Annotated in this window: 55 protein-coding genes and 4 tRNA genes (1 of these 59 running past the window's edge); 33 read left to right on the top strand and 26 right to left on the bottom strand. The window is 65.7% G+C overall.

The window, feature by feature from the left end:
* On the top strand, nucleotides 1-450 hold the final stretch of the coding sequence (gene dctP, locus Q0330_RS09840; protein WP_299478040.1) for a TRAP transporter substrate-binding protein DctP. The gene continues 609 nt to the left of window position 1, outside the view; the window shows 450 of its 1059 coding nt (coding positions 610-1059); its start codon lies off the left edge, out of view; the stop codon is at nucleotides 448-450.
* A gap of 45 nt (nucleotides 451-495) precedes the next feature.
* Here dctP and Q0330_RS09835 read toward each other — a convergent pair whose 3' ends face one another.
* On the bottom strand, nucleotides 496-1362 hold the full coding sequence (locus Q0330_RS09835) for an NAD(P)-dependent oxidoreductase (RefSeq protein ID WP_299478037.1): 867 nt from the start codon (nucleotides 1360-1362) through the stop codon (nucleotides 496-498).
* Nucleotides 1363-1493: 131 nt separating this feature from the next.
* On the opposite strand from Q0330_RS09835, the gene Q0330_RS09830 reads away from it, so the two are divergent.
* Nucleotides 1494-3965, top strand: a complete 2472-nt coding sequence (locus Q0330_RS09830; protein ID WP_299478034.1) for a penicillin acylase family protein — start codon at nucleotides 1494-1496, stop codon at nucleotides 3963-3965.
* A 141-nt stretch (nucleotides 3966-4106) separates the two neighbouring features.
* Here the strand turns inward: Q0330_RS09830 and Q0330_RS09825 are convergent.
* A tRNA-Arg gene (locus tag Q0330_RS09825) sits at nucleotides 4107-4183 on the bottom strand.
* A 96-nt stretch (nucleotides 4184-4279) separates the two neighbouring features.
* Here Q0330_RS09825 and Q0330_RS09820 point away from each other — a divergent pair.
* The 4 genes from Q0330_RS09820 to Q0330_RS09805 all read left to right on the top strand — a co-directional run bounded on the left by Q0330_RS09820 (nucleotide 4280) and on the right by Q0330_RS09805 (nucleotide 8577).
* A complete protein-coding gene (locus Q0330_RS09820; RefSeq protein ID WP_299478031.1) occupies nucleotides 4280-5305 on the top strand; it encodes a LacI family DNA-binding transcriptional regulator in 1026 nt (341 codons plus the stop codon).
* Between the two features lie 204 nt (nucleotides 5306-5509).
* Nucleotides 5510-6346, top strand: coding sequence for a TIGR00282 family metallophosphoesterase (locus Q0330_RS09815; RefSeq protein WP_299478028.1), 837 nt, complete (start codon nucleotides 5510-5512; stop codon nucleotides 6344-6346).
* An 81-nt stretch (nucleotides 6347-6427) separates the two neighbouring features.
* Nucleotides 6428-8209, top strand: coding sequence for an SLC13 family permease (locus tag Q0330_RS09810; RefSeq protein WP_299478025.1), 1782 nt, complete (start codon nucleotides 6428-6430; stop codon nucleotides 8207-8209).
* A gap of 11 nt (nucleotides 8210-8220) precedes the next feature.
* A complete protein-coding gene (locus Q0330_RS09805; protein ID WP_299478022.1) occupies nucleotides 8221-8577 on the top strand; it encodes a hypothetical protein in 357 nt (118 codons plus the stop codon).
* Between the two features lie 41 nt (nucleotides 8578-8618).
* On the opposite strand, the gene Q0330_RS09800 is transcribed toward Q0330_RS09805, so the two are convergent.
* The 4 genes from Q0330_RS09800 to pdxH all read right to left on the bottom strand — a co-directional run bounded on the left by Q0330_RS09800 (nucleotide 8619) and on the right by pdxH (nucleotide 10649).
* Nucleotides 8619-8695 (bottom strand) — tRNA-Pro (locus Q0330_RS09800).
* 40 nt (nucleotides 8696-8735) lie between these two features.
* Entirely contained in the window at nucleotides 8736-9236 is a 501-nt protein-coding gene (locus Q0330_RS09795; RefSeq protein WP_299478019.1) for a DUF192 domain-containing protein, read from the bottom strand.
* A gap of 20 nt (nucleotides 9237-9256) precedes the next feature.
* Nucleotides 9257-9835 (bottom strand): cold-shock protein, encoded by a 579-nt coding sequence (locus tag Q0330_RS09790; RefSeq protein ID WP_299478016.1) that lies wholly within the window; start codon nucleotides 9833-9835, stop codon nucleotides 9257-9259.
* 169 nt (nucleotides 9836-10004) lie between these two features.
* The gene (gene pdxH / locus Q0330_RS09785; RefSeq protein ID WP_299478013.1) at nucleotides 10005-10649 is read right to left on the bottom strand and encodes a pyridoxamine 5'-phosphate oxidase; all 645 of its coding nucleotides are present in this window, start codon (nucleotides 10647-10649) and stop codon (nucleotides 10005-10007) included.
* Nucleotides 10650-10707: 58 nt separating this feature from the next.
* Between pdxH and fabI the strand changes: the two genes are divergently transcribed.
* The 4 genes from fabI to Q0330_RS09765 all read left to right on the top strand — a co-directional run bounded on the left by fabI (nucleotide 10708) and on the right by Q0330_RS09765 (nucleotide 13492).
* Nucleotides 10708-11544, top strand: a complete 837-nt coding sequence (fabI, locus tag Q0330_RS09780; RefSeq protein ID WP_299478010.1) for an enoyl-ACP reductase FabI — start codon at nucleotides 10708-10710, stop codon at nucleotides 11542-11544.
* Nucleotides 11501-12154: a LysE family translocator gene (locus tag Q0330_RS09775; RefSeq protein ID WP_299478007.1), complete on the top strand. Its 654-nt coding sequence runs from the start codon at nucleotides 11501-11503 to the stop codon at nucleotides 12152-12154. The genes fabI and Q0330_RS09775 overlap by 44 nt, the downstream gene beginning before the upstream one ends.
* A gap of 9 nt (nucleotides 12155-12163) precedes the next feature.
* On the top strand, nucleotides 12164-12667 hold the full coding sequence (gene gpt, locus Q0330_RS09770; RefSeq protein ID WP_299478004.1) for a xanthine phosphoribosyltransferase: 504 nt from the start codon (nucleotides 12164-12166) through the stop codon (nucleotides 12665-12667).
* Between the two features lie 159 nt (nucleotides 12668-12826).
* Entirely contained in the window at nucleotides 12827-13492 is a 666-nt protein-coding gene (locus Q0330_RS09765; RefSeq protein ID WP_299478001.1) for a PRC-barrel domain-containing protein, read from the top strand.
* Nucleotides 13493-13558: 66 nt separating this feature from the next.
* On the opposite strand, the gene yidD is transcribed toward Q0330_RS09765, so the two are convergent.
* The 5 genes from yidD to Q0330_RS09740 all read right to left on the bottom strand — a co-directional run bounded on the left by yidD (nucleotide 13559) and on the right by Q0330_RS09740 (nucleotide 19916).
* Nucleotides 13559-14035 (bottom strand): membrane protein insertion efficiency factor YidD, encoded by a 477-nt coding sequence (gene yidD / locus Q0330_RS09760; RefSeq protein WP_299477998.1) that lies wholly within the window; start codon nucleotides 14033-14035, stop codon nucleotides 13559-13561.
* Nucleotides 14032-15546: an anthranilate synthase component I gene (gene trpE / locus Q0330_RS09755; protein ID WP_299477995.1), complete on the bottom strand. Its 1515-nt coding sequence runs from the start codon at nucleotides 15544-15546 to the stop codon at nucleotides 14032-14034. Before trpE ends, yidD begins: the two co-directional genes overlap by 4 nt.
* 2 nt (nucleotides 15547-15548) lie before the next feature.
* Complete coding sequence (locus tag Q0330_RS09750; protein WP_299477992.1) at nucleotides 15549-17489, bottom strand: SurA N-terminal domain-containing protein; 1941 nt, start codon at nucleotides 17487-17489, stop codon at nucleotides 15549-15551.
* A gap of 82 nt (nucleotides 17490-17571) precedes the next feature.
* Entirely contained in the window at nucleotides 17572-18750 is a 1179-nt protein-coding gene (locus Q0330_RS09745; RefSeq protein WP_299477989.1) for an aminotransferase, read from the bottom strand.
* A complete protein-coding gene (locus Q0330_RS09740; protein WP_299477986.1) occupies nucleotides 18747-19916 on the bottom strand; it encodes a hypothetical protein in 1170 nt (389 codons plus the stop codon). The genes Q0330_RS09745 and Q0330_RS09740 overlap by 4 nt, the downstream gene beginning before the upstream one ends.
* Before the next feature lie 103 nt (nucleotides 19917-20019).
* On the opposite strand from Q0330_RS09740, the gene Q0330_RS09735 reads away from it, so the two are divergent.
* The 3 genes from Q0330_RS09735 to Q0330_RS09725 are packed head-to-tail and all read left to right on the top strand — an operon-like array spanning nucleotide 20020 to nucleotide 22255.
* A complete protein-coding gene (locus Q0330_RS09735) occupies nucleotides 20020-20610 on the top strand; it encodes an aminodeoxychorismate/anthranilate synthase component II (protein WP_299477983.1) in 591 nt (196 codons plus the stop codon).
* Nucleotides 20607-21620: an anthranilate phosphoribosyltransferase gene (trpD, locus tag Q0330_RS09730; protein ID WP_299477980.1), complete on the top strand. Its 1014-nt coding sequence runs from the start codon at nucleotides 20607-20609 to the stop codon at nucleotides 21618-21620. The genes Q0330_RS09735 and trpD overlap by 4 nt, the downstream gene beginning before the upstream one ends.
* Nucleotides 21617-22255 carry a uracil-DNA glycosylase gene (locus tag Q0330_RS09725; RefSeq protein WP_299477977.1) on the top strand — a complete coding sequence of 213 codons (639 nt, stop codon included), beginning with the start codon at nucleotides 21617-21619 and terminating at the stop codon, nucleotides 22253-22255. Before trpD ends, Q0330_RS09725 begins: the two co-directional genes overlap by 4 nt.
* Here the strand turns inward: Q0330_RS09725 and Q0330_RS09720 are convergent.
* Nucleotides 22252-22842 (bottom strand): TetR/AcrR family transcriptional regulator, encoded by a 591-nt coding sequence (locus Q0330_RS09720; protein WP_299477974.1) that lies wholly within the window; start codon nucleotides 22840-22842, stop codon nucleotides 22252-22254. The two genes, Q0330_RS09725 and Q0330_RS09720, sit on opposite strands and share 4 nt — an antisense overlap.
* An 89-nt stretch (nucleotides 22843-22931) precedes the next feature.
* On the opposite strand from Q0330_RS09720, the gene Q0330_RS09715 reads away from it, so the two are divergent.
* The 6 genes from Q0330_RS09715 to Q0330_RS09690 all read left to right on the top strand — a co-directional run bounded on the left by Q0330_RS09715 (nucleotide 22932) and on the right by Q0330_RS09690 (nucleotide 28149).
* On the top strand, nucleotides 22932-23432 hold the full coding sequence (locus Q0330_RS09715) for an anthrone oxygenase family protein (protein WP_299477971.1): 501 nt from the start codon (nucleotides 22932-22934) through the stop codon (nucleotides 23430-23432).
* 57 nt (nucleotides 23433-23489) lie between these two features.
* Nucleotides 23490-24278, top strand: coding sequence for an indole-3-glycerol phosphate synthase TrpC (trpC, locus tag Q0330_RS09710; RefSeq protein ID WP_299477968.1), 789 nt, complete (start codon nucleotides 23490-23492; stop codon nucleotides 24276-24278).
* Entirely contained in the window at nucleotides 24275-24745 is a 471-nt protein-coding gene (gene moaC / locus Q0330_RS09705) for a cyclic pyranopterin monophosphate synthase MoaC (RefSeq protein ID WP_299477966.1), read from the top strand. Before trpC ends, moaC begins: the two co-directional genes overlap by 4 nt.
* Nucleotides 24742-25917 (top strand): gephyrin-like molybdotransferase Glp, encoded by a 1176-nt coding sequence (glp, locus tag Q0330_RS09700; protein ID WP_299477963.1) that lies wholly within the window; start codon nucleotides 24742-24744, stop codon nucleotides 25915-25917. Before moaC ends, glp begins: the two co-directional genes overlap by 4 nt.
* Before the next feature lie 92 nt (nucleotides 25918-26009).
* Nucleotides 26010-26708 carry a transcriptional repressor LexA gene (gene lexA / locus Q0330_RS09695; RefSeq protein WP_299477960.1) on the top strand — a complete coding sequence of 233 codons (699 nt, stop codon included), beginning with the start codon at nucleotides 26010-26012 and terminating at the stop codon, nucleotides 26706-26708.
* 310 nt (nucleotides 26709-27018) lie between these two features.
* A complete protein-coding gene (locus Q0330_RS09690) occupies nucleotides 27019-28149 on the top strand; it encodes an anhydro-N-acetylmuramic acid kinase (protein WP_299477957.1) in 1131 nt (376 codons plus the stop codon).
* A gap of 76 nt (nucleotides 28150-28225) precedes the next feature.
* On the opposite strand, the gene Q0330_RS09685 is transcribed toward Q0330_RS09690, so the two are convergent.
* Both Q0330_RS09685 and Q0330_RS09680 read right to left on the bottom strand, forming a co-directional pair.
* A tRNA-Ile gene (locus tag Q0330_RS09685) sits at nucleotides 28226-28301 on the bottom strand.
* Nucleotides 28302-28547: 246 nt separating this feature from the next.
* A tRNA-Leu gene (locus Q0330_RS09680) sits at nucleotides 28548-28631 on the bottom strand.
* A 197-nt stretch (nucleotides 28632-28828) separates the two neighbouring features.
* On the opposite strand from Q0330_RS09680, the gene Q0330_RS09675 reads away from it, so the two are divergent.
* Nucleotides 28829-29170: a hypothetical protein gene (locus Q0330_RS09675; protein WP_299477954.1), complete on the top strand. Its 342-nt coding sequence runs from the start codon at nucleotides 28829-28831 to the stop codon at nucleotides 29168-29170.
* 13 nt (nucleotides 29171-29183) lie between these two features.
* Here the strand turns inward: Q0330_RS09675 and Q0330_RS09670 are convergent, their stop codons facing one another.
* The 3 genes from Q0330_RS09670 to Q0330_RS09660 form a co-directional block, all read right to left on the bottom strand.
* Nucleotides 29184-29681, bottom strand: a complete 498-nt coding sequence (locus Q0330_RS09670; protein WP_299477951.1) for a hypothetical protein — start codon at nucleotides 29679-29681, stop codon at nucleotides 29184-29186.
* 86 nt (nucleotides 29682-29767) lie between these two features.
* Entirely contained in the window at nucleotides 29768-31873 is a 2106-nt protein-coding gene (locus tag Q0330_RS09665) for a TRAP transporter large permease subunit (protein ID WP_299477948.1), read from the bottom strand.
* Nucleotides 31870-32493, bottom strand: a complete 624-nt coding sequence (locus Q0330_RS09660) for a TRAP transporter small permease subunit (protein ID WP_299477945.1) — start codon at nucleotides 32491-32493, stop codon at nucleotides 31870-31872. Before Q0330_RS09660 ends, Q0330_RS09665 begins: the two co-directional genes overlap by 4 nt.
* A 261-nt stretch (nucleotides 32494-32754) precedes the next feature.
* On the opposite strand from Q0330_RS09660, the gene Q0330_RS09655 reads away from it, so the two are divergent.
* The 5 genes from Q0330_RS09655 (at nucleotide 32755) to Q0330_RS09635 (ending at nucleotide 38359) form a co-directional block, all read left to right on the top strand.
* Nucleotides 32755-34359, top strand: a complete 1605-nt coding sequence (locus Q0330_RS09655) for a peptide ABC transporter substrate-binding protein (protein ID WP_299477942.1) — start codon at nucleotides 32755-32757, stop codon at nucleotides 34357-34359.
* A 105-nt stretch (nucleotides 34360-34464) separates the two neighbouring features.
* Complete coding sequence (gene oppB, locus Q0330_RS09650) at nucleotides 34465-35388, top strand: oligopeptide ABC transporter permease OppB (RefSeq protein WP_299477939.1); 924 nt, start codon at nucleotides 34465-34467, stop codon at nucleotides 35386-35388.
* A gap of 10 nt (nucleotides 35389-35398) precedes the next feature.
* Complete coding sequence (locus Q0330_RS09645) at nucleotides 35399-36322, top strand: ABC transporter permease subunit (RefSeq protein WP_299478121.1); 924 nt, start codon at nucleotides 35399-35401, stop codon at nucleotides 36320-36322.
* A gap of 1 nt (nucleotide 36323) precedes the next feature.
* Entirely contained in the window at nucleotides 36324-37328 is a 1005-nt protein-coding gene (locus Q0330_RS09640) for an oligopeptide/dipeptide ABC transporter ATP-binding protein (protein ID WP_299477936.1), read from the top strand.
* The gene (locus Q0330_RS09635; RefSeq protein WP_299477933.1) at nucleotides 37325-38359 is read left to right on the top strand and encodes an oligopeptide/dipeptide ABC transporter ATP-binding protein; all 1035 of its coding nucleotides are present in this window, start codon (nucleotides 37325-37327) and stop codon (nucleotides 38357-38359) included. The genes Q0330_RS09640 and Q0330_RS09635 overlap by 4 nt, the downstream gene beginning before the upstream one ends.
* Nucleotides 38360-38416: 57 nt before the next feature.
* Here Q0330_RS09635 and Q0330_RS09630 read toward each other — a convergent pair whose 3' ends face one another.
* A complete protein-coding gene (locus Q0330_RS09630) occupies nucleotides 38417-39811 on the bottom strand; it encodes a nucleobase:cation symporter-2 family protein (RefSeq protein ID WP_299477930.1) in 1395 nt (464 codons plus the stop codon).
* A 445-nt stretch (nucleotides 39812-40256) separates the two neighbouring features.
* Here Q0330_RS09630 and Q0330_RS09625 point away from each other — a divergent pair, with 445 nt between their 5' ends.
* Genes Q0330_RS09625 through Q0330_RS09595 form a run of 7 tightly spaced genes read left to right on the top strand, consistent with a single transcriptional unit; the run spans nucleotide 40257 to nucleotide 48023 of the window.
* A complete protein-coding gene (locus Q0330_RS09625; RefSeq protein ID WP_299477927.1) occupies nucleotides 40257-41300 on the top strand; it encodes a transporter substrate-binding protein in 1044 nt (347 codons plus the stop codon).
* Nucleotides 41297-41896, top strand: a complete 600-nt coding sequence (locus tag Q0330_RS09620; RefSeq protein ID WP_299477924.1) for an ANTAR domain-containing protein — start codon at nucleotides 41297-41299, stop codon at nucleotides 41894-41896. Before Q0330_RS09625 ends, Q0330_RS09620 begins: the two co-directional genes overlap by 4 nt.
* Nucleotides 41893-42786 carry an ABC transporter permease gene (locus Q0330_RS09615; protein ID WP_299477921.1) on the top strand — a complete coding sequence of 298 codons (894 nt, stop codon included), beginning with the start codon at nucleotides 41893-41895 and terminating at the stop codon, nucleotides 42784-42786. Before Q0330_RS09620 ends, Q0330_RS09615 begins: the two co-directional genes overlap by 4 nt.
* A complete protein-coding gene (locus Q0330_RS09610; protein WP_299477918.1) occupies nucleotides 42786-43706 on the top strand; it encodes an ABC transporter permease in 921 nt (306 codons plus the stop codon). Before Q0330_RS09615 ends, Q0330_RS09610 begins: the two co-directional genes overlap by 1 nt.
* A gap of 18 nt (nucleotides 43707-43724) precedes the next feature.
* Complete coding sequence (locus Q0330_RS09605; protein ID WP_299477915.1) at nucleotides 43725-45341, top strand: ABC transporter substrate-binding protein; 1617 nt, start codon at nucleotides 43725-43727, stop codon at nucleotides 45339-45341.
* A 1-nt stretch (nucleotide 45342) separates the two neighbouring features.
* Nucleotides 45343-46302 carry an acetamidase/formamidase family protein gene (locus tag Q0330_RS09600; RefSeq protein WP_299477912.1) on the top strand — a complete coding sequence of 320 codons (960 nt, stop codon included), beginning with the start codon at nucleotides 45343-45345 and terminating at the stop codon, nucleotides 46300-46302.
* Nucleotides 46299-48023 (top strand): ABC transporter ATP-binding protein, encoded by a 1725-nt coding sequence (locus Q0330_RS09595; protein ID WP_299477909.1) that lies wholly within the window; start codon nucleotides 46299-46301, stop codon nucleotides 48021-48023. The genes Q0330_RS09600 and Q0330_RS09595 overlap by 4 nt, the downstream gene beginning before the upstream one ends.
* 14 nt (nucleotides 48024-48037) lie before the next feature.
* Here the strand turns inward: Q0330_RS09595 and Q0330_RS09590 are convergent, their stop codons facing one another.
* Genes Q0330_RS09590 through Q0330_RS09560 form a run of 7 tightly spaced genes read right to left on the bottom strand, consistent with a single transcriptional unit; the run spans nucleotide 48038 to nucleotide 54645 of the window.
* The gene (locus Q0330_RS09590) at nucleotides 48038-48325 is read right to left on the bottom strand and encodes a DUF1330 domain-containing protein (RefSeq protein ID WP_299477905.1); all 288 of its coding nucleotides are present in this window, start codon (nucleotides 48323-48325) and stop codon (nucleotides 48038-48040) included.
* Nucleotides 48326-48375: 50 nt separating this feature from the next.
* Nucleotides 48376-49359: an ABC transporter substrate-binding protein gene (locus Q0330_RS09585; RefSeq protein ID WP_299477902.1), complete on the bottom strand. Its 984-nt coding sequence runs from the start codon at nucleotides 49357-49359 to the stop codon at nucleotides 48376-48378.
* A 21-nt stretch (nucleotides 49360-49380) separates the two neighbouring features.
* A complete protein-coding gene (locus Q0330_RS09580; protein ID WP_299478118.1) occupies nucleotides 49381-50229 on the bottom strand; it encodes an ABC transporter permease in 849 nt (282 codons plus the stop codon).
* Nucleotides 50229-51092, bottom strand: coding sequence for an ABC transporter permease (locus Q0330_RS09575; RefSeq protein ID WP_299477899.1), 864 nt, complete (start codon nucleotides 51090-51092; stop codon nucleotides 50229-50231). The genes Q0330_RS09580 and Q0330_RS09575 overlap by 1 nt, the downstream gene beginning before the upstream one ends.
* Before the next feature lie 13 nt (nucleotides 51093-51105).
* Nucleotides 51106-51873, bottom strand: a complete 768-nt coding sequence (locus tag Q0330_RS09570; RefSeq protein ID WP_299478115.1) for an ABC transporter ATP-binding protein — start codon at nucleotides 51871-51873, stop codon at nucleotides 51106-51108.
* Nucleotides 51874-51886: 13 nt separating this feature from the next.
* Nucleotides 51887-53338 carry a dihydropyrimidinase gene (gene hydA, locus Q0330_RS09565; RefSeq protein WP_299477896.1) on the bottom strand — a complete coding sequence of 484 codons (1452 nt, stop codon included), beginning with the start codon at nucleotides 53336-53338 and terminating at the stop codon, nucleotides 51887-51889.
* 53 nt (nucleotides 53339-53391) lie between these two features.
* Complete coding sequence (locus Q0330_RS09560) at nucleotides 53392-54645, bottom strand: Zn-dependent hydrolase (RefSeq protein WP_299477893.1); 1254 nt, start codon at nucleotides 54643-54645, stop codon at nucleotides 53392-53394.
* Nucleotides 54646-54736: 91 nt separating this feature from the next.
* Here Q0330_RS09560 and Q0330_RS09555 point away from each other — a divergent pair, with 91 nt between their 5' ends.
* A complete protein-coding gene (locus tag Q0330_RS09555; RefSeq protein ID WP_299477890.1) occupies nucleotides 54737-55354 on the top strand; it encodes a TetR family transcriptional regulator C-terminal domain-containing protein in 618 nt (205 codons plus the stop codon).
* Nucleotides 55355-55362: 8 nt separating this feature from the next.
* Here the strand turns inward: Q0330_RS09555 and Q0330_RS09550 are convergent.
* Nucleotides 55363-55967 (bottom strand): 4Fe-4S dicluster-binding protein (locus Q0330_RS09550; protein ID WP_299477887.1); only part of this gene is annotated, 605 nt, incomplete at its 5' end.

Genomic DNA, 55967 nt, shown 5'->3' with positions numbered 1-55967 from the left:
TCGTTGCAGACCGGCGTGGTCGAGGGCACCAAGAACGGCATCACCGATGTCATGAACATGAAATTCCCCGATGCCGGGGTGAAATACATGACGCTGGACGGCCACGGCTATATGGGCGCCTTCTGGTTCATGTCGAACGACCGCTTCATGGAAATGCCCGAGGACCTGCGCCGCGTCGTCGTCGACGGCTTCTATCAGTTGCAGCAGGCGACCTTCGCCAGCCCCAAGCGCAAGTCGATCCAGGCTTACGAGGATTTCGTGGCCGCAGGCGGCGATCTTTATGTGCCGACGCCCGAGGAGAAGCAGGCCTTCTTCGACGCCGCCCAGCCGGTCTATGACTGGTTCAACGCCAATGTCGAAGGCGGGCCCGAGGCGCTTGAGGCCCTGAACGCATCGGTGGCGGCAGCAACCGCCGAACTCGATGCCGAGCGCCAGTCGGAAATGAACTGACGCCCGACAGAAGGGGGCGGTGCCGCCGCCCCCTTACCGGCCCGCTTATCGCCGCAGCCGCGCGATCAGCGACGAGGTATCCCAGCGGCCCCCACCCATCATCTGCACATCCTTGTAGAACTGATCGACAAGCGCCGTGACCGGCAGGCTGACCTCCAGATCGTCGGCGGTCGACAGGCAGATGCCCAGATCCTTGCGCATCCAGTCGACGGCGAAACCGTGCTCGAACGCGCCCGCCGCCATGGTCTTGTGGCGGTTCGCCATCTGCCAGCTTCCGGCGGCGCCCTGGCTGATCACCTCGACCACCTTCTCGATATCGAGGCCCGAGGCCTCGGCGAAACGCAGCGATTCCGAAAGCGCCTGCACCAGCCCGGCAATGGCGATCTGGTTGCACATCTTGGTGGTCTGGCCGGCACCCACCGGCCCCATCAGCCGGCAGATCTTGGCATAGCTGTCGACGATCGGCTGAACCCGGTCGAAATCCCGCTGGCCGCCGCCGCACATGATCGAGAGCTGCCCATTCTCGGCCCCCGCCTGCCCGCCCGAGACCGGCGCATCGACAAAACCGATGCCCAGGGCCGCGCCGGCCTCGGCCAGTTCGCGGGTCACGCGGGCGGAAACCGTGGTGTGATCGGCGAAGATCGTGCCCTTGCCCATGCCGGCGAAAGCGCCGTCATCGCCCAGACAGACGCTGCGCAGATCGTCGTCATTGCCGACGCAGGCCAGAACGATCTCGGCCCCCTCAGCCGCCTCTCGCGGGGTGATGGCCGCCTTGCCGCCATGCTCGGTGGCCCATTTCTGCGCCTTGGCGGCAGTGCGGTTATAGACGGTGACCTCGTGCCCCGCCTTGGCCAGATGGCCCGCCATCGGGTAACCCATCACGCCCAGTCCCAGAAATGCCAGCTTTGCCATCGGAGTTCCCTTCCTTTTCCGTCCCGATCCAAGTTGAAAGCCATTTGCGCTTGGCCTACACAGCGCGCAAGACACCACCCCCCGGCCCTCGGGTCAAGCAAGCGCTGCTTTCGTAAGGAACCTCCCCCCAGATGCTGACCCTGTTCCGCTGGACATTGCGGCTGACCATCGGTCTGATCATCCTGCTGGCGGTGGCCGCAGTGCTGGCCTGGTATTTCGCCATGCGCTCGCTGCCCGATTACAACGCCAGCTATCGGGCGGCAGGTATTGGCGCCGAGGTCGAGATCGTGCGCTCGACCGAGAACGTGCCGCATATCTTCGCCGCAAACGATCATGACGCCTTTTTCGCGCTCGGCCTTGCCCATGCCCAGGACCGGCTGTTCCAGATGACGGTGCTGCGCCGCGCCGCCACCGGGCGGCTGGCCGAGATCTATGGCGAACGCACGGTTGCCGCCGACGATCTGGTGCGCCGGCTGGGTCTGGCCGGGATCGCCCGGCAGACCTTCGATGCCCAGAACGAGCAGACCAAGGCGGCGCTGCGCGCCTATGCCGAGGGCGTCAATCAATGGATCGCCATCGTCAACGAACAGGCGCTCGGTCGCGGGGCACCGGAATTCTTCCTGCTGCCCGACGACATTTCCTATTGGGAGCCCGCCGATTCGCTGGCGATCCTGAAGCTTTATGCCGCCGCGACCAGCCGTCAGATCCCCGCCGAGGTGCTGCGCGCCCAGCTTTCGCTGGCCGCCCCCGAACGCGGGCAGGAGATCGTCGCGGGTCTGGGCGAGCCCGGCCTGCCCGCCTATGCCAGCCTCTATCCCGGTGGCCGGCTGGGTGGGGCGGCCCCCGGTGCAGATATGGAATGGCCGCTCGATCTGGCCGGCTATCTGTCGCCCTTCAGCGGGCTGGGCGCCAGCAGCTTCGCCGCCGAGGCGCAGCGGACAACGGCGGGTCAGGCGCTTCTGGCCAATGACCCGCAGGCGGCGCTGACCATGCCGTCGCTGTGGTATCTGGCGCGGCTGCAGCTGCAATCGGGCGATGTCATCGGCGCCACCATCCCGGGTGTGCCGGCGATCCTTACCGGCCGCTCGGCCGGGCTGGCCTGGGGGATCGTGCCGGCCCAGATCGACGATGCCGATATTCATATCGAAGAGGTCCAGCCCGGCGACAAGAATCGCTATCGCGGTGCCGGCGGCTGGCAGGATTTCACCACCCGGCAAGAGGTCATCCGCGTGCGCGGCGGCCCCGAGCGCGCGATCACCCTGCGCATGACCGAGAACGGGCCGCTGCTTTCAGGCCACAGTTTCGATCTGGCCAGCATCACGCCCCCGGGTCACGCGGCTTCGCTGTCCTGGACCGGGCTCTCGCCCGAGGATCGCACCATGAGCGCGCTGATCGGGATCATGATGGCCCCCGACCGCGCCGCCGCCCGCGCCGCCGGGGCGATCTGGGGCGCGCCGGCGGTCCGGCTGACGCTGGCCGATCACGACGGCATCTCGGAAAACCTGGTCGGGCTGGTGCCGCAGCGCCTGGTCGAACATGCGACGCTTGGCCGGATGCCGACGCCGGGCTGGGTGCCCGCCAATCGCTGGCAGGGTCTCGCCCAGGCCGACAGCGTCGATGCGACGGAAAACGGGCTGGACTTTGCGGCCGGGGTATTGCCGCCCCTGCAAGGCCAGATGCCCCTCGGCTTCGATGGCGACACCGCCCTGCGCCAGGACCGGCTGCGCCATCTGCTGGAGGGCCGCGAGGTCCATAGCCGCGACAGTTTCATCGACACCCAGCTGGATGTGGTCAGCCCCGCCGCACGCGCGCTGCTGCCGCTGATCGGCGCCGATCTGTGGTTCACGGGCGAGCCCGCCGCCCCCGGCACCCCCGAACGCCAGCGTCAGGACGCGCTTCGCCTGCTGGCCGAATGGGACGGCGCCATGAGCGAGCACCTGCCCGAGCCGCTGATCTATGCCGCCTGGCTGGGCGCGCTTCAGGAACGCCTGATCCGCGACGATCTGGGGCCGCTGGCCGACCGCGTCACCGCGCTGCGTCCCGGCTTCATCGAGCGGGTCTATCGCAACCGCGGCGGCGCTGCCGCCTGGTGCGACATCCGCCAATCCGCCGCCATCGAAAGCTGCCCAACCATCGCCCGACAGGCGCTCGATCAGGCCATCTACGACCTGACCGAACGTTACGGCCCCGATGTCACCAGCTGGCGATGGGGCGATGCGCATGAGGCGGTGCAGACCCATCCGGCGCTCGGCCCGATCCCGCGCCTCGGCTGGATCGCCAACCTGCGCCAGTCGCTGTCGGGCGGCGACACCACGCTGGCGCGCGCGCCACAACTGGCAACGCAGGATCAGCGTTTCAGGCCGGCAACCGGCTCGGCCTATCGCGGCGTCTATGATCTGGCCGACCCCAACAGCTCGGTCTTCATCATCGCCTCGGGCCAGTCCGGCCATCCCTTCTCCAGCCATTACGACGACCTTGCGGTGCGTTGGCGGCGCGGCGAGTATCTGACCATGTCGCTCGACCCTGATCTGGCCCGCGCGGCCCCGGCAGGAATCACCCGGATTCTGCCGCTGGACCGGGCAGTTCAGACAGCATCTGACTGAACGCCGAACAACTGACGTCGATGCGATTGGCGATCTGTTGTTCGAGACGCTGAATCAGGGGCGATTCACTGATCTGCCGATTTCCAGGGGAATCGCAGCAACGGCTTTTGTCCAGAACAGCCTGTGTTCTCTTGGCATGTTTGGTGACCCCGACAGGACTTGAACCTGTAACCTGCCCCTTAGGAGGGGGCTGCTCTATCCAGTTGAGCCACGGGGCCGCCGCGTCCCTTGTGCCGGGACAGGCAGAGTTTGGCAAGGTCTTGCTCTGCCTGCCTGTCATGCGCTAACTCAAGAAAACAGTCTGGATCAGTTTTATGCCCCATGCCAAGAAACGCCGGCCGTTGACGCTGCGTGATGTCTCTGAAGCCTCGGGCGTGTCAGAGATGACCGTCAGCCGCGTGCTGCGCAATCGTGGCGACGTTTCGGCGGTGACGCGAGAGAAGGTGCTGACCGCCGCCAAGGCGCTCGGCTATGTGCCCAACAAGATCGCGGGCGGGCTGGCCAGCCAGCGGGTCAACCTGATCGCGGTGGTCATTCCCTCACTTTCGAATCTGGTCTTTCCCGATGTGCTGACCGGCGTCTCGGCTGAACTGGACGACACCCCCTACCAGCCGGTGATCGGGGTGACGAATTACTCGCTCTCGCGCGAGGAATCGGTGCTTTACGACATGCTGTCCTGGCGGCCCTCGGGCGTGATCCTTGCCGGGCTGGAACATAACCGCGCCTCGCGGGCGATGCTGGAGGCGGTCTCGGTGCCGGTGGTCGAGATCATGGATGTCGACGGCGATCAGGTGATCGACACCGCCGTCGGCATCAGCCATCGCCTGGCCGGTCAGCAGATGGCCCAAGAAATCCTTGCTGCCGGCTATCGCCGCATCGGCTTCATCGGCACCCATATGCCCGAGGACCACCGGGCCAAGAAGCGTCTGGAAGGTTTCGAATCCGCGCTGAACGCGGCAGGGGTACAACTTGCGGCGCGCGAGTTCTATCAGGGCGGCTCGTCGCTGGCCAAGGGGCGCGAATTGACCGAGCGGTTGATGCAGCGCGAGCCGGATCTCGATTTTCTCTATTACTCGAACGACATGATCGGGGCCGGTGGGCTGATCTGGTGCGCCGAGAAGGGCTATGACATTCCCGGCAGGCTGGGCCTGGCCGGGTTCAACGGCGTCGACCTGCTGGAAGGGCTGCCGATCCGGCTGACCACCACCGATGCCCGCCGGGTCGAGATCGGGCGGCGCGCGGCCCGGATCGTGGCCGGCAAGGAGGCGCGGCCTGACGATGGCCGGCTGGCGCTTGCCCCCCATATCCTGCCCGGCGAGACGATTCGTCAGACCCGCTGAGCGGTCGGAACATGGTGGCAGACGCAGTGGTCCCGACCATGACATCCGGGTCGCGCATCGTTACCTCAACCGCTGTTCAGGCGCCTTCCAATCTCTGAAAGCCCGCGATCTGCCGCGCTCATGCTGAGGATGTCTCTGCCGCGGCATGGACTTTACCGCGCGATTTTCGCTAGAACGGCTTGGATTTAAACGGGGGTTCGCATCATGCGTTTGCTGTTTCTGGGCGATGTGATGGGCCGCGCTGGCCGGGCTGCGGTGGCCGAACGGCTGGCCGGGCTGCGCGCCGCGCTGCGGGCCGATTTCTGCGTCGTGAACGGCGAAAACGCCTCGGGCGGGATGGGGCTGACCGGCGGACATGCCCAGCTTCTGCTGGAGGCGGGCGCCGATGTGGTCACGCTCGGCGATCACGCCTTCGACCAGAAGGACATGCTGGGTTTCATCCAGAAGGAACCGCGCGTTCTGCGCCCGCTGAATTTCGCCAAGGATGCGCCGGGTCGCGGTGCCGGCATCTTCGAAGCCAGCCGGGGCCGCAAGGTCATGGTCGCGCAGGTGCTGGGCAATGTCTTCATGAAGCGCGCCTTCGATGACCCGTTCTCGGCGCTCGACGGGGTGCTCAGGGCGCATCCGATGGGGGCGATGGCCGGCATTCAGGCGGCGATGATCGATTTTCATGCCGAGGCGACCTCGGAAAAGATGGCGGCGGGGCATTTCTGCGACGGGCGCGCCAGCCTGGTTGTCGGCACCCATACCCATGTGCCGACTGGGGACGCGCAGATCCTGTCGCGCGGCACCGGCTATCTGACCGATGCCGGCATGTGCGGCGATTACGACAGCGTCATCGGCATGGACAAGGCCGAGCCGATGCGGCGCTTCGTGACCGGCATGAGCCGCGAGCGTTTCACCCCCGCGCAGGGCGATGTCACCCTTTCGGGCGTGCTGGTCGAGACCGACGACCGCAGCGGCCTTGCCACGGCGATCTGGCCGATCCGCGATGGCGGGCGGCTTGCCCCCGCGCTGCCGCCGACAGGGCCCGAGGCGTAAGCGCCGCCTTGCACAGCACGCGCGGATCGGCCAAACATGCCTCGATAGACCGGCCTGGCCGGTCGGAGTTTTGAGGTATCGATGTTCGGCATAGAGCTTGCAGGAACGACCTCGGCGATCGTGACGATCCTTATCATCGCCGGTATGCTGACCCTGTTCGTCCGCGAACAATTTCCGCCCGAGGTCACGGCAATCCTTGGGGCCTCGGTGCTTCTGGTGCTGGGCATCCTCTCGGTCGAGGATGTGCCCAAGGTGCTGGCCAACCCCGCGCCATGGACCATCGCCTTCATGTTCATCATCGTGGGCGGGCTGGTGCGGACCGGGGCGCTCGACTGGATCGGCCAGCACGCGGCGCGCCATGCGAAGCAGAGGCCCTTCGTCACCCTTGCCGGGCTGTCGGCAACGGTGCTGACCATGTCGGCCTTCGTGAACAATACGCCGCTTGTCGTGGTGATGATGCCGATCTTCATGCAATTGGCCCGAGAGTTGAATCAAGCCCCCTCGAAACTGCTGATGCCGCTGTCCTATCTGTCGATCCTGGGCGGCACGGTCACCATGATCGGCACCTCGACCAACCTGCTGGTCGACGGCGTGGCGCGCGCCGCAGGCGAGCCGGCCTTCGGCATCTTCGAAATCACCCCGGTCGGCCTCGCCATGGCCACGGTCGGGCTTGTCTATCTGCTTTTCGTGGCCCCGAAGCTTCTGCCGGAACGCGATTCGATGTCGGCGCTGATGTCCTCGACGCGCTCGAAGATGAAGTTCTTCACCGAGGTCGCCGTGCCCGAGGACAGCACGCTGATCGGCAAGAAGCTGGACGAGGTCGATATCTTCACGCGCGAGAATGCCCGCGTCATCGACGTGCTGCGCGGCGATGCCTCGCTGCGGCGCGATCTGGCGGCGGTGGTGCTGGAACCCGGCGACCGGGTGGTTCTGCGCACGCCGATGACCGAGGTGCTGGGCCTGCAGGGCAACAAGGACCTGCGCATGGTCGACAAGCTGAGCTCGGTCCAGACCAATACGGTCGAGGTGCTGATTACGCCGGGTTGCCACATGATCGGCCGCTCGCTCGGCTCGATGCGCCTGCGCCGGCGTTATGGCGTCTATGTGCTGGCCGCGCATCGCAAGAACCAGAATATCGGTCGTCAGCTTGACGATCTGGTGGTGCGCGTCGGCGATACGCTGCTGCTGGAAGGGGCACCCGCCGATATCCAGCGCCTTGCTGCCGATATGGAGATGGTCGAGATCAGCGCCCCGTCCGAGCGCGCCTTCCGCCGTCGTCACGCCCCCATCGTCGTCGCCGTGCTGGCGGCGGTGGTGATCCTTTCGGCGCTGGATCTGGCGCCGATCCTGCTGCTGGCCTTCCTCGGCGTGGCCGTGGTGCTGGGCACGCGCTGCATCGATGCCGACGAGGCGCTGAGCTTTGTCGACGGTCGCCTGATGGCGCTGATCTTCGCCATGCTGGCGGTTGGGGCGGGGCTGGATCGTTCCGGCTCGGTCGAGCTGGTGGTGAAATGGATTTCGCCGACGCTGGCGAGCCTGCCGAGCTGGGGCTTGATCCTTGCCGTCTATCTGCTGGCCATGGTGCTGACCGAGACGGTGACCAACAATGCCGTCGCCGTCATCGTGACCCCGGTGGCGATCAGCCTTGCGCATTCGCTCGGCGTCGATCCGCGACCGTTGATCATCGCGGTGATGATGGGCGCCTCGGCCAGTTTCGCCACCCCGATTGGCTATCAGACCAATACGCTGGTCTATGGCCCCGGCGGCTATCGCTTCAGCGATTTCATCCGCGTCGGTTTGCCGCTGAACCTGCTTCTGGCGTTGACGGCGGCCTCGGTAATCCCCATCTTCTGGCCTCTGTAAGGAGTAAGCTCATGTCCACCAAACGCTTCCTTGCCGCCGGTCTCGTCACCGCCACGCTGGCCGGTTGTGCGATCCCGAACGATCAGGCCGTTCCCGACCATGTCACCTTTGTCGGAAACCGCCTCAAGGTCACGCTGTCGAACGGGCAGCAATGCTATAGCGACAATATTGCCGGCTCTGCCGCAGGCACATTCGATCACTGCCCGATTCCGATGCGCTACGATGTGCGCATGGCTTCGAGAGCACATCTGGCCACCGGACTGACTGAACCTTATGCCGATATCCTGGTGACCATGCCGGATGGCCGCACATCCCTGATGAAAACGCCGGAATCGCGCAACTGGACCGGCAGCGACGACAACGATTAAGCCATGTTGCGGGCAGTCCAATGCCTGGGATCAGCCTGTGCTGGTCGGGGCGAGAGGATTCGAACCTCCGGCCTACGGTACCCAAAACCGTCGCGCTACCAGGCTGCGCCACGCCCCGACGGATCGCTTCTAACCGCAGTTGCCGTGCAGGGAAAGCCCTATTGGCAAGGTGCGGCGGCGCGGGATTGGTCGAGCCCGGGAAACGCCATTGCCATGCCTTCCTGAAGGCCGAGACGATCCGCCTCGCCCCCCGCGATTTCAAGGATCATCAGACGTTCCGGCTCGGGGTCGCCATCGACATGACCGGGAATCGGGGTCTCGTCCAGGGGCACGGCAGCATGTCGGATATGACGGATGCTGCCCTGCGCATCCATGAAGATCATGTCCAGCGGGATCAGCGTATTGCGCATCCAGAACGCAACCGGGCGCGGCGATTCATAGATGAACAACATGCCACTGAGCGGCGCGAGTTCCTTGCGATACATGAGGCCCTGCGCCCGCTCCTCGGGATCGTCGGCGATCTCGACCCGAATCGCGGCCTCGGCATCGGGAAACAGTGCCAGATCGGGCTGGCACATGGCCGGACCAGCAACAGCAGGACCGGCGCAGATCGTCAGCGAGGCAAAAACCGCGCCGGCTGGCCCTGGCAGTTTACGCATCAAACCCCGAAAACAGGAAGTCATTCCTCGGCAGATCCGGCGGGCGCATTGGCCGTCCGGTCATGCTCCGCCTCGATGCTGCCCCGATCCCATGCGGCGATCTGGGCGGCCATCAGACCACGCCGGCCATCGACGACACGCAGCGCCACCGCCTCGCCGACGCCAAGGTCGGACAGGCCGGACATGCGCAGCACTTCGCAATGCAGGAACACGTCGCCAGGGCGACCGAAGAGGTTGGCAAAGCCGAATCCCTTCGTCTTGTCGAACCACTTCACCCGCGCCGGCTGGAAGGGAATCGCCGCCAGCACTTCGGGCGGCGTATCGGCAAGGTCGCTGATCGGCGGCCCGCCCACCTGTTCTGGCGGTTCGATTGACAGGATCTTGACCGCTTGCAGCCCCCGCGAGGTGTGCTGGACAAGAACGGAGATCCGGGCAAGATCAGCAACAGAGCTTTGGCCGAAATTCCTCAGGACATTGGTATGCAGAAGGATATCGGGACCTTCATCATCGCTTATGATGAAGCCAAACCCCCTTGCCGGGTCGAACCATTTGATCGCCCCATGGACCTCGGTAACAACTGTATCATCGGCTATCGTCATCTTACCGCTTCATACTCGCAGCGCGCTTACGCGCGATACCTATCGATTCACGCTTCCGAGGCGATAGTCACATAACTCTCGGCCATAGTCCCCATCAAAATACATAAGTTGACGTAACGTCAAACATACGCAACATCATACATTTCAAGCATATAGATTGAGCGATCAATCAGGGCGCAAGCCGCGCGACCTGCCATCCCCCTCGCTTTTGCTGGCTATTTTTCACGTCGCTGCCTGCGCGCGACCAGCGAAAACGGTCGTGCAGGCGGAACTGGCCATCAGCCCAGAACTCGATCTGCACCGGTGCGATCCGAAACCCGCCCCAGAACGGCGGCCGGGACGGATTGGGGCCATGCCTCAGCCCCTCGCGGGCTGCCGCCTGCATCAGCGCCGCCCGCGAGGCCAACGGGCGGCTTTGCTGCGAGGCCCAGGCACCGATGCGGCTTTGCAGCGCCCGGCTGGCATAATAGGCATCCGCCTGCGGCCCCTCCTCGCGCGTGACCGTGCCGCGGACGCGAATCTGCCGGCGCAGGGATTTCCAGTGCATCACGAAGGCAGCCTTGCCGCTGGCCGCGATCTGCTTCCCCTTGGCACTTTCATAATTTGTATAGAAGACGAAGGCGCCCTCGCCCGCCCCATGGCTCTCGATTTCTTTCAGCAGAACCATGCGCACATCCGGCAGACCATCGGCATCGACCGTGGCAAGGGCGATGGCGTTGGCATCGTTGGGCTCGATCGCCTCGGCCTCGGCCAGCCAGTTCCGGGCAAGGATGAACGGATCTTCGCCTGCGAATATCCCGTTTCGCGTGCTCATGCTTGATGCCCCCCGGGCTTTGGCCTAATCCTGCCCAAAAGGTAAGACGGAGAGGGACATGTCAAGCAGCGAACGTCAGGGCCTGATGGCCGGTCGCCGGGGTCTGATCATGGGACTGGCCAATGACAAATCCATGGCCTGGGGAATTGCCAAGGCTCTGGCCGCTCAGGGTGCCGAAATCGCGCTCTCCTATCAGGGTGAGGCCATGAAGAAGCGCGCCGAGCCTTTGGCCGCGCAACTTGGCAGCCATTTGCTGTTCGATTGCGACGTGACCGACGAGGATTCGGTCACCCATATGTTCGACGAAATCGGCGCGGCCTGGGGCAAGATCGACTTTCTGGTTCATGCCATCGGCTATTCCGACAAGGAACAGTTGCGCGGGCGTTACCTCGACACGACCCATGCGAATTTCCTCAAGACCATGGATATCTCGGTCTATTCCTTCACCATGGTCGCCCGTCATGCGGCGGCGATGATGAACGAGGGCGGCAGCATGGTCACCCTGACCTATTACGGCGCCGAGCGGGTCATGCCGCATTACAATGTCATGGGCGTGGCCAAGGCAGCGCTGGAGGCCTCGGTGCGCTATATGGCCGAGGATCTGGGCAAGGACGGCATCCGCGTCAACGCCATCTCGGCCGGGCCGATCAAGACGCTGGCGGCCTCGGGGATCGGGGATTTCCGCTATATCCTGAAATGGAACGAGCTGAACTCGCCCCTGCGGCGCAACGTGACCCAGGACGAGGTCGGCAAATCGGCGCTTTACCTGCTGTCGGATCTCGGCAGCGGCGTCACCGGAGAAACCCATCACGTCGATGCCGGCTATCACCTGGTCGGCATGAAGGCCGTGGATGCGCCCGATATCGACGCGGTCTCGGGACGCAAGGACGGCTGATCTGTCGGGCCTCGAACCCTATCTGGCGCTGATCGGGCTGATCACGATCGCCCTGCTGTCGCCGGGCCCGGCGATTGTGGCCGCGATTCAGACCAGCTTTTCGCGCGGTCGCGAAGTGGCTTTGCCCTTCGGCCTCGGCCTTGCGGTCGGGGCCTCGCTCTGGTGCCTGTTCGCGCTTGCCGGGCTGGCGCTGCTGTTCAAGACCTATCCGCCGCTTTATTACTCGGTGAAGATCCTTGGCGGCTTCTATATCATCTGGGTCGCCTGGGGGATGTGGCGGGCCGCGACCTCGCCCCTGCCCGAGGCCGCCGAGAAGCGCTTCGGGCGCGGTTTTCTGGGCGGGGTATTGCTGAACCTGTCGAATCCCAAGCCGGCACTGTTCTATGCCGCGCTGATCCTGCGGCTGTTTCCCGGCCCGCTGACGCTGGCCGGCAATGCCTCGATCTATGCCACCGCGCTGTCGACGGAACTGTTCTGGTATGCGACCGTCACCATCTCGATGTCGACGGCCACCATGCGCCGGCATTACTTCGGGGCCAAGTTCTGGATCGACCGGACCGCCGCAATTGCGCTATTCGCACTGGGTATCCTGCTGATCTTCAAAAGCTGAGAGAATGACATGACCGATGCCGACCGCCTGCCGCATGAAAAAGGGTTCCACGTCAGCTGGGACCAGCTTCACCGGGACGCGCGCGCCCTTGCCTGGCGGCTGGACGGGCGCGAATGGCGCGCCATCGTCGCGGTGACGCGGGGTGGCATGGTGCCGGCGATGATCGTGGCGCGCGAGCTTGATATCCGCGCCATCGACACGATCTCGATCAAGTCCTACAAGGGCAACGGCCCCTCGGATCAGGCCGATCTTCAGGTTCTGAAACAGCCCGATCCGGCGCTGATGGGCGATGGCGACGGCATTCTCGTTATCGACGATCTGGTCGATTCGGGCCGCACGCTGGAACTGATCCGCGAGATGTATCCCAAGGCCCATTTCGCCACCGTCTATGCCAAGCCCAAGGGCAAGCCGATGGTGCAATCCTATGTCACCGAGGTCAGCCAGGACACCTGGATTTTCTTCCCCTGGGACATGGCCCTTCAATATGTCCGCCCATATCGCGGCGACGATTGATCCGTTCGAATCACTGGGTTTTGCGGGCATTCCCGGCCCGCCACCCCGGATTTCACCACTGACGAAAATATGATCCGGAACCTGCGGCGGTGCCTGCGGATTGGTCCGTCGAAGCGGGTGCCGGCGCGGCGCCTGCGCGACCGATCAAGGAGTAGCCATATGCGTAAGATCCTTCTGACCACCGCCCTCGTCCTGCCGCTTGCCGGCCTTGCCTTCGCGCAAAACCAGGCCCCCGCGCCGGACGCCGGTGCCGAAACGGCGATGGAGGCCACGGCAGATGCGGCAGAGGCAACCGCCGACACTGCGGCAGAAGCCGCCGAGGACGCGGCGGACGCAGCCGAGGCCGCCGCTGAAACCGCGACCGAAAATGCCGAGGCCGCGAGCGAATCGGCAGAGGCCGCCGAGGCGGCCACCTTGGAAGCCGAGATGGCCATCAGCGACAAAATCGCCCGCGAGCAGGCCGCCAACGAATTGCGCATCGACTGGGTGACTGGCGCCAGCGTAACCTCTCCCGACGACGAGGCCATCGGCGAGGTGCGCGATGTCATCGTCGATCTCGAATCGGGTCAGGTGATCGCCGCGATCATCGGCGTCGGCGGGCTTCTCGGCATTGGCGAAAAGCAGATCGCGGTGCCCTGGGATCAGTTGACGATCAATTCCGATGCGCAGGAGGTCACCACCGAACTGACCAAGCAGGAGGCCGAGGCCGCGCCGGAATATGTCTTCCGCAAGCGCGAGACCGCCCCGGCACCGGCAGCCGCCGAGCCTGCCGCAAGTGATGCGGCGGCTGCGCCGGCTGACGGCAAGGCCGCGCCGGCACACTGAGGGAACCCGAACCACGCGTGAAAGGCGGCCATAGGGCCGCCCTTTTCCATTCCAGCAAAGCCGTTATCAGTGACAGCTCGGGGTACAGTCGCAACCATCCGGCGTGCAGTCGCAGCCGGGATCGGCATCCGCCTTGCTGGCCTTGCCGAACAACCTGAACACACCGCTACCGCAATCGCAGCTTATGCAGTCCAACCCGTTCCCGACCTTCTCCATGCAACCGCTCTTGCGCGTCTTCTGGTCCTTTTCGGACTCATCCTCGGTCTGCTGCATCCGGACCGCGCGCCGCCGACGGCTCAACTCTGCCGCCGCAACGCGGCAATCGTCAAACCGCCGCCGGATCGCCGGGATCGCGCCGAAAACGCCGTGATCGCGGATGGCGAATTTCACATAGCCCGAACAGCCGGTGCCGCCATGCAGCAGGCTATAGGCGCAGCGATAGCCTTTCTTTCGTGACAGGAAGCGCTGATAGACCCAGATGGCACCGAGTGCGGCTCGATCTGCGACCAGCAGTCTGTCCCTCCCCGGCGGCGAAGCCCTCAACCATTGCCGCGCACGAAGCGCGAGGCCTCCTCGGCGGCGCGTTGCAGGGCGCGGGACTTGTTCACCGTCTCCTGGAACTCGCTTTCCGGGTTGCTGTCATAGACGACACCGCCCCCGGCCTGAATGTAAAGCTGGCCGTCCTTGATGACCCCGGTGCGCAGCGCGATGCACATGTCCATCTCGCCATTGGCGGCGAAATAGCCGACCGCACCGCCATAGACGCCGCGCTTTTCGGGTTCCAGCTCGTCGATGATCTCCATCGCGCGAACCTTCGGCGCACCCGAAACGGTGCCCGCCGGCAGGCCGGCCAGCAGGGCGGAAAGCGCATCCTCGCCCTCGCGCAATTCGCCGATCACGTTCGAGACGATATGCATGACATGGCTGTAGCGTTCGATCACGAATTGCTCGGTCGGGCGCACGGTGCCGATCTTCGCCACCCGGCCGACATCGTTGCGGCCCAGATCGAGCAGCATCAGATGTTCGGCCAGTTCCTTCTGATCGGCCAGCAGGTCGACCTCCAGCGCCCGATCCTCGGCCACGTTGGCACCGCGCGGGCGGGTGCCGGCGATGGGGCGGATGGTCACCTCGCCATCGCGCAGCCGCACCAGAATTTCCGGGCTGGCGCCGACGATCTGGAAGCCGCCTTCCTCGGGCGCGAGGTTCAGGAAGAACATGAAGGGCGAGGGGTTGGTGCGCCGCAGGCTGCGATAAAGCGCGAAGGGCGGCAGCGGGAAATCCATCGCCCAACGCTGCGCCGGCACGACCTGAAAGATATCGCCGGCGCGGATGTAATCCTTCGCGGTTTCCACCGCCGCCAGATAATCCGCATGGGAAAAATTCGAACGCGGCGCGCCGATCTGGCCGGCCCCGCCCATCTCTCGCGGTTCATGCGGCATCCGGTCGAGGCTGCGCAGCGCCTCGGACAGACGTTCGGCGGCCTGCGCATAAGCCGCCCGCGCCGGCAGACCGGAAGCGAACCAGACCGGCGCGCAAAGCGTGACCTCGCCCTTCACCCCGTCCAGAACCGCCACCACCGAGGGGCGCGTCAGCATGGCATCGGGCACCCCGATCGGGTCGGGATTGACGTTCGGCAGATGCTCGACCAGCCGGATCATGTCATAGCCGAGATAGCCGAACAGCCCCGCCGCTGCTGCCGGCACATCGTCAGGCATCTCGATCCGGGTTTCCGCGATCAGCGCCCGCAGGCTTTCCAGCGCCGGGCGTTCGTCATCGGTGAAAGCGTCGGAATAGCGCGCCTCGCGGTTGATCCGGGCGCGACCGGCGCGGCATTCCCAGATCAGGTCGGGCTTCATGCCGATGATGGAATAGCGCCCGCGCACCTCTCCGCCGGTGACGCTTTCCAGCACGAAGCTGTTCGGCGCCGCCTCGGCCAGCTTCAGCATCAGGCTGACCGGGGTGTCCAGATCCGCCGCAAGGCGCAGCGTCAGAAGCTGGTTGCGGCCCGCTGCCCAACCGGGGGCGAAGGCCTCGAAATCCGGGGCGATCTGCATGGTCACATCCGCGATTCGACGGCGGCCATGGCCGCCTGATTGAGCGTCACCCCGCTTTCGGTCTGCACCGCGCGGGAATAGTAATCGAAAAGATCCGCCGACAGCGAGGTATCGAGCTTCTGGCCAAGCGAGGTCTTCACCTCGCCCGCGACATCGCTGTCGAGCGCGGCGGGCTCCACCCGGTCGACCCGGATCAGCGCCACGCGACCGCCATCGTCCAGCACCTCGGTCTCGCCTTCCTTCAGCGTGAACGCCTCGGCGATCAGGCCGGGCGGGGCCGTTTCCAGCCAGCCATCGCGCAGAAGCCCGGTCTCGACCTGCCATTTCGAGGCAAGCGCCGCCGGGGCTTCCGGCGCGGCAAGCTCCGTTGCGGCATCGGCTTCCGTCGCGGCGGCGGCAGCAGCCGGATCGGCAGCCGGGGCGACGACCTGCGGCATGGTCTCGGAGACGGCCTGAAGCTTCATCTCCTCGCCAAGCGCGACCAGCTGGCGATGGGTTTCGGCACCGGCCCAATCGGCGGCCACGGCCTCGCGCACATCGGCGAAGGGGATCAGCGCCGGCGGCACCACCTCGTCGAGGCGCAGGGCGAAGACGCCGCCATCGTCCAGCTCGAAAAGTTCGGGGTAATCGCTGTCGGTGACCGCCGCCGCATGTTCGCGGAAGGCCTCGTAGCCGCCGATTTCGCCGGGGGTCGGCGCGCTTTCGGCACGCCAGTCGATCTGGCCCAGATCCATGTCGGTTTCCTTGGCCACATCCTCCAGCGTCGAGCCACCCGCCAGCAGGTCCTCGATCTCGGGGGCGCGGTCGGCGATCAGCCGGCGGGCGCGGTCGGCGGCGGCTTCGGCGCGCAGATCGGGCAGCGCCTCCTCGAAGCTGACATTGATCGGGTCGAGAATGGCATTGACCGCAAACAGCGCCGGGCCGAGATCGCTCTCCACCGGCCCGACCACGCCATTATCTGCGGCGGCAAAGACGGCTTCGCCCGCCGCCCCCAGATCGCTGGCGCTGACCTCTCCCAATTCGGTATCGGCAAGCGTCAGCCCGCGTTCCTGCGCCAGCCCTTCGAAGCTGACCTCGCCGGCATCCAGCCGGGTTCTGGCGGCCTGCGCGGCCTCGGTGCTTTCAAAGACCAGCCGGCCGACCATGCGGCGTTCGGGCTGGACATATTCGTCCAGCTTGGAATCGTAGATCTCGCGCAGCGCGGCCTCGTCCAGCTCGACCGTATCGGCCAGCATTTCGGGCGTCAGCCAGACATAGGTGATCCTGCGGATCTCGGGCGCAGTAAAGCGGTCGGCATTGGCCTGATGCCAGGCTTCCAGCGTCGCCTCGTCGGCGGGGGTGATCGGCGCGGCCAGATCGGCGGCGGTCAGTTCCTGCCACGAGATGTCGCGCCGTTCCAACAGCCAGCCGGCACCCAGATCGACCTGCGCCGCCGGGGCCGAAACGCCGGTCATGACCCCGCCCTGAATGATCAGCGCGCCGACCTCGGAACGGACATTGGTTTCATAGCCTTCCTCGGTCAGGCCCTGCCGGCGCAGGGTCTCGGTATAGGCGGCGCGGTTGAAACCGCCCGGCCCCTGGAACGAGGGATCCTGCGTGATCGCCTGGGCCACATTCTGATCGCCGACCGAAACACCGATCTTGCGCGCCTCCTCTTGCAGGGCCGCGCGGGTGAAAAGCTGCGCCTGCACCGCCTGAACCAGCCCGATCCCGCGCGCCTGTTCGATGGTCATCCGCTGCCCGATCTGTGCCGAGAACTGGTTCATCTGGTTCTGCAACGCGCGGCCATAGGTCTGGGCGTCGATCTCGGTCTCGCCGACGCTTCCGACCTCGGTCGAGCCGCCCGTGAACGAGGTGACCCCGAAGCCGCCGAGGCCGAGCAGCAGCATCCCCATCAGAATCCAGACAATCGTGGATTTTCCCTTGGTGCGCAGGCTGCTCATCGGTGGTCTTCCTTCGTGATGTCGGCAGGGTTGTAGGCCGCGCCGCCCCCCGCTTCAAGGGCGGAAGGCGCGGGCCGGGGCGTCAGACATGCCATTCGGCCAGCCGCCCCGCCAGCGCGGCAATGCCGGCGGCATCGACATTGGCAAAGGCGATGCGCAGATGCCGCGTCCCCTGCCCCTCGGGCATGAACATGGTGCCGGGCAGCATCAGCACCCCGGCCTCGGCCACCAGCCGCCGCGCCAGTTGATCCGAGGGCAGATCCTGCGGATGTTCGATCCAGGCGAAATAGGCCCCGGCCGAGACGATGTTCCAGCCCTCGATCTGGTCCATGGCCGCGATCATGGCCGCCCGCCGCGACAGGATCTCGGCCCGTTCGCCGGCCAGCCAGTCACCCAGGTTGCGCAGGCCCCATTCCGCCCCGATCTGGCCGATCTGGCTGGTCGAGATGGCGACGGTATCGAGAAACTTCTCCAGCTCTGCCATGCGCGCCGGCCCGGTCAGCACGGCGCCGACCCGGTGCCCGGTCAGCCGGAACGCCTTGGAGAAGCTGTAGAGCTGGATCAGCGTATCCCCGGCACCCTCGCGCGACAGCAGGTCATGCGGCGCGCCCGCGCGGCTGTCGAAATCGCGATAGGTCTCGTCGACGATCAGCGCCAGCGCGCGTTCGCGGGCGAGATCGAAGAAGGCGGCAAGGGTTTGGGCCGGATATTCGGCGCCGGTCGGATTGTTGGGGCTGACCAGCACAATGGCGCGGGTCCGGTCCGAGATCAGCGCGGCGGCATCCTGCGCGCGCGGGACCATGTCGGGACCGCAGGCCAGCGGCACCGCGCGGATGCCCTGCATGTCGAGCCACATCTTGTGATTGAAATACCACGGCACCGGCAGGATGATCTCGTCCCCCGCGCCCGCCAGGGTCGAGACGGTGGCGCAAAAGGCTTGATTGCAACCCTGCGTGATCGCGATCCGCTCGGGCCCCAGGGGCGTGGCGTAGAAACGCGACCAGCTTTCCGCCAAGCTCGCGCGCAGATCGGCATTGCCCAGCACCGGCCCGTAAAGATGCGCCTCGGGCCGGTTCAGCGCCGCCTCGGCCATGACCCGGCGCAGGCCTTCGGGCGGCGGATCGACGGGGGCGGCCTGACTGACATTGATCAGCGGGCGATGGGGCGGGAAGCTTGCCCCTTCCAGCCAGCGCCGCGCCTCCATCACCGGGGGCGCGAAGGTCGCGGCGATGGCCGGGTTGACCGGCGCGGGGCGGGTCACGGCTGGCCCGACAGCGAAAGCGACGGAATGCCCAGATCGGGGGCCGGATAGCCCATAGCTTCGGGCGCAGGCGCTGATTGGGGCATATCGGCTTCGGTCACGGGTTCCGCGACCGCTTGCGCGACCTGTTCGACAATGGGTTCGGGCGCAGGGGCGGGTTTCGGCACGACGGCGGGCAACATCACCGGCTCTGGCACGGCCTCGACCAGATCGGCCGCCGAGACCTCGGGCAGAACCTCCCCTGTATCGGCGCTGGCTGCCGGTTCGGCGGCTTCCGCCGGAAGCTCCTCGACCACATCTGCTGCGGCGGGCGGCGGCGGCACGGTTTCGCGCGCCGGGTCCGGCGCTTCCAGCACCGGGGCCGAAGGCCGGGTCGTTTGCGGGCTGGCCTCGACCGGGGGGGCGCTTTCCATCGCAGTATCATCCTCGACCGGGCTGGCCGTCGCCTCGGTCCCGGTCTGGGCGGCAGGCATGTCGCCGGCGGTCACACCGGCATGCGCAGGCTCTGGCGAGCGGATGTCGACAGGCGCTTCCGGCCGTGCGGCAAGGCGCGTCCCGGGCAAGGTCTCGGCACCCGGAAGCACGGTTCGCTCTGCCTCGTCGGGGGTCGTGGGCGCGGCGCGCGAGGCGGCGGCCAGCCCTGCATCCCGGGCAGGCTCGGTCGGGCGGGCCGGGTTCGGCTGGCTTTCCGGCTGCGCGGCATCGACCGCGGGCGCCGTCACCTGAAGCGGCGATTCGTCGCCCAGCTGCGGCGCTTCGGTCTGATCCTGCGTATCGGGGCGGGTCGCCGGGCCGGTCGGTTGGGGCTGGCTTTCCGTGCGCGGCAAGGCGACCTCGACCACCTGACCGGCCAGCGATGGGGCACTGGAGGAAGCGGGCAGCGATGGCGGCTGATCCTCGGTCCGGGCGAATTCCGATCCGGTCGGCGGGCCCATCTGCATTTCTGACAAGGGGGTGTCGGCATTTTCCTCGGCTGGCGCCGCGGCCTGCACCTCCTGCACCGGCGCCTCGGTCGGCTGCGGGTCGACACTTGCAACCGGCGCCTCGCCACCCTCGACCGGGGCCGTCTCGCGCAGCGGGAAAGCCAGCGACAGGCCAGCCAGCACGGCCACGCCGATGAGCGAGCCATGAAGGACCCCACGCCCGATTCCGTCCGTTCTTGCCATTACCGCCCCATTTCTCGCATCACCCGGCTTGCCCCGCCCGGCCATTTCGCACATCTATAAGACCTGATCCCACCGGGATCACCCCATTTTGCGACGAAGTGACATGATCCTGCTTATCGACAATTACGACAGCTTCACCTGGAACCTCGTCCATTACCTTGGCGAGGAGGGTGCCGACGTCCAGGTCCATCGCAACGACCGTATCACCGTCGAGGAGGCGTTGGCGATGCAGCCCTCGGGCATCGTCATCTCTCCCGGCCCCTGCGATCCGGCCCGCGCCGGCATCTGTCTGGACCTGATCCGGGCGGTGGCCAAGCGCGGCGATCTTCCGCTTTTCGGCGTCTGCCTGGGCCATCAGGCCATTGGCGAGGCCTTTGGCGGCCGCATCACCCGGGCCGAACGCATCATGCATGGCAAGGTCGATGAGATCCTCCATGATCAGAGCGGCGTCTTCGAAGGCCTGCCGACGCCATTGAAAGCCACGCGCTATCATTCGCTGACCATTGCCCCCGACAGCCTGCCGAATGCGCTGCGCGTCACGGCGCGGGCGCCGGATGGCACCATCATGGGGGTGATCCATAACGATCTGCCCATTGAAGGGGTGCAGTTCCATCCCGAATCCATCGCCTCGGAGCACGGCCATGCCATGATCCGCAACTTCCTGAAACGCTGCCGAGCCCCGGAACCCGCATGACCGCCGATATCCGCCCGCTGATCGGGATCGCCGCCGAACGCCCCCTGACCCAGGACGAGGCCGACACCGCATTCGCCGCGCTGTTCGAGGGCGCGGCCACGCCGGCCCAGATCGGCGGGCTGCTGATGGCGATGCGGGTGCGGGGCGAAACCGTCGATGAAATCGCTGCCGCCACCCGGGCCATGCGGGCGCGGATGAACCGGATTACGGCACCGAAGGGCGCGATGGATATCGTCGGCACCGGCGGCGACGGGCGCAAGACGCTGAACATCTCGACCGCCGCCGCCATTGTCGTGGCCGGTGCCGGGGTGCCGGTCGCCAAGCATGGCAACAAGGCGCTGTCATCGAAATCCGGTTCCGCCGATGCGCTGACCGAGCTTGGCATCAACATCATGGCCACGCCCGAACAGTCGCAGGCGGCGCTGGATCGGGCCGGGATCTGCTTCATGATGGCGCCGGTCCATCACCCGGCCATGCGCCATGTCGGCCCGGCAAGGGCCGAGCTGGGGACGCGCACCGTCTTCAACCTGCTTGGCCCGCTGACCAACCCGGCCGGCGTGTTGCGCCAGTTGACCGGGACGTTCGACGCCGCCTGGTGCCGCCCCATGGCCGAGACCCTGCGCGAACTGGGCTCCGAACATGCCTGGCTGCTCCACGGCTCGGACGGCACCGACGAGTTGGCGATCTCGGGCGACAGTTTCGTGGTCGAGCTGAAGGGTGGCGCAATCCGCGAATTCACCGTCACGCCCGAGGATGCCGGCCTGCCGCGCCACGATTTCAGCGAGATTCTGGGCGGCGATGCCAGCCATAATGCCGCCGCCGCCCGCGCCATTCTGGACGGGGCGAAAAACGGCTATCGCGACGCGGTGCTGCTGAACGCCGCCGCCGCCCTGCTGGTCGCGGGCCGCGCAAGCGATCTGCGCGAGGGCGCAAGGCTGGCCGCCGAAAGCATCGATTCGGGCGCGGCCAAGGCCCGGCTGGAGGCCCTGGGCAAGGCCGTGCCCCTGTGATCCCGCCCGCGCCCTGGGCCGATCTGCCGTTTTTCCAAACCGACTGGCCCGCAATCCGCGCGCGCCTGACCGGCCTCGATTTCCTGCCCGGCCCCGATGCGATCTTCCGGGCGCTGGAACTGACGCCGCCAGAAAAGGTTCGCGTGGTCATCCTCGGTCAGGATCCCTATCCGACGCCGGGCCATGCCGACGGGCTGGCCTTCTCGGTCACGCCGAAGACCGCCCTGCCCCGATCCTTGAACAATATTTTCAAGGAGATGCATTCCGATCTTGGAAAAATTCCGGCGAATGGCGACCTCGGCCACTGGGCCCGGCAGGGGGTGCTGCTGCTGAACACCTCGCTGTCGGTCCTGCCCGGCGCGGCGGGCGCCCATGCGAAATGGGGCTGGGACCGGCTGGCCCGGCAGGCGGTCGAGGCGGCGCAGCGCGACCGGCCACTGGCCTATATCCTCTGGGGCAATCACGCGCAAAAGGCCCTGTCGGGGCTGGCGCGACCGCAGGATCTGCTGATCGAGACCGCCCACCCGTCGCCGCTTTCGGCCCGGCGCGGCTTTTTCGGATCCCGCCCCTTCTCGCGCGTCAATGGCTGGCTGCGCAAACAGGGCGCCGCCCCGATCGACTGGGCCGGGACCTAGCCACCGATCAAACGGACAAGCGCCGTCAACGCATGGCTGCTGCGCCGGGCGATCTCGGCTTCCGAAGGCACCGGAACCTCGCCGATGACCCGGCGGATCTGCTGATCGCCGATCAGCAGGCCCAGATATTCCTCGACCGCCTGCGCCGGATCGTGACCCGTGTCACGGCACAGCCCCGCCATCACCCGCGCCAGCAGAGGCTGGATTTCACCCCGCCCGCCGCTGGAGATCGCGGCACCGAGCTGCCCGCTCGGGTCCGCCGCCGCCGCCCGGTTCAGCAGGATCGCACGCTCGCCCAGCAACATGCGCAGGAAGACCGGGCCAAGCTGCGACAGCGCCTCCAACGGCGGCGCATCGCTCGCAAGCGCCCGTTCCAGCTGATCGCGGATCGCGGCGGCATTGTCGCGCACCATGGCCAGAAACAGCCCGTCCTTGTCGCCATACCAGCGATAAAGCGTCTCGTTCGAGGCCTTCGCCCGCTGCGCCACCCGCAGCATCGTCGTGCCCGAATAGCCATGCGAGTCGAGCAGCGCATAGGCAGCCGCCGCAATTTCCTCGTGTCGTTTCTGCCGCTTCTCGTCGCGCATCCTGCCCTCGCTTTTTTGCCTTGATTAAAACCGTATCTTTTTATACGCAAAGCTACAAGCGTACACATTATTACACATTAGAGGACGACATGCTTAAACTCACCATTCCCATGATCTTCATCTCGCTGCTGCTCAGCGCCGCGATCTTCGGTTTCTTTTATGCCTGGGTCTGCTCGACCATGTGGGGCCTCGACAGCGCAGAACCACGCGTGGCCATCGCGGCGATGCAGGCGATGAATGCCTCGGTGCGCAATGCCGTCTTCTTCCCCGCCTTCTTCCTGACGCCCTTGGCCCTGGCGATCACCTGCGGCCTGCTTTACGGCCCGCAACGCGCCCCGGCGCTCGCCTTCGGTGCTGCGGCGCTTGTCTATCTGTTGGGCGGGCTGATCCTGACCATGGCCGTCAACGTGCCCATGAACGAAGCCCTGGCGCTTGTGACCATCCCCGACGACCCCGAGGCCGCAGGCGAAATCTGGCGCACCTATTCGGAGCGCTGGCAGGTCTGGAACATCACCCGGACCGTGGCCTCCGGTGCCGCCTTCCTGCTGGCCGCCTATGGCACCTTCCTGATCGACCGCAACGCGCTCTGAGGCATTCTGTCGCGGCGGGGCTTTCCACGCCCTGCCGCGCGGATTAATCTCTGGCGCATGGATATCCTCGACAAGATCAAGAGCTACAAGCTCGACGAAATCGCCGCCGCCAAAGCCGCCCGCCCGCTGGCCGGGATCGAGGCTGCGGCCCGCGCCGCATCCGCCCCGCGCGGCTTTGCCGCCGCGCTGACGGCGAAGGCCGAAACCGGCTATGGGCTGATCGCCGAAATCAAGAAAGCAAGCCCCTCCAAGGGGTTGATCCGAAAGGACTTCGACCCACCCGCCCTGGCCCGCGCCTATCAGGCCGGCGGGGCCGCCTGCCTGTCGGTCCTGACCGATGCGCCCAGTTTTCAGGGCGCGCCGGAATACCTCAGCGCCGCCCGAGACGCCACCGATCTGCCGGTTCTGCGCAAGGATTTCCTCTATGATACCTATCAGGTCGCCGAGGCGCGCAGCTGGGGCGCCGATGCGATCCTGATCATCATGGCCTCGGTCGAGGATACGCTCGCCGCCGAGTTGGAAGACGCCGCCCGTCATTGGGGCATGGATGCGCTGATCGAGGTCCATGACCGCAGTGAGCTCGACCGTGCGCTGCGGCTGAAATCCCCACTGATCGGCGTGAATAACAGGAATCTCAAGACCTTCGAACTCGATCTTGCCGTCACCGAAAGCCTGGCCGACGGCCTGCCAACCGATCTGCAACTTGTCTGCGAAAGCGGGCTGTTCAGCCGCGCCGATCTTGACCGCATGGCCCGCGTCGGGGCAAGGCGCTTCCTGATCGGCGAAAGCCTGATGCGGCAGGCCGATGTGACCGCCGCCACCCAAGAACTGCTGGGCATCGCATGAGCCTGACGCATTTTGACAAGCAAGGTCAGGCACATATGGTCGATGTCTCGGAAAAGCCGAGCAGCAGCCGCACCGCCATTGCCGAAGGGCTTGTCATCATGCGCCCCGATACGCTGGCGCTTGCACAGGGCGGCGCGGCCAAGGGCGACGTGATGGGCGTGGCCCGGCTCGCGGGGATCATGGCCGCCAAGCGCACTGCCGATCTGATCCCGCTATGCCATCCCTTGCCGCTCAGCAAGGTCGCGCTGGATCTGGTGCCCGACGCAACGCTGCCGGGCATCCGCATCACCGCGACGGTGCGCACCACCGGCCAGACCGGGGTCGAGATGGAGGCGCTGACCGCCGTCTCGGTCGCCTGCCTGACCGTCTATGACATGCTGAAGGCAGCCGAGAAATCCATGCGTATCGAGGGCATCCGCCTGTTGCAGAAATCCGGCGGAAAATCAGGGGATTACAACGCGAAATGATCACGGTTGACGAGGCATTGGCGCGGGTGCTGGCACTCGCCGGCCCGGTCCGCAGCGAGGAAATTCCGCTGACCGAAGGGCTGAACCGCGTCCTGACCGCCCCGGTCCGCGCCCGGCTGACGCAACCGCCTTTCAACGCCGCCGCCATGGATGGCTATGCGATCCGGCGCGCCGATCTCGATCTGGCCCTGCCGGTGATCGGAGAGGCCGCCGCCGGTCGCCCCTGGCAGGGACAGGCCGCGCCCGGCACGGCGATACGCATCTTCACCGGCGCACCGGTGCCGGATGGCTATGACATGGTGGTCATGCAGGAACATATCCGCCGCGAGGGCGACGTGATCCGCATCGAGACCCGCAACAGCAACGACAATATCCGCCCGGAAGGCGCTGATTTCAGGACAAATTCCGAATTCAACCCCCGTCGCCCGCTGACCCCGCGCGATCTCGCCCTGATCGCGGCGATGAACGTGGACCGGATCAATGTCGCCCGCCGCCCCCGCGTCGCCATCATCGCCGGCGGGGATGAGCTTGTCCCCCCCGGAACCGAGCCCGGCCCCGGCCAGATCGTCAGTTCCAACGATATCGCTATTGCGGCCATCGCCGAACAAGCCGGCGCCCGGGCCGAAAGCCTGCCGCTGGCCGCCGATACGATGGAAAGCCTGCTCGACCGTTTTTCCCGCGCCGCGGATGCCGATCTGATCGTGACCATCGGTGGCGCCTCGGTCGGGGACCACGACCTGATCGCGAAGATCACCGAACAGATCGGGATGGAGCGCGCCTTCTACAAGATCGCCATGCGGCCGGGAAAGCCGCTGATCGCCGGCCATATCGGCGATAGCGCCATGATCGGCCTGCCGGGAAATCCTGTATCGGCAATTACTTGCGCGGAACTTTTTATCCGTCCGCTGCTGCGCGCGATGCAGGGCCTGCCCCCCGAAGACCGGCTGCGCGAAGGCCGTCTCGGTGCCGATCTGCCACCCGAGGGGGACCGCCAGCATTACCTGCGCGCAAGGCTGGCGCGGGACGGGGCCGATACCATCGTCACCCCGGTCACCAGCCAGGATTCCGCCCGGCTCGGCCTTCTGGCCGAGGCCGATGCGCTAATCGTCCGCCCTGCCGGCGATGCCGCGAAGCAGGCTGGCGAGAAGGTGCGGTTCATTCGCCTCGATTAACCGTTTCTTCAGCATCAATGCGTCAGACTGTTGACGGAATCGGGATGTCATGCCAGAACATTACCTGAACGCCGAAGCAACGGGGCCGGAACATGCTGACCAAGAAACAGATCGAGCTGCTGGAATTCATCCAGAAACGCATGGCGCGGGACGGCGTTCCGCCCTCCTTCGACGAAATGAAGGTGGCGCTCGATCTCAGGTCGAAATCCGGCATTCACCGGCTGGTCACGGCGCTTGAGGAACGCGGTTTCATCCGCCGGCTGCCGCATCGGGCGCGGGCGCTGGAAATCCTGCGCCTGCCGGACGCGCTGGCGAAATCCGCCCCCGGTTTCTCGCCGCGCCTGATCGACGGCGACAAGAAGACCGCCGCCCCGCAACCCTCCGGCGCGTTCGAGGTGACGGCGGATGCCTTTCAACTGCCGGTCATGGGCCGGATCGCGGCGGGCGTCCCGATCGAGGCGATCTCGGAAGTTTCCCATAACGTGGCGGTGCCGGGCAGCATGATCTCTGGCCGCGAAAACCACTACGCGCTGGAGGTGAAGGGCGATTCCATGATCAATGCCGGCATCAATGACGGCGATATCGTGGTGATCCGCGAACAGGACCTGGCAGAGAACGGCGATATCGTCGTGGCCCTGATCGAAGGAAGTGAGGCGACGCTGAAATATTACCGCCGCAAGGGCGCGATGATCGCGCTCGAAGCCGCCAACCCAGCCTATGAGACCCGCATCCTGCCCCAGGACAAGGTGCGCGTTCAGGGCCGCCTGGTCGGGCTGATCCGCAGCTACTGATCGGCGGCTTGGGTAACCCCATGAGCCACGACCTTTTATGGTCGCATGAGAATATGGCCATCACTTCTGTTTCCGCTCCGCCACGCGCGGAAAATGCGGTTGGCGCGGCCGGTGCGACGCCTGATTGGCCAAGGTCCTGGTCACGATGATCTCATCTGCCCGCATTTGACCGCACAGATGACGGCGAGGCGGTCGCGTCGGGGACAGCTGTGATCGTCACCTGTCCCGCGCCCGGCGATTGCCGCAAGGCACACGGCGCGCTATGCGCATTGACGGTAAAACGCCGGCAAGACGAAGAAGGACAGACGCCATGCAACCAGCCTGGGCCATCGGCCTGATGACCGGAACCGTTCTGGATGGGTTCATCGATATCGCCATGCTGCGCACCGATGGCGAGACCATCGCCGAATTCGGTCCATGGGAGCTTGCGCCCTATCCGACCGATATCCGCGACCTGCTGCGCCGGACCTTCGACGCCGCGCGGGACTGGAACTTCACCGGCCTCGAACCCGCGATCTTCCGTGAGGCCGAGATCGCCCTGACCGAGGCCCAGTCCGAGGCCGTCAACCGCTTCGTCGCCGCCCATGGATTTGCCGCGCGGGATATCGCAGCGGTCGGCTTCCACGGCCAGACCGTGCTGCATGTCGCACCAAAGCACGGCAGGCGCGGCCATACCCGGCAATTGGGCGATGGCGCCATCATGGCCGAACGAACCGGCATCGACGTGGTCCATGACTTCCGTTCCGCCGATGTCGAGGCAGGCGGCCAGGGCGCGCCGCTCTCGGCGATCTATCACCGGGCGATGCTGGCGCGTATCGGCGCCGGCCCCGATACGGTGATGCTCAATCTCGGCGGGGTGGCCAATATCACCTGTTTCGACGGGCAGGAGATGATGGCCTTCGATACCGGCCCGGCCAATGCCCCGGTCAATGACTGGATCCGCGCCCGCACCGGGGCCGAGATGGATTTCGACGGCAGGATCGCCGCCAGAGGATGCGTCGACGAGGCGCGGCTGGCGCAGCTTCTGGAACATCCCTTCCTGTCGGCACCCTTCCCGAAATCGCTCGACCGTTTCGATTTTCCTGCCAACATGGCCGACGGGCTGGGGCTGGAAGACGGCGCCGCCACCCTGACCGCTTTCACCGCCGGCGCGGTCGGCAAGGCGCTGGATCTGCTGCCTGTTCGTGCCCGGCGGCTGGTGGTCTGCGGCGGCGGACGCAAGAACCCGCATATGATGGCCGAACTGGCCCGCCGCACCGGCACCGAGATCACGCTTGCCGAAGCGGCCGGCCTGCGCGGCGACGCGGTCGAGGCGGAATGCTTTGCCTTCCTGGCCATGCGCGCGATGCGCGGGTTGCCGATCAGCTTCCCGCTGACCACGGGCGTCCCCGCCCCGCAAACTGGCGGTCGCATCGCGCGGCATGAGACTGGTCAGGGCTGACGCAACTCTGCGGCACCGGAACCGATATTGCGCCGCAGGCCTCAAAAGGCTCGTCAGATCAACGAAAGACATGCTGTGGTAGGCCCGGAGGGACTTGAACCCCCAACCAAGGCGTTATGAGCGCCCTGCTCTGACCATTGAGCTACAGGCCCGCCGATGATCACGCCCTGACTAGTGACAGCCGGTGCGGCGGTCAAGTATCTGCGCCCTGCCCGCGCTCGGGTCGGGTCGGCTGGAACGGACGAACGCGCCTTTCTCTGACCTGTCATTCGTTTCTCAAACCTACCGGCCTCGGGTTGACGCCGCGCACCCGGCGCGGCACCGCCGTCATTCGCCGCAGCCGTCGAACCGAAGGCGGTCGACGCAAACTCTGCGGATCTCTCACCCGAGGGGGTTTCTGGTGCGCGGTGAGGGAGTCGAACCCTCACGCCGTTAGGCGGCGGTGTTTGAGACCGCTGCGTCTACCATTCCGCCAACCGCGCACTGGCGCATTAACTAGAGGAGATCACCATGCCCGTCAATCCGGCTGGCCCGTGCCTCGCCAGGCAAAACGGGCCGCGACACGACAAGGATCGCAAGCCATCGCAGGACGCTGTGCAGGGGCGACTGGCGGCATCCACCCTGACTTGACACAAGTGGCGCATGTGGCAAAACAGTCCAGTCACGCAAAGGAAAGATCATGTCGCATGGTGCCCTTTGGGGCCTTCTTCTGGGCACCCTGCTGCTTGCCGGCTGCGGCGATGACAGTCGCGATTATCCGGCCCTGATCCCCACCGACCAGCTTCTGGCAGAGCCCGCCATTCCCGGCCATGCCGGGATCGCGACCGGCAGTCCCGACCAGGTTGCCTCGGATCTCGCTGCGGCGGGTGCCGCCCTGAACGTCTCATCCGCGCAGGTCACCGCCGAAGCGCCCGTCGATCCCGCCCTTGCCGACCGCGCCGCCACCCTGCGCCGGCGTGCCGACACGCTCTCCAATACCGATCTGTCCTGCGAGGATCCGCTGAATCCGGCGGGGTGCTAGGCGCGCCGCCCGTTTACCACGGCGCCTTCCAGTCGCATTCGCGGCTGTCGCGCGCATTCAGCAGGAAGGTGGTCTGTCCGCCCGGCACGCGGTCTGCGATGTCGCGGCGGCCGGGTTTGTCGCAACTGCCATCGTCGCGCGCGATGCCCTCGACCGGGTCGGCACGCAGGCCGGGGGTCGACAGCCGCAACCGGCCATCCTGACCGAGCCGGGATATCAGCCCGCCCGCTTCGCAATCGTCGGATACGCAAGACATCGCCTCGCCCTCGTCCCAGCAGGCGAGATAGGCGAAAAATTCGCGCGGATCGTCCCGGAAGCGGACGCGGATATCCAGCGTGACTGCATCGACCTTCGGCGGCATGTGGAAGACGGCGCGCATATCGGCGACCTGCTGCGCCGGATTGGCCGAGAGATGCTCTGGCGTATAACTCCGACCATAACATGCCTCTCGCGCCGGGGCCGGGGCGGCGAGCAGGGTGGCCAGAAGAAAGGAACGGATAAAAGCAGTCATGACATGCCTCGAACCTGAAAACGGGGCGATCATGCCTGCCGGGGGCCGGAAAGAAAACAGGGGCCGCGCGGGCCCCTGTTTCCGGTTCAGTTCGCAGGCGCCGCCAGACCCGGCGGCGGACCTGCCAGCGGGTCGAGCCCGCCCGAGGCCGGGGCCGCTGCGCCATCCGCAGGGGCCTCGGTCGGGGCCGGTGCTTCGGTCGGGGTGCCGAAATTCGGCGGACCACCGAGATCGCCCAGACCGCCGCCAGCATTGGCCGGGGCATCGCCCCCGGCTGTCCCCGGCGCGGCACCGCCGCCGAAGGGCGCGCCAAGGCCGCCCAAGCCGCCAAGCGAGCCGAAGCCGCCATCCGCACCGCCCATCGGGATGCTGATCTCGACATTCTCCATATCCACCGGCGCGCCCTTGTAGTGCATCACCAGACCCGGGAACATGATCACCACCGCGATCATCGCGATCTGGATGAAGACGAAGGGCACCGCACCCCAGTAGATCTGGCTCGACTTGATGCCCTCGGTCATCTTGCCGGTGACACGGTCGGCATAGGCCTCGCGCGGGGCGACGGATCGCAGATAGAACAGCGCGAAGCCGAAGGGCGGATGCATGAACGAGGTCTGCATGTTCACCCCGAGGATCACCCCGAACCAGATCAGGTCGATGCCGAGCGCCTCGGCCGCCGGGGCCAGAAGTGGCACGATGATGAAGGCCAGTTCGAAGAAGTCGAGGAAGAAGGCCAGGAAGAACACCATGATCGAGACCACGATCAGGAAGCCGTATTCGCCCCCCGGCAGCGAGGTCAGCAGATGCTCGACCCAGATATGGCCGTTCACCCCATAGAAGGTCAGCGAGAAGACCCGCGCGCCCACGAGGATGAACATCACGAAGCTGGCCAGCCGCGTGGTCGATGCCAGCGCCGAGCGGATCACTTCGAGGTTCAGCCGCCCCTTCATCGCCGAGAGCACGAGCGCCCCGACCGCACCCATGGCCCCGCCTTCGGTGGGCGTGGCCCAGCCGAGGAAGATGGTGCCCAGCACGAAGAAGACAAGCGCCAGCGGCGGCACCAGCACGATGACCACCTGTTGCGCCAGCCGGCTGGTCAGGCCAAAGCCCTGCCCGTCATGCCAGGTGAAGTCGATCATGCCGGACAGGACCTTCATGATCGCCTCATAGACGATGAAGGCCAGAATGGCGCCGCCGAAGACGGCGGCGATCAGCACGCCGGTGCGGGTGTTGGTGCTCAGCGCCTGGACCGAATCGAGTCCGTTGACGAAATGCAGCAGCCACCAGCCCAGGACCGCGCCGACCGCGCCGGCTGCGACCTTCAGGAGGAAGCGCCAGCCCTCCTTGTCGGCCATGGCCATCAGGAACATCGCCGCCACGGCGGCAGCCGCGCCAAGGATGTCGGCGTTATTTCCATGCACCGGGCGCAGATAGTGATGCGCGCCATAGAAGATCGCCCCGCCGATGATCAGCAGCACGAACAGCGACATCACCCCCGAACCCAGCGTGCGCGCCTCTTTCGGCAGGGCTGGCACCGCGCTCGGGCGGATGATCGACATCACGAAAATATAGCCGAGATAGATGATCGTCAGCACCAGGCCCGGGATCAGCGCGCCCTTGTACATGTCGCCCACCGACCGGCCCAGCTGGTCGGCCATGACGATCAGCACGAGGCTGGGCGGAATGATCTGCGCCAGCGTCCCCGAGGCCGCGATCACGCCCGAGGCCAGCCGCCGGTCATAGCCATAGCGCAGCATGATCGGCAACGAGATCAGCCCCATGGCGATGACCGAGGCCGCAACCACGCCGGTCGTCGCCGCCAGCAGCGCGCCGACGATAACCACCGCATAGGCAAGCCCGCCGCGCACCGGCCCGAACAGCTGGCCGATCGTGTCCAGCAGATCCTCGGCCATGCCGGATTTCTCCAGCAGGATGCCCATGAAGGTGAAGAAGGGGATGGCCAATAATGTCTCGTTCGACAACACCCCCCATAAGCGGTCCGGCATGGTGCCCAGAAGGTTCCAGTCCAGATAGATGGTGCCGCCCGACAGCGGCGCCAGCTCCACGCCGATGACGAAGAACAGCAACCCGTTTGCCGCCAGTGCGAAGGCCACCGGATAGCCGAACAGCAGAAACAGGATCAGCGAGGCGAACATGATCGGCGCCATGTTCTGCGCAATAAGTTCCATCATGCGCGGGTCCCCCGGCTGTCATCGTCTTTTTCAGCGGCAAGGAATCCCGATTCGGCGCGCAAGGCCTCGTCGATCTCGGGCGGGACGTGATGGCCGGATACGGCATGCTTGTCCTCGATCAGGCCCCGCATCACCGCGATCTTCTTGATGATCTCGGAAATGCCCTGAAAGAACAGCAGCACGAAACCGACCAGCAGGATCGTCTTCGCCGGCCAGAGCAGCAGACCCCCGAAGCTGGCCGAGCCCTCGCCCCGCTCATAGGAGCGCAGCGCATAGGGATAAAGGTAATAGACCATCAGTATGGTGAAGGGCATCAGGAACAGCACATGCCCGATCAGGTCGATCCAGTGCTGCACCTTCCGCGACCAGGCGCCATAGACCAGGTCGATTCGGATATGTTCGTTTTCCAGCAGCGTATAGGCCGCCGCCCCCATGAAGGCGGCGCCGTAAAGATACCACTGCAGTTCCAGCCACATGTTCGAGGATGTGTTGAAGATCTTGCGCACGATCGCATTGCCGGCGCTGACCACCACCGCCAGCAGGATCAGCCAGGACACCGCCCTGCCAACCACGGTATTGAAGCGGTCGATGCCGCGAGCCAGGCCCAATAGGCCACCCATCTGAAATCCTCCCTTTTCCAACGCGCCTCGTTCGTCGGGCGCGCGGTGTCTTTCGATTGTTCCGTCATATCCCGACGCAAGCAGGCGCGATACCCAAAACTTGTTACAGTTTCAATGGCGGCCCCTGACCCCGCCACCACAACCCACGGTTACGTTACGTCCCGTTAACCCATCGGATCACATCTTGTGTGACGGCGCATTTCGCCTAACCTTGCTCCATTCCGGCGCAGAAACAGGCGCCATACCAATTGGGAGAATAACATGACCCGTTTCATGATCAGCACGGCCCTGACCTGTCTCTTGGCCCTGCCCGCCGCCGCCGCGACCGTCGCGGCAGGCGACGAACTGGCCGAGACGCAGCAGTACAACTTCTGGCTGCTCGACGCGATCAAGACCACCGACCCGCAGAAGAACACCGATGTCGAAGGATCCGACATCCTGCGCCAGCTTTTCGAAGGGCTGATGAACGAAGACCAGAAGGGCGCCATGGTGCCCGGCGTGGCCACCGAATACACCGAATCCGATGACGGGCTGACCTATACGTTCAAGCTCCGCCCCGAGGCCAAATGGTCGAATGGCGAGCCGGTGACGGCGCAGAACTTCGTCGATGGCTGGCAGCGCGCCGTCGATCCGGCGACCGCCTCGGAATATGCCTGGTTCATGGAGCTGATGAACATCACCAACGCCTCCGAGATCGTCGCCGGCAATGCCGCGCCCGATACGCTGGGGGTGAAGGCCGTGGACGATCACACACTGGAAGTCACCCTGACCAAGCCCACGCCCTATTTCGTCAAGATGGTCTCGCATCCGACCACCTTCCCGGTGCTGAAATCGGTGATCGACGAAAAAGGCGACGCCTGGACCCAGCCCGGCAATCTGGTCGGCAACGGCGCCTATGTGCTGACCGGCCACAATCTCGGCGTCGACATCACGATGGAAAAGAACCCCGAATACTGGGACGCCGCCAATGTCGTGCTGGACAAGCTGACCGGCATCACCGTGAACGACCAGAACATCGCCCTGACCCGCTACGAGGCCGGAGAGCTCGACCGCTTCCAGATCCCCGCCGGCCAGTATCCGCGCCTGAAAGAGCAATATCCCGATCAGGCCATCTCGCTGCCCTATAGCTGCTCCTATACCTATCTCATCAACGTCTCCGACAAGGGCCGCGAGGAGTTGAAGGACGTCAATATCCGCCGCGCGCTGGCATTGGGCCTCGACCGCGACATCATCGTGAACCAGGTCCTGCAGGGTGGCCAGAAGCCGGCCTATAACTGGACCCATTGGGCGATGGAGGGCTTCGAGATGCCCGATATCGCCATGGCCTCGATGAGCCAGGCCGACCGCACGGCGGAAGCCAAGCAACTGCTGGAAGCCGCCGGTTACACCCCGGACACCCCACTGAACCTGACGCTGAACTACAACACCTCGGAAGATCACAAGAAGATCGCCGTGGTGGCCCAGCAGATGTGGAAGCCGCTCGGCGTGAACCTGACGCTGAACAACATGGAATGGAAGGTCCATACCGACCGCATGCAGAACCAGGATTTCGAACTGGCCCGCTATGCCTGGTGCGCCGATTATAACGAGGCCTCGACCTTCACAGACTATTTCCGCTCGACCGGCAAGAACGAAGGCAAGTTCAATAATGCCGATTACGACAAGCTGCTGGACGAGGCGGTGACCTCGGAAAACCCGAACGACCAGTACAAGGCTGCCGAGGCGATCCTGGCCGCGGAACAGCCGCTGATCCCGATCTACCACTATGCCAAGGTCGACATGATCAAGCCCTATGTGAAGGGCCTGCCCCTGGAGAACGTGATGCAGAGCTGGTACGCCAAGGACATGTATATCACCAAGCACTAGGCCTCGTGCCGCGACGTTCCGGCCGGGGCGGGCTTGACCGCGCCCCGGCCGATCTGCACCCTCGCCGGCTTTCCCGCCCGCGCGGCGCTTTGGGGGGACATGACAATGTTCGGTTACATTCTGCGACGGCTGGCGGTGGCGATCCCGACCCTGCTTCTGCTGATCGTCTTTTCATTCCTGCTGATGCATGCCGCCCCCGGCGGCCCCTTCACCCAGGAACGCGCCCTGCCCCCGCAGGTGCTGGCCAATCTGGAGGCGAAATACGGGCTCGACGATCCGCTCTGGCGGCAGATCTTCGATTACGTCTGGCGCATCGTCACCGATTTTGATTTCGGCCCCAGCTTCGTCTATCCCGACCGCACGGTGAACCAGATCATCGCCGCCGGCTTCCCGGTGACGCTGACCTATGGGCTTCTGTCCTTCCTGCTGGCGGTGCTGGTCGGCGTCACCCTTGGTGCCGCCGCCGCGATCCGCCAGAACAGCTGGCTCGATTACCTCGCCGTCGGCATTTCCATCGGCGCGCAGGTGCTGCCGAATTTCGTCATGGCGCCGATCCTGGTGCTGGTCTTCACGCTGATCCTCGGCTGGCTGCCCGGCGGCGGGTGGAGCTTTTCGGACCCGAGTTTCTGGATCATGCCGGTGATCGCGCTCGGCACCTCCTACATGGCCTCGATCGCCCGGATCACCCGCTCCTCGATGCTGGAAGTCCTCGGCTCCAACCACATCCGCACCGCCCGCGCCAAGGGCCTGCCCCCGCGCAAGATCATCATGCGCCACGCGCTGAAACCCGCGCTTCTGCCGGTGATTTCCTTCCTCGGGCCGTGCTTCGTGTCGATGATCACCGGCTCGGTGGTGATCGACATGTATTTCTCGACCGGGGGGATCGGGAAAAGCTTCGTCGATTCGGCGCTGAACCGCGATTACGCGGTGATGATGGGGATCACCATCCTTGTCGGCGCGCTGACCATCCTGTTCAGCCTGCTGGTCGATATCCTGTATGCGTGGATCGACCCGAAGATCAGGTATTGATGCCATGACCATGATAGAACACGATAAAATAAAAGGCATGTCGGACCGCATGGCGGCTGCTGAAGTCAGGGGCCGCAGCCCTTGGGCCGATGCCCGCAGGCGCTTCCTGCGCAACCGCGCCGCCATGGTGGCGCTGTTCGTGCTGGCCGGCGTGATCCTTTTCGCCCTTTTCGGCAGCCATTTCGCCGCATGGAGCTACGATTCCATCGACTTCTCGGTCATGGGATCCGCCGCCACGCAGGGCGCGCCCTCGATGGCCAACGGCCATTACTTCGGCACCGACGATCTCGGCCGCGACATCTTCGCGCGCACCGTGCAGGGCACCCAGATCTCGCTGATGGTGGGCATCGTCGGCGCAGGCGTGGCGGTGATCGTGGGCACGCTTTACGGCGCCACCTCGGGCTATGTCGGCGGGCGCACCGATCAGGTGATGATGCGCCTTGTCGATATCCTGATGTCGATCCCCTACATGTTCGTGCTGATCCTGCTGCTGGTCATCTTCGGCCGCCGGATCGAGATGCTGTTTCTCGGCATCGGCTTGATTTCATGGCTGGAAATGTCGCGCATCGTGCGTGGCCAGACCCTGACGCTCAAGAACCGCGAATTCATCGAGGCCGCCCGCGCCATCGGCGTCCCCTCATGGCGCATCATCATCCGCCATATCGTCCCGAACCTGCTGGGCGTGGTCGCGGTCTATGCGACGCTGCTGGTGCCGCTGATGATCCTGACCGAAAGCTTCATCAGCTTCCTCGGCCTCGGCGTGCAGGAGCCGCTGACAAGCTGGGGGGCGCTGATCTCGGAAGGCGCGGGCACCATGCGCTACGGCACCATCTGGCAACTGGCCTTTCCGCTCGGTTTCTTCTGCGTGACGCTCTTCGCCTTCTTCTTCATCGGCGACGGATTGCGCGACGCCCTCGACCCGAAGGACCGCTGAGATGGCGCTTCTGGACATCAAGGACCTCAACGTGACCTTCGCCACCAATGATGGTGAGGTCCATGCCGTGAACGGCATCAACCTGTCGCTGGAACGGGGCGAGACGCTTGGCATCGTCGGCGAATCCGGCTCGGGCAAGTCGCAGCTGGCCTTCGCGGTCATGGGGCTGCTGGCCAGGAACGGGCGCGCCACCGGCAGCGTCAGCTTCGACGGGCAGCAGATCCTGAACGCGCCCCTGAAGACCCTGAACCGGATCCGGGCCGAACATATCGCCATGATCTTTCAGGATCCGATGACCTCGCTGAACCCCTATATGCGGGTCTCCGACCAGATGGCCGAGTCGCTGATGCTCCATCACGGGCTGTCGAAATCGGCGGCGGTGGCGGACGCGATCCGCATGCTCGACGCGGTGCGCATTCCCGACGCGGCGGGGCGCGCCCGGCTTTACCCGCATGAATTCTCGGGCGGGATGCGCCAGCGGGTGATGATCGCCATGGCGCTTCTGTGCCAGCCCGAGGTGCTGATCGCGGATGAACCCACCACGGCGCTGGATGTGACCGTGCAGGCGCAGATCATGGCGCTGCTGGCCGAATTGCAGGCCGAACTCGGCATGGCGATGATCCTCATCACCCACGATCTCGGCGTCGTCGCCGGATCCTGCGAACGCGTCGCCGTCATGTATGGCGGTCGCATCCGCGAGGAAGGCCCGACCGGGCCGATCTTCGCCGATCCGACCCATCCCTATACCAAGGGCCTGCTGGCGGCGATCCCGCGCGTCGATCAGAAGGGCGACAGGCTGTCGGCCATTCCCGGCAGCCCGCCCAACATGTCGAACCCGCCGCCCGGCTGCGCCTTCTGCCCGCGCTGCGATTTCGCGCTGGAATGCTGCGCGACCGAGCGCCCTGTGCTGACCGGCTTCGCGCCGGGCCGCACACGTTCCTGCCATGTCGCCATCGACACCGTCCGCGCCGGTATCCCCGACACAGAACAGGAGACCGCCCCGTGACCGCGAAACCGCTTCTCGATGTCTCCGACCTGCGCGTCACCTTCCCGATCCGGCGCGAGGGCGACATGCCCTGGACACCGCCCCGCCTGCTTCACGCCGTGGGCGGCGTCGATTTCACCCTGAACCCCGGCGAGACGCTGGGGATCGTCGGCGAATCAGGTTCCGGCAAGTCGACGCTGGCCCGCGCGCTGATCGGGCTGGCCCCCGCCACCGGTCGCGCCATCTGGCAGGACGGAACCGAGCTGATCGGCCTGTCGGCCCGGCAGATGCTGAAATACCGCGCCGATATCCAGATGGTGTTTCAGGACCCGCTCGCCTCGCTGAACCCGCGCATGACCGTCGGCCAGATCATCGCCGAGCCGCTGACCACCCATCATCCCGGCCTTTCGCGCGATCAGGTCAAGACCCGCGTCAAGCAGATGATGGAACGCGTCGGCCTGCTGCCGAACCAGATCAACCGCTATCCGCATGAGTTTTCCGGCGGACAGTGCCAGCGCATCGGCATCGCCCGCGCCCTGATCGTGGAGCCGAAGCTGATCATCTGCGACGAGCCGGTCTCGGCGCTCGACGTGTCGATTCAGGCGCAGGTCATCAACCTGCTGGCCGATCTCCAGCGCGATCTCGGCCTTGCGCTGATCTTCATCGCCCATGACCTGTCGGTGGTGAAGCATATCTCGGACCGGGTGCTGGTCATGTATCTGGGCCGGGTGATGGAAATCGCGCAGGCGAATTCCCTCTATGCCACGCCCCAGCACCCCTATACGCAGGCGCTGCTCTCCGCCGTTCCGGTCCCCGACCCGGAGCTTGAGCGCGCGAAAACCATCATCCCGCTGGCCGGAGAGCTTCCCTCGCCCATGGCGCCGCCCTCGGGCTGCGTCTTCCGCACCCGCTGCCCCCGCGCGCAGGAGGCCTGCGCCGCCACCCCGCCCGCGCTTCTGGGCGAGGCGCAGCACCTGACCGCCTGCCATTTCCCCGGCCCGCTGACACCGCAGGAAATCGCCCGTGCCGTGGCCGAACCGCAACCGGCATGAAAAGGCCGGGCCGATCCCCCGATCGACCCGGCCCGCAGGCTCTCGGTTGCTGCCCGATCAGGCCGGCTGCTGCGAGGCCTCGGCGCCAATTGCATCGCCCTCAACCTCGGCCTTCGCACCCATGCTTTCCGGCAGAACCAGCGACAGGATGATCGCAGACAGCCCGGCCAGCGTGATCGGCGTCGCCACCACCTGCTTCAGGAAAACCGGCAGATGTTGCGTCGCCTCGGGCACCAGAACCACCCCGAGCGCAAGGCCGAAGCTGACCGCGATGATATAGATGCGGCGCTGATCCATCTCCTCGGAGGCCAGAATGCGGATCCCGGCCACCGCGATGGTGCCGAACAGAACCAGCGTGGCCCCGCCCAGAACCGGCTTCGGCACCACCAGGAACAGGCTGCCGATGACGGGGAACAGGCCCATGATGACCAGAAAGCCTGCGATCCACAGCCCGACATGACGGCTGGCCACCCCGGTCATCTGGATGACACCGTTATTCTGCGAAAAGGTCGTATTCGGAAAGGTGTTGAAGACCGCCGCAATCGCCGAATTCACGCCATCGCCCAGCACCCCGCCCTTGATCCGGCTCAGGTAAAGCGGCCCTCTCACCGGCTGCCCCGAGATGATCGAATTGGCGGTCAGATCGCCCGACGTTTCGATTGCTGTCACCAGGTAAAGAAAGGCCAACGGGATGAACAGGCCAAGATCGAAGTCCAACCCGAACTTGAACGGCACCGGCACGGCAAAGATCTGCGCATTCGCCACCGCGCCGAAATTCACCATGCCCAGCGGAATGGCGATCAGCGTGCCGATGACCAGCCCGATCATGATCGCCGAGATCCGCAGCATCGGCTTGCCCAGAAAGCTCAGCACCAGGATGATCGTGACCACGATGAAGCCCATCAGCAGGTTTCTCGGCGCGCCCAGCTCCTCGCCCGCGCCGGCCCCGCCGGCAAAATCGGTGAAGCCGGTGCGCACCAGGCTCAGCCCGATGATGGTGATGACGATCCCGGTCACGGTGGGCGTGATGATGCGCTTCAGCTTGTCCAGGAATTGCGACAGCACGATCTCGATCACGCAGCCGGCAAGGCAAAGCCCGAAGATCATCGCCAGAATTTCCTCAGGCGTGCCGCCGGCATTCTTGACCGAAAAGCCGGCTGCGATGATCGCGCCCAGAAAGGCGAAGCTGGTGCCCTGCAGGCTCAGCAGTCCCGAGCCGACCGGACCGATCCGCCGGCACTGGATGAAGGTGGCAACGCCCGAGACGAAGAAGGCCATGGCGATCAGATAGGGCACATGCTCCCCCAGCCCGAGCGCGCCGCCGATGATCAGCGTCGGCGTGGCAATCCCGACGATGGAGGCGAGCACATGCTGGATCGCCGCCAGTGCTGCCTTGTCCGGCGGCGGCACATCGTCCAGCCCATAGACGAGGTTTCCCAGTTGATTTGCCATGATGCTGCCCTTTACGCGATGAAGAAACTTTACCGTTCGAGTTTTGACGCGCGACAAGTTCGCCCGCAAAGCTTGCCGGGGCTTTTTCCGGGCCGGTTCATCGTCAATCGCGAATCTGCCCCGCTCAGGGCAGGAATGGACAAGGCTTGCGCAAACCCGAAAGCGGCGACGGCTGAACGGCGCGCCGGGGCCCGCTCTGGCGGGACCGCCCTGTATCGACGCCATATGGACGCAGTATGCACAGGATATGCACATGAATCTGCCCGGCTTTCAGACAGGCCGCGCGGCGATGCGGACTTCATCGACCCTGTCGAAAAATCCTTCTTGACCAGCCGCCTGCCGGGCCGCATGCTTGGGGAAATTGCGACATGCAGACGGCATTCAGGCCCCCTGCCCGCGTCCTGCGGGTGCGGGGCCTTTTGCGTTTGCGCCAGGAAGGAAGACCATGAAACGCGCCGTCGAAATCGGCATTCTCCTGTCCCGTTCAGGCGGCTATAGCGCGATTTCCAACGCCAGCTACGCTGGCGTTGCCGCCGCCATCGCAGGGGTCAATGCCGACCCGAATCTCGGGGTCGAACTGATCCCGGTCGCGCGCGATCCCGCCGGCCAGATCGACCTATATGCGCCGCTTTGCCGTGAAATCCTGCGCAATAGCAGCGCCCGCCACATCATCGGCACCATCACCTCATGGAGCCGCAAGGAAGTGCTGCCGGTGCTGGAACGCGCTGCTGCGACGCTGTGGTATTCCAGCCCCTATGAGGGGTTCGAGGCCTCGGATCACATCGCCTATATGCATGCCTGCCCGAACCAGCATCTGCTGCCACTGCTGGACTGGGCGATGCCGCGCTTCGGGCAGCGGATGCATCTCGTCGCCTCGAATTACATCTGGGGATGGGAGGTCAATCGTCTCGCGCGCGAGGTGGTGACCACGGCCGGCGGCGAAGTCACCGGCGAACGGCACCTGGCGCTTGGCGAGACCGACGTGCGCGGCATGGTCGATGAAATCGCCGCCCTGCGCCCTGATTTCGTGCTGAACTCGCTGATCGGGCCGTCGCAATATGCCTTTGTCGCGGCGATGCGGCCGCGCCTGCCCGATATCCCGATCCTGTCCTGCAACCTGACTGAATGCGAGCTGTCGCGGATGGGCGACGCGGCCGAGGGGCTGATCGCGGCCGGTCCCTATTTTCACGCGCCCGGCAGCGCCTTCGCCAATTCGCACGAGGCCGCCGCCCATGCCGCGATCCGCGAGATGGCGCGGCTGTTCGATGCCCATCCGGGTGGCGAGCACCTGCCGCTGGCCGAGCTTCTGGCGCTCGATGCCGGTGCCGGGCCGGTCGATGCGCAGACCCATCACGTCTCGTTGCCGGTGCTGATCGCGCAGGTTCGGGACGGCGCCTTCAAGGTCCTTCACCGGCTGCCGGCGCGACCGGGCGATCCCTACCTGACCCGGCCCGAACGCAACCGCCCCAGCCTGCGGCTGGTGACATGACCCGGCGGTTGCGCATCCTCGATCTCGCCGGGGCGCGGGCGGCGATCCTGCATCGCCCCCATGCGACGGTGACGGCGCTGGAACGCCAGTTGCGCGCCATCGGCCTGTCGGTCGAAAGCGGCTGGCCCGACCTGCCGGCGGCGGGGCGCGAGGTGGATTTCCTGTTCTTCGATGTCGATATGGGTTTCGATGCGCAATTCCCCTGGGCGCCGGGGCAAAGCCCGATGCCGATGATCGCGCTGATCGGGTCCGAGGCGCCGGGCCGGATCGAATGGTCGCTGTCGCATTCCGCCCATGCGCAATTGCTGAAGCCGGTGGGCGATAATGGCGTCTATTCGGCGCTGCTGATCGCGCGGGCAGCTTTCGCGGCCCTGCACGGGCAGGCGGCCCGCATCTCGGAGCTGCAGGGCCGGCTGGCGGCGCGCGAAACCGTGGTGCGCGCGGTCATGGCGCTGATGGCCCAGGGGATGAGCGACGAGGACGCCTTCGCCAGCCTGCGCCGCATGGCCACCGACCGGCGCGAGAGCTTCGAGGCCGCCGCCGCCCGCATCATCGCCCGCCATGACGACCCGCAACGAAACGGAGGCGGTCAATGACCGACATCACCACCCAGACCGCCCCGCCCGCCCGCACCGAGCGCGGCGCTTTGGGGCGGCTGCTGCGCCGCCCGCTGGCCCTGCTGGGACTGGCGCTGATCCTGCTGATCGTCGGCTCGGCCATCGCCGCGCCCTGGCTGGTCAGCTATCCACCGGATCAGCAGAATTTCGACGGGTTGACGCTGGAAGGCGCGCCGCTGCCGCCAGGCGGGCCGTGGCTGATGGGCACCGACCTTCTGGGCCGCGACCTGTTCTCGCGGCTTCTCTACGGGGCGCGGACCTCGCTGATCATCGGCATTCTCGCCAATGGCATCGCCGTGGGGCTTGGCACCGTGGTCGGGCTGACGGCGGGCTGGGTGCGGGGCTGGACCGGTAATCTGCTGATGCGCTTCACCGATCTGATGATGGCCTTCCCGGCCCTGCTGCTGGCGATCTGCCTGGCGGCGATCTTCAAGCCCTCGCTGTGGATCGTGGCCCTGGTCATCGCCATGGTGAACTGGGTCCAGACCGCCCGCGTCGTCTATACCGAAACCACCGCCCTGACCGAGCGCGACTTCATCGCCGCCGAGCGCACGCTTGGCGCGTCGGGCGCGCGCATCCTCTGGCATCACCTGCTGCCGCATCTTTGGCCGACGATCATCGTCTGGGCGACGCTGGGGATTTCCACCACCGTGCTGCTGGAGGCGACGCTGTCCTATCTGGGCGTGGGCGTGCAGCCGCCGACGCCAAGCTGGGGCAATATCATCTTCGAGAACCAGACCTATTTCCAGTCGGCGCCCTGGCTGGTCTTCATCCCCGGCGCCGCGATCCTGCTTCTGGCCCTGGCCTTCAACCTGGTGGGGGACGCGCTGCGCGAGGTCCTCGACCCGACGCAAAGGGGGCAGCGCTGATGGCGGCTTACCTGATCCGGCGGCTGATCCAGTCGGCGCTGATCCTTCTGGGCGTCAGCGTCATCACCTTCCTGCTGCTTTACATCCTGCCCGCCGACCCGGTGCGCCAGATCGCCGGCCGCTCGGCCACGCCCGAGGTGGTCGAGAATATCCGCCGCCAGCTTGGCCTCGACCAGCCGGTCTGGGTGCAATACGGCCATTACCTCTGGGGGCTTTTGCATGGCGATATGGGCCGCAGCTATCTGCAGCGCAGCGAGGTCGCGACCCTGATCGCCGCCCGCCTGCCGGCGACGCTGCAACTGATGCTGGGCGCGATCCTGGCCGAATTGCTGATCGGGCTGACGCTTGGCGTGATCGCGGCGCTGAACCGCGGCAAGCCGCTGGATACCGGGCTGATGATCGCCAGCTTCGCCGCCGTCTCGGCGCCGCAATTCGTGGTGGCGCTGCTGCTCCTTTACGTCTTCGCGGTCAAGCTGGGCTGGTTCCCGATCGGCGGCTATGGGACGCTGTCGCATCTGATCCTGCCCTCGATCACCATGGGGATCATGGGCGCGGGCTGGTACAGCCGGATGATGCGCTCTTCCATGCTGGACGTGCTGCGCGCCGATTACATCCGCACCGCCCGCGCCAAGGGCCTGGGCCGGATGCGCGTCGTGCTGCGCCACGCCCTGCCCAACGCGATCCTGCCCATCATCGCCATGATCGGCATGGATATCGGCATCTTCATGGGCGGGGTCGTCGTCGTCGAAAGCGTCTTCGGCTGGCCCGGCATCGGCCAACTGGCCTGGCAGGCGATCCAGCGGGTCGACATCCCGATCATCATGGGGGTCACCATCACCTCGGCCTGCGCCATCGTGCTGGGCAACCTGCTGGCCGACCTCATCACCCCATTCATAGATCCGCGCATCAAGCTGCGCTGACAACAGGAGAGGACGACAATGAAAAAACTCATGATCTCGACCGCGCTGAGCCTGGCGCTGGCACTGCCGGCGGCCGCACAGGACCCCGATCCCAATGCTCGGCCCGGCGGTGACATCATCATCACCTACAAGGACGATGTGGCGACGCTGGACCCGGCCATCGGCTATGACTGGCAGAACTGGTCGATGATCAAGTCGGTCTTCGACGGGCTGATGGATTACGAACCCGGCACCACCACGCTGCGCCCCGGCCTCGCCGAAAGCTACGAGATGAGCGAGGACGGGCTGACCTATACCTTCCACCTGCGCCCCGGGGTGAAGTTCCACAATGGCCGCGAAATGGTGGCCGAGGACGTGAAATACTCGCTCGACCGGGTGACCGACCCGGAAACCCAATCGCCGGGCGCGGGCTTCTTCGGCTCGATCAAGGGCTATGACGAGGCCGCCTCGGGCGCGGCCAAGGGCCTGTCGGGCGTGACGGTGATCGACCCCGCGACCGTGCAGATCGAACTCAGCCGGCCTGACGCCACCTTCCTGCACATCATGGCGCTGAACTTCAGCTATGTCGTCCCGAAGGAAGCGGTCGAGGAATTCGGCGCCGATTTCGGCAAGCACCCGGTCGGCACCGGCGCCTATAGCCTGGGCGAATGGAGCATCGGCCAGAAGCTGGTCTTCAGGAAGAACCCCGATTACTGGATCGCCGGCATCCCCTATCTGGACAGCATCACCGTCGAGATCGGGCAGGAACCCGTCGTGGCCCTGCTGCGCCTTCAGAATGGCGAGGTCGACGTGCCCGGCGACGGCATCCCGCCGGCCAAGTTCCAGGAGGTGATGAGCGATCCCGAACAGGCCGCGCGCGTGGTCGAGGGCGGGCAGCTGCACACCGGCTATGTCACCATGAACGTGACCACCCCGCCCTTCGACAAGCCCGAGGTGCGCCGCGCCGTCAACATGGCGCTGAACAAGGACCGCATCGTCCAGATGATCAACAATCGCGCGGTGCCGGCCAACCAGCCGCTGCCGCCCTCGATGCCCGGCTATACTGCCGATTACGCCGGCTATGCCTTCGATGTCGAGGCGGCGAAGAAGCTGATGGCCGATGCCGGGCTGGCCGATGGCGTCGAGACCGAGCTTTACGTGATGAACACCGATCCGAACCCGCGCATCGCCCAGGCGATCCAGCAGGACCTGTCGCAGATCGGCATCCGCGCCGAGATCCGCGCCCTCGCCCAGGCCAATGTGATCGAGGCCGGCGGCAATGGCAGCGCCCCGATGATCTGGTCGGGCGGCATGGCCTGGATCGCGGATTTCCCCGATCCGTCGAATTTCTATGGCCCGATCCTCGGCTGCGCCGGCGCCGAACCGGGCGGCTGGAACTGGGCGAAATACTGCAATGCCGATCTCGACGCCGCTGCCACCGCCGCCGATGGCATGGTCGCCGCCGATCAGGCCGATGCCCGGCTCTCCGCATGGTCCGACATCTACATGAAGGTGATGGAGGATGCGCCCTGGGCCCCGGTCTTCAACGAGCAGCGCTTCACCATGAAATCGCCGCGCATGGGCGGGGCCGATGCGCTTTACGTCGATCCGGTCTCGATCCCGATCAATTACGACTACGTCTATGTGAGTGAATGAGATGTGTGGAAACTGCGACTATACGATCCATCGGGCGCATCACCATTTCGGCTGGGACAATTCCCTGGCCCCGGTGCAGCAGATCGAGCCGGGCCAGTCGGTCTTCTTCGAATGCATGGATTCTTCGGCGGGCCAGCTTGGCCCGTCCTCCACGGTCGAAGATGTGAAGGCGCTGGATTTCGGCAAGATCAACCCGGTCACCGGCCCGGTCCGGGTCGAGGGGGCCGAGCCGGGCGATGCGCTGAAGATCACCATCGAACGCTTCTTCCCGCAGGAAGCCGAGGGCTCGGCCTGGGGCTGGACCGCCAATATCCCCGGCTTCGGCCTGCTGGCCGACCAGTTCCCGGACCCGGCGCTGACGATCTGGAAATATGACGGCGCCACCCGAGAACCGGCGCTGTTCGGCAGCCAGGGCCGGGTGCCGCTGAAACCCTTCGCCGGCACCATCGGCTGCGCGCTTGCCGAAGCCGGACCGCATTCGATCGTGCCGCCGCGCCGGGTCGGCGGCAATCTGGACATCCGCGACCTTGCCGAGGGCACGGTGCTTTACCTGCCGGTCGAGGTCGCGGGCGCGCTGTTCAGCGTCGGCGACACCCATGCCGCGCAGGGCGATGGCGAGGTCTGCGGCACCGCCATCGAAAGCCCGATGGACGTCGCCTTGCGCTTCGATCTGGTGAAGGGGGCCAATCTGAAGATGCCGCGCTTCACCACGCCGGGGCCGGTGACGCGGCATCTGGACGCCAAGGGCTACGAGGTGACGACCGGCATCGGTCCCGACCTGATGTCGGGCGCGCGCGACGCGGTCGCGGGCATGGTCGACCTTCTTTGCGCCACGCGCGGCATGTCGGCGGTCGATGCCTATATGCTGGTCTCGACCTGCGGTGACCTGCGCATCTCGGAAATCGTCGACATGCCGAACTGGGTGGTCAGCTTCTACTTCCCGCGCGCGGTCTTCGAATGAGCGAGCCGGTGCTCTCCGTCCGCGACCTGACGGTCGCGGTCGATACCGAAACGGGTCCGAAGCCGCTGGTTTCGGACCTCTCCTTCAAGCTGGCGCGGGGGGAAACGCTGTGCATCGCCGGGGAATCCGGCTCGGGCAAGTCGATCACCTCGCTGGCGGTGATGGGGCTGCTGCCGCCCGGCGTGAAGGTGGACTCGGGCCGGATCGAGCTTGCTGGCGAGGATCTGACCCGCCTGCCCGAACGCCGGATGCGCGCCATTCGCGGCGACCGCATCGCCATGATCTTCCAGGAGCCGATGACCTCGCTGAACCCGGTCCTGACCATCGGCAACCAGCTGGCCGAGGCGATACGCGCCCATGATCCGGATGCCGATGCAAAGGCACTGGCGTTGGAAGCGCTGCGGGCCGTGCGCCTGTCGCAGCCCGAGCGCCGCATGGGCCAATATCCGCATGAACTCTCCGGCGGGATGCGCCAGCGGGTCATGATCGCCATGGCGCTGGCACTGAAACCCGATGTGCTGATCGCCGATGAGCCGACGACCGCGCTTGACGTGACCGTGCAGCGCGAGGTGCTGGACCTGCTGCGCGACCTGCAGCGCGAGACCGGCACCGCCATCGTGCTGATCACCCATGACATGGGCGTGGTGGCCGAGATGGCCGACCGGGTGATCGTCATGCAATCCGGCCGCATGGTCGAGGCCGCCCCGGTCGAACGCATTTTCTCCGCCCCCGAGCAACCCTATACCCGCGCCCTGCTGGCCGCCGTGCCGCGCATGGGCGATGGCAGCGGTGCCGCGCCCGTCGCCGCCGCCCCCATCGCGGTGCTGCGGGATCTGCGCGTGCGCTACGACATCCATGGCGGGCTGCTTGGTCGCACCACCCACCGCGTCCATGCGGTCGAGCATGTCAGCTTCGACATCCGCGCCGGCGAGACCTTCTCGCTGGTCGGCGAATCCGGCTGCGGCAAATCCACCATCGCCCGCGCCATCACCGGGCTGGTCCCGCATCGCGGCCTGATCGAGGTCGCGGGCCATAAGGTCCCCGAGGACGGGCTCAGCGCCAGCCCGGCCCTGCGGCGCGACGTGCAGATGGTGTTTCAGGACCCCGCCGCCGCCCTGAACCCGCGCAAGCGCGTCGGCGATCTGGTGGCCGAGCCGCTGGTGATCCACCGCATCGGCACCCCGGCCGAGCGGCGGGCGCGGGTGCGCGACCTGTTCAACCGGGTCGGCCTGTCGGGCGAGCAGATCGACCGCTATCCGCATGAATTCTCGGGCGGGCAGCGCCAGCGTATCTGCATCGCCCGCGCGCTTGCCCTGCAACCGAAGCTGATCGTCGCCGATGAAAGCGTGTCTGCGCTGGATGTCTCGGTTCAGGCGAAGGTGCTGGACCTGCTGGCGGAACTGAAATCGGAATTCGGCATCAGTTACCTGTTCATCAGCCACGACATGGCGGTGGTCGAGAATATCAGCGACCGGATCGCGGTCATGTATCTGGGCCAGATCGTGGAGATGGGCAGCCGCGCCCAGATCTTCGGCAATCCGCGCCACCCCTATACGCGCCGCCTGATCGAGGCCGTGCCGGTGCCCGACCCCGCGCATCTCCGCCCCCCGGCCCCGCGCATGGCAACCGAGGTGCCAAGCCCGGTCTGGCCGGTCGGCGAAGGCCCGGCGCGGGTCAGCCTGCAGGATGCCGGCGGCGGCCATCTGGTCGCGGCGGAATAGGCAGAAGCTCGGGGCTAGACGCCCTCGACCAGGGTGATCTGGGCGATGCCGGCACCCTCGCGGTGCTGCTTCGCCCGCTGATAGGCGTCGGAGCGATAGCAGGCGAGCGCGTCCTCCATGCTGTCGAACTCGATCACCACATTGCGCGGATGGCCCTCACCCTCCATCTGCTGCGCAGCGCCACCCCGCGCCAGCACACGGGCGCCGAACTGGCGGAAGGCTTCGGACGCGCCCTCGGCATAAAGCTTGTAGGGTTCGGGATCGGTGACGGTCACATGGGCGATCCAATAGGCCTTGGGCATGGTGCCTCCTTTCGCTGGATGCGCCGGACCCGAAGGCTCGGCGCAGAAGTTTACTGGGCAAGCGCCTTGTCGGTCACCTCATGGCTCCATGCACCTTCCGGCTCCTTCGAGATCACCGGATCGGAACCCCCGGCCATCAGGATCTTCACCGTGCGCTCGGCATCCGCCGGGTCGAGGCTGCCATCGGATCCGGCGGTCAGCTTGGCGACCTCGGACATCATGCGCTTCTGGTGTTCCTCGGTCTGGGCGCCGGTCTCGTCATGGTCGAGCACGATCATCGCCGCCTCGTCCGGGTTTTCCTCGGCATATTTCCAGCCCTCCATGCTGGCCTTCACGAAGCGGGCCATCTTGTCGACAAATGCCGGATCGGAAAGCTTGTCCTCCATCACATAAAGCCCGTCCTCCAGCGTGGCCACGCCTTCATCTTCATATTTGAAGGTCACCAACTCCTCCGGCGTCATCCCCGCCTCGATCAGCTGCCAGTATTCGTTATAGGTCATGGTGCTGATGCAGGCGGCCTGGCTTTGCAGCAGCGGATCGACGTTGAAGCCCTGTTTCAGCACCTCGACCCCATCCGCGCCGCCGGTCGTCGGCAGGCCGAGCGTCGCCATCCAGGTCAGGAACGGGTATTCGTTGCCGCCGAACCAGACGCCCAGAACCTTGCCCTTGAAATCCTCGGGCGTTTTCACGCCGCTATCGGCGCGGCAGGTCAGCATCATGCCCGAGGCCTTGAACGGCTGGGCGATGTTCACCAGTGCCAGCCCCTTTTCGCGCGCGGCCAAGGCGGATGGCATCCAGTCGACCATGACATCGGCGCCGCCGCCGGCCATGACCTGCGGCGGCGCGATGTCGGGGCCGCCCGGTTTGATGGTGACGTTCAGGTCCTGGGCCTCGTAGAACCCCTTGTCGAGCGCCACGTAATAGCCCGCGAACTGGGCCTGCGTCACCCATTTCAACTGCAGCGTCACGTCATCCGCCGCGAAGGCCGCCGCCGGCAGCAGCGCGGCCATAAGGCCGGTCAGATAGGTTTTCATCTCAAGCTCCCTGTTATGGGGTCATGCCCCGGTTTCCCGGCTGCGCTGGCTTGGATGCCAGAAGGTCAGCCGTTTCTCGATCAGCGCGACGAGGCCGTAAAAGGCCGATCCCGCCAGTGCCGCCACCACGATTTCCGCCCAGACAAGCGGCAGATCCAACTGCCCGACCGCGGTCGAGATGCGAAAACCCATGCCGCGGGTCGGACTGCCGAAGAACTCGGCAACGATGGCGCCGATCAGGGCAAGCGTGGTGGCGATTTTCAGCCCGTTGAAGATGAAGGGCAGCGCCGCCGGCAGGCGCAGCTTCCACAAGGATTGCCAGTAACCCGCGCTCCATGTCGCGATCAGGTCGCGTTGCAGCGCATCGGTAGCGGCAAGGCCGGCGATGGTGTTCACGAGGATCGGGAAGAAGACCATGACCACGACCACGGCGGCCTTGGACTGCCAGTCGAAGCCGAACCACATGACCAGGATCGGCGCGATGCCGACGATGGGCAGGGCGGCGACGAAATTCCCGATGGGCAGCAACCCGCGCTGCAGGAAGGGGCTGCGGTCGATGGCGATGGCGGTGCCGATGGCCGCCGCCGCCCCGATCAGCCAGCCCGACAGCGCGCCCTTCAGGATGGTCTGGACGAAATCGCCCCAGAGGATCGGCAGATTGCCGGCGAAGCTGCGGGCGATCTGGCTGGGCGCAGGCAGGATGACCGAGGGCACGCCGTAAGCCCGCACGATCATCTCCCACAGGATCAGCACCGAGGCCCCGAAGATCAGCGCCACCAGCACCCGCGTGACCCGCGTATCATATCGCGCCAGCCAGGCATTGAGGCCCCATGACCCCAGCCAGACGGCGATGATCGGCAGCGCCGCCATCATCGCGCCAGCCCCATGCGGCGAAGCGTCATGCGCTCGATCCAGCCGACGATCAGCACCAGCACCCCGGCCAGCGCGGCGGCGGTGAACAGCGCCGCCCAGATCTGCACCGTCTGCCCGTAATAGCTGCCCGAGAGCAGCCGCGCCCCCAGCCCCGCACTCGCCCCCGCCGGCAATTCGCCGACGATGGCCCCGACGAGGCTGGCGGCGATGGCGACCTTCAGGCTGGCGAACAGATAGGGCATGGAGGACGGCAACCTGAGCCGCCAGAACACCTGGCTTGGTGAGGCATTCCAGGACCGCATCTGGTCAAGCTGCATCTGATCGGGCGTGCGCAAGCCCTTCACCGTGCCGACCAGCACCGGAAAGAAGCTGAGCCAGGCCGAGATCACCGCCTTGGGCAGAAGCCCGGTCACGCCGATGCTGGCCAGAACCACGATGACCATCGGCGCGATGGCAAGGATCGGCACGGTCTGGCTGGCCACCGCCCAGGGCATGACCGACTGGTCCATGGCCCGGTTATGCACGATCCCCACAGCCAGCAGGATCCCCGCCAGCGTGCCCATGACGAATCCCGCCAGCGTCGCCGAAAGCGTGATCCAGCCATGCCAGACCAGGCTGCGTTTCGAGGTGATCTTCTGCCCGAAAAGCCCCTCGTAAAGACCTGCGGCGACCTGATGCGGCGCCGGCAGGACCGGGCGTTCCTGGGTCATGGTGTTGTGAAACAGCGCCGAAAATGTCGGCTCTATCCCCTCGCGGGCCAATTGCTGCTCGGCCCAGTTGAGATTCAGAAACCAGGCCGCGACATACCAGACGGCAATGATCGCCAGCAGCACGACCAGCACCGGCAACACGGCATTCATGGCCCCGCGCGCCCTAGTCATAGGCGTGACCGGCGCGCAGCCCCTCGCGGACGCGATGGGCGATGGCAAGGAATTCGGGCGTGTCGCGGATCTCCAGCGGGCGGGTGCGCGGCAGGGTGCTTTCGATCACATCGGTGATCCGGCCGGGGCGCGGCGACATGACCACGATCTTTGTCGACAGAAACACCGCCTCGGGGATTGAATGGGTGACGAAACCGATGGTCTTGGCCGTCCGCGCCCAGAGTTCCAGCAGCGCCTCGTTCAGCCGGTCGCGGACGATCTCGTCAAGCGCACCGAAGGGTTCGTCCATCAGCAGGATGTCGGCATCGAAGGAGAGCGCGCGGGCGATGGAGGCGCGCTGCTGCATCCCGCCCGAAAGCTGCCACGGATATTTCGCCCCGAAACCGGCCAGATCGACCAGTTCCAGCACGCGTTCCACGCGTTCCATGCGGTCCGCCTTGGCAAAGCCCATGATCTCCAGCGGAAGGGCGATATTCTGTGCAATCGTCCGCCAGGGATAGAGGCCCGGCGCCTGAAAGACATAACCGTAGGCACGGGCACGCCGCGCCTCGTCCGGGGTCATGCCGTTCACGGACAGCGCGCCACCGGTCGGCGTCTCCAGCGCCGCGATGGTCCGCAGAAGCGTGGTCTTGCCGCAGCCGCTTGGCCCAATGAAGCTGACGAAATCGCCCTGGTTGATGGTCAGATCCACGCCTTTCAGCGCATGGACCGGGCCGTCGGCGGTCTGGAAGGTCAGGTCGATGCCGTCTGCGACGATCACAGGCTCGTTCAAGTCAAACCCCACTCGCCGGAATGCCCGACCGTTCCACCGGCCTTGGCGCGGTCAGTTCTTTCCATGCGCTCAGCGCCCGGTTCACCTGTCCGCGCGGTTCGCGGGCGACGAATTCGCCATGGCCCTCGTGGCTGTCCACCTTGCCCTCACGCACCGCAACGACCCCGCGCGTCAGCGTATAGCGCGGCAGGCCCTTCACATGCTGGCCCTCGAAGACATTGTAATCAATCGCGGATTGCTGGCTGCCCGCCGAAATGGTCTTCTCCGCCTCGGGGTCCCAGACCACCAGATCGGCATCCGAGCCGACCAGCACCGCGCCCTTCTTCGGATACATGTTCAGGATCTTGGCGATATTGGTCGAGGTGACGGCGACGAATTCATTCGGGGTCAGCCGCCCGGTATTGACGCCATGGGTCCAGAGCATCGGCATCCGGTCTTCCAGCCCCCCGGTCCCGTTCGGAATCTTGGTGAAATCGCCCACGCCATGGCGCTTCTGATCGGTGGTGAAGGCGCAATGATCGGTGGCGACGCAGGACAGGCTGCCCGATTGCAGCCCGGCCCAGAGACTGTCCTGATGCAGCTTGTTGCGGAACGGCGGCGACATGACTCGGCGCGCAGCATGGTCCCAGTCGGGGTTGAAATATTCGCTTTCGTCCAGCGTCAGGTGCTGGATCAAGGGCTCGCCCCAGACGCGCTTGCCCTGTTGGCGGGCGCGGCGGATGGCTTCGTGGCTGTCCTCGCAACTGGTATGGACAACATAAAGCGGCACGCCCGCCATATCGGCCACCATGATGGCGCGGTTCGTGGCTTCGCCCTCGACCTGCGGCGGGCGGGAATAGGCATGGGCCTCGGGGCCGGTATTTCCTTCGGCCAGCAGCCGCGACGAAAGTTCCGCCACCACATCGCCGTTTTCGGCATGGACGAGCGCGATCCCGCCCAGATCGCCGACCCGGCGGAAGCTGGCGAACATCTCGTCATCGTTCACCATCAGCGAGCCCTTATAGGCCATGAAATGCTTGAAGCTGGTGATGCCGCGCTTCACCACCGCCTCCATCTCGTCGAAGACCTGCTCGCCCCACCAGGTGATGGCCATGTGATAGGAGTAATCGCAATGCGCGCGGCCCGACTTGTTGTCCCACATCTTGAGCGCATCGAGCAGCCCCTGCCCGGGCGAGGGCAGCGCGAAATCCACCACCATGGTCGTGCCGCCTGCCAGCGCCGCGCGGGTGCCGGACTCAAAGTCGTCGGTGGAGTAAGTGCCCATGAAGGGCATTTCCAGATGCGTATGCGGGTCGATCCCGCCCGGCATGATGTAACATCCGGTCGCGTCCAACTGCTCATCGCCCGAGAGGTTCTCGCCAATCGCCGCGATCCTGCCGCCCTCGATCAGCACATCGGCCTTGTAGGTCAGGTCGGCGGTGACGATGGTTCCGTTCTTGATGACTGTGGTCATATCCGTCTCTTTCATTCAGGCCAAACTTACCCGGGCGTTCGGAAGACAATACCTCACCGCACCACCTCCGCCGCCTCAAGCACCGCATGCAGCAGCACATCAGCCCCTGCGCTCGCCCATTCCGGGCTGATTTCCTCGGCCTCGTTATGCGAGAGCCCATCCACGCAGGGGCACATGATCATCACCGTGGGTGCCACGCGGTTGATCCAGCAGGCATCGTGGCCGGCGCCCGAGACGATGTTCATATGGCTGTAGCCGAGGCTTTCGGCGGCGCCCCGCACCATGCCGACCAGCCCCTCGTCGAAGGTCACCGGGTCGAAATGGCCGACCGGCTCGATCTCGATGCCCAAACCTAGTTCGGCGGCGATCTTCGGGGCCTCGGCCTCAAGCTCGGCGCGCATGGCGTTCAGCTTGGCCAGTTCGGGGCTGCGGAAGTCGATGGTGAAGACGGCACGACCGGGGATCACGTTGCGGCTGTTCGGATAGACATTGGCCTGCCCGACCGCGCCCACGGCGTCGGGCTGATGGGACATGGCGATGCGGTGCACGGCCTCGATGATGCGGGCCATGCCAAGCCCGGCATTCACCCGCATGTTCATGGGGGTCGAGCCGGTATGCGCGTCCTTCCCGGTCAGCGTCACCTGCAACCACCAGAGGCCCTGACCATGGGTGACGACGCCGATCTGCTTGCCCTCAGCCTCCAGAATCGGGCCCTGTTCGATGTGATATTCGAACATCGCATGCATGGGCCGACCGCCCACCGGCGCGGTCCCGCGCCAGCCGATCCGGTCCAGCTCATCCCCGAAACGCTTGCCCTCGGCATCCTCGCGGCTGTTGGCGAAATCCTCGTCATGCACGCCGGCATAGACGCCCGAGGCCAGCATCGCCGGCGCGAAGCGGGTGCCTTCCTCGTTCGTCCAGTTGGTGACGACGATGGGCCGGCGGGTCTTCAGACCCATGTCGCGAATGGCGCGGATGACCTCCAGCCCCGACAGCACGCCGAGGACGCCGTCATATTTGCCGCCCGTCGGCTGGGTATCCAGATGGCTGCCGATATAGACCGGATCGGCGGACGGGTCCTCGCCCTCGTGGCGCATGAACATATTGCCCATGCGGTCGACCTCCATGCTCATACCGGCGGCTTCGCACCAGTTCTGGAACAGGCGGCGGCCTTCGGCATCGGCATCGGTCAGGGTCTGGCGGTTGTTGCCGCCCGCGACGCCGGGGCCGATCTTCGCCATTTCCATCAGGCTGTCCCACAGCCGCGCGCCGTCGATCCTGATATTGTCACCGTCCATGGCTGCCATCCCCGTTTGTCGTTCCATAAGGCCCGGGCTTTGACCCGGCCCCGTATCTCAGGCTATTGGCAGGTGAGCACCTGTCAAGAGGATCGCCCGCATGAGCCCCCCTGCCCCCGCCAGCCGCATCCGAAAGCGCAATATGCAGGCAATCATGGATGCGGCGCTGGATGTGTTCTCGGCCCAGGGGTTTCGCGGTGCGACGCTCGATCAGATCGCCGAGGCGTCGGGCCTGTCGAAGCCAAATCTTCTGTATTACTTCCCCTCGAAAGAGGCGGTTTACCTGGCGCTTCTGGACGAGGCGCTGGAGGACTGGCTGGACCCGCTTCGTGCCATCGACCCGCAGGGCGAGCCGGTCGAGGAGATGCTGACCTATATCCGCGCCAAGCTGGAGATGAGCCGCAGCCATGCCCGCGAAAGCCGGCTGTTCGCGGGCGAGGTGCTGCGCGGCGCCGAACATATCGGCGAGACCCTTCAAGGCCCCCTGCGCGCCCTGGTCGATGAAAAGGCGGCGCTGATCCGGGGCTGGATGGAGGCGGGGCGGCTGGCCGCGTCCGACCCGCATCACCTGATCTTCTCGATCTGGGCGCTGACCCAGCATTATGCCGATTTCTCCTGTCAGGTGGCGGCGGTGCTTGGCCCGGATCGCGACCCGGTCCCGGAGGGGCTGGCCTTTGCCGAGACCATGTATCGGCGGATGCTGACCCCCAAGGCCTGACCCCTGCCTCATTCGGCGGCCTTGGCCATCGGGTTGTTGGGATGCGTGGTCCAGTTGCCGAAATCCCCGACCTTGCGGCCGGTGCGGGGGTCGGTTTCGCCCACCGGCAATTCGCGCATGGTGATGCAATCCTCGACCGGGCAGACATCGACGCAGAGGTTGCAGGCGACGCATTCGTCGTCCTTCACCTCGAAGACGCGGCCCGGCAGCATGGCGATGGCCTGATGGCTGGTATCCTCGCAGGCGGCGAAGCAGCGCCCGCATTTGATGCACAGGTCCTGGTCGATCTGCGCCTTGGTGGTGTAGTTCAGGTTCAGATATTGCCAGTCGGTGACATTGGGCACCGCCCGCCCGATCAGGTCGGACAGCCCGATCCCCTTGTCGTCCAGATATTGCGACAGGCCCGAGATCATTTCCTGCACGACCTTGAAGCCATAGGTCATCGCTGCCGTGCAGACCTGCACATTGCCGGCGCCGAGCGCCATGAACTCGGCCGCGTCGCGCCATGTCGTCACGCCGCCGATGCCGCTGATCGGCAGGCCCCGGGTTTCGGCGGAACGCGCGATCTCGGCCACCATGTTCAGCGCGATGGGCTTCACCGCCGGTCCGCAAT

The organism is uncultured Paracoccus sp. (genome assembly GCF_937873615.1).
In the GTDB taxonomy this organism is placed as follows: domain Bacteria; phylum Pseudomonadota; class Alphaproteobacteria; order Rhodobacterales; family Rhodobacteraceae; genus Paracoccus.
The sequence above is the reverse complement of the archived record's forward strand: the minus strand, read 5'-3'. Positions and strand labels throughout refer to the sequence as shown.

Coding starts and splice junctions, on each gene's coding strand:
- lexA (WP_299477960.1), top strand. CDS start 26,010: ATGCTGACCAAGAAACAGATCGAGCTGCTGGAATTCATCCAGAAACGC.
- Q0330_RS09775 (WP_299478007.1), top strand. CDS start 11,501: ATGCGCCCGATATCGACGCGGTCTCGGGACGCAAGGACGGCTGATCTG.
- Q0330_RS09675 (WP_299477954.1), top strand. CDS start 28,829: ATGTCGCATGGTGCCCTTTGGGGCCTTCTTCTGGGCACCCTGCTGCTT.
- Q0330_RS09660 (WP_299477945.1), bottom strand. CDS start 32,493: ATGGGTGGCCTATTGGGCCTGGCTCGCGGCATCGACCGCTTCAATACC.
- Q0330_RS09735 (WP_299477983.1), top strand. CDS start 20,020: ATGATCCTGCTTATCGACAATTACGACAGCTTCACCTGGAACCTCGTC.
- Q0330_RS09715 (WP_299477971.1), top strand. CDS start 22,932: ATGCTTAAACTCACCATTCCCATGATCTTCATCTCGCTGCTGCTCAGC.
- Q0330_RS09625 (WP_299477927.1), top strand. CDS start 40,257: ATGAAACGCGCCGTCGAAATCGGCATTCTCCTGTCCCGTTCAGGCGGC.
- pdxH (WP_299478013.1), bottom strand. CDS start 10,649: ATGAGCACGCGAAACGGGATATTCGCAGGCGAAGATCCGTTCATCCTT.
- Q0330_RS09615 (WP_299477921.1), top strand. CDS start 41,893: ATGACCGACATCACCACCCAGACCGCCCCGCCCGCCCGCACCGAGCGC.
- trpE (WP_299477995.1), bottom strand. CDS start 15,546: ATGCAGATCGCCCCGGATTTCGAGGCCTTCGCCCCCGGTTGGGCAGCG.
- Q0330_RS09555 (WP_299477890.1), top strand. CDS start 54,737: ATGAGCCCCCCTGCCCCCGCCAGCCGCATCCGAAAGCGCAATATGCAG.
- trpC (WP_299477968.1), top strand. CDS start 23,490: ATGGATATCCTCGACAAGATCAAGAGCTACAAGCTCGACGAAATCGCC.
- Q0330_RS09765 (WP_299478001.1), top strand. CDS start 12,827: ATGCGTAAGATCCTTCTGACCACCGCCCTCGTCCTGCCGCTTGCCGGC.
- Q0330_RS09640 (WP_299477936.1), top strand. CDS start 36,324: ATGGCGCTTCTGGACATCAAGGACCTCAACGTGACCTTCGCCACCAAT.
- Q0330_RS09665 (WP_299477948.1), bottom strand. CDS start 31,873: ATGATGGAACTTATTGCGCAGAACATGGCGCCGATCATGTTCGCCTCG.
- Q0330_RS09720 (WP_299477974.1), bottom strand. CDS start 22,842: ATGCGCGACGAGAAGCGGCAGAAACGACACGAGGAAATTGCGGCGGCT.
- Q0330_RS09590 (WP_299477905.1), bottom strand. CDS start 48,325: ATGCCCAAGGCCTATTGGATCGCCCATGTGACCGTCACCGATCCCGAA.
- Q0330_RS09835 (WP_299478037.1), bottom strand. CDS start 1,362: ATGGCAAAGCTGGCATTTCTGGGACTGGGCGTGATGGGTTACCCGATG.
- Q0330_RS09580 (WP_299478118.1), bottom strand. CDS start 50,229: ATGGCGGCGCTGCCGATCATCGCCGTCTGGCTGGGGTCATGGGGCCTC.
- Q0330_RS09805 (WP_299478022.1), top strand. CDS start 8,221: ATGTCCACCAAACGCTTCCTTGCCGCCGGTCTCGTCACCGCCACGCTG.
- Q0330_RS09750 (WP_299477992.1), bottom strand. CDS start 17,489: ATGAGCAGCCTGCGCACCAAGGGAAAATCCACGATTGTCTGGATTCTG.
- Q0330_RS09610 (WP_299477918.1), top strand. CDS start 42,786: ATGGCGGCTTACCTGATCCGGCGGCTGATCCAGTCGGCGCTGATCCTT.
- Q0330_RS09820 (WP_299478031.1), top strand. CDS start 4,280: ATGCCCCATGCCAAGAAACGCCGGCCGTTGACGCTGCGTGATGTCTCT.
- Q0330_RS09830 (WP_299478034.1), top strand. CDS start 1,494: ATGCTGACCCTGTTCCGCTGGACATTGCGGCTGACCATCGGTCTGATC.
- gpt (WP_299478004.1), top strand. CDS start 12,164: ATGACCGATGCCGACCGCCTGCCGCATGAAAAAGGGTTCCACGTCAGC.
- Q0330_RS09620 (WP_299477924.1), top strand. CDS start 41,297: ATGACCCGGCGGTTGCGCATCCTCGATCTCGCCGGGGCGCGGGCGGCG.
- Q0330_RS09810 (WP_299478025.1), top strand. CDS start 6,428: ATGTTCGGCATAGAGCTTGCAGGAACGACCTCGGCGATCGTGACGATC.
- trpD (WP_299477980.1), top strand. CDS start 20,607: ATGACCGCCGATATCCGCCCGCTGATCGGGATCGCCGCCGAACGCCCC.
- Q0330_RS09645 (WP_299478121.1), top strand. CDS start 35,399: ATGATAGAACACGATAAAATAAAAGGCATGTCGGACCGCATGGCGGCT.
- Q0330_RS09670 (WP_299477951.1), bottom strand. CDS start 29,681: ATGACTGCTTTTATCCGTTCCTTTCTTCTGGCCACCCTGCTCGCCGCC.
- Q0330_RS09605 (WP_299477915.1), top strand. CDS start 43,725: ATGAAAAAACTCATGATCTCGACCGCGCTGAGCCTGGCGCTGGCACTG.
- Q0330_RS09790 (WP_299478016.1), bottom strand. CDS start 9,835: ATGACGATAGCCGATGATACAGTTGTTACCGAGGTCCATGGGGCGATC.
- Q0330_RS09560 (WP_299477893.1), bottom strand. CDS start 54,645: ATGGCAGCCATGGACGGTGACAATATCAGGATCGACGGCGCGCGGCTG.
- oppB (WP_299477939.1), top strand. CDS start 34,465: ATGTTCGGTTACATTCTGCGACGGCTGGCGGTGGCGATCCCGACCCTG.
- Q0330_RS09600 (WP_299477912.1), top strand. CDS start 45,343: ATGTGTGGAAACTGCGACTATACGATCCATCGGGCGCATCACCATTTC.
- Q0330_RS09740 (WP_299477986.1), bottom strand. CDS start 19,916: ATGGCAAGAACGGACGGAATCGGGCGTGGGGTCCTTCATGGCTCGCTC.
- Q0330_RS09595 (WP_299477909.1), top strand. CDS start 46,299: ATGAGCGAGCCGGTGCTCTCCGTCCGCGACCTGACGGTCGCGGTCGAT.
- Q0330_RS09585 (WP_299477902.1), bottom strand. CDS start 49,359: ATGAAAACCTATCTGACCGGCCTTATGGCCGCGCTGCTGCCGGCGGCG.
- Q0330_RS09795 (WP_299478019.1), bottom strand. CDS start 9,236: ATGCGTAAACTGCCAGGGCCAGCCGGCGCGGTTTTTGCCTCGCTGACG.
- Q0330_RS09630 (WP_299477930.1), bottom strand. CDS start 39,811: ATGGCAAATCAACTGGGAAACCTCGTCTATGGGCTGGACGATGTGCCG.
- moaC (WP_299477966.1), top strand. CDS start 24,275: ATGAGCCTGACGCATTTTGACAAGCAAGGTCAGGCACATATGGTCGAT.
- hydA (WP_299477896.1), bottom strand. CDS start 53,338: ATGACCACAGTCATCAAGAACGGAACCATCGTCACCGCCGACCTGACC.
- Q0330_RS09575 (WP_299477899.1), bottom strand. CDS start 51,092: ATGAATGCCGTGTTGCCGGTGCTGGTCGTGCTGCTGGCGATCATTGCC.
- glp (WP_299477963.1), top strand. CDS start 24,742: ATGATCACGGTTGACGAGGCATTGGCGCGGGTGCTGGCACTCGCCGGC.
- Q0330_RS09815 (WP_299478028.1), top strand. CDS start 5,510: ATGCGTTTGCTGTTTCTGGGCGATGTGATGGGCCGCGCTGGCCGGGCT.
- fabI (WP_299478010.1), top strand. CDS start 10,708: ATGTCAAGCAGCGAACGTCAGGGCCTGATGGCCGGTCGCCGGGGTCTG.
- Q0330_RS09690 (WP_299477957.1), top strand. CDS start 27,019: ATGCAACCAGCCTGGGCCATCGGCCTGATGACCGGAACCGTTCTGGAT.
- Q0330_RS09655 (WP_299477942.1), top strand. CDS start 32,755: ATGACCCGTTTCATGATCAGCACGGCCCTGACCTGTCTCTTGGCCCTG.